The 57671-nt window shown below is 34.1% G+C and carries 45 protein-coding genes and 2 pseudogenes (1 of these 47 running past the window's edge); 35 read left to right on the top strand and 12 right to left on the bottom strand.

Annotated elements, in window-relative coordinates:
• The 6 genes in view from GOQ16_RS07335 to GOQ16_RS07310 are tightly spaced (at most 23 nt apart) and all read left to right on the top strand, a layout consistent with a single transcriptional unit that may run on beyond the window.
• On the top strand, positions 1–161 hold the 3' portion of the coding sequence (locus GOQ16_RS07335; protein WP_160068696.1) for a RagB/SusD family nutrient uptake outer membrane protein. Its footprint begins 1318 nt before the window's first position; only the last 161 of its 1479 coding nucleotides appear in the window; its start codon lies off the left edge, out of view; the stop codon is at positions 159–161.
• Positions 148–1062, top strand: a complete 915-nt coding sequence (locus tag GOQ16_RS07330) for an endonuclease/exonuclease/phosphatase family protein (protein ID WP_160068695.1) — start codon at positions 148–150, stop codon at positions 1060–1062. The genes GOQ16_RS07335 and GOQ16_RS07330 overlap by 14 nt, the downstream gene beginning before the upstream one ends.
• A gap of 23 nt (positions 1063–1085) precedes the next feature.
• The gene (locus GOQ16_RS07325; protein ID WP_160068694.1) at positions 1086–3506 is read left to right on the top strand and encodes a BACON domain-containing protein; all 2421 of its coding nucleotides are present in this window, start codon (positions 1086–1088) and stop codon (positions 3504–3506) included.
• An 8-nt stretch (positions 3507–3514) separates the two neighbouring features.
• A complete protein-coding gene (locus tag GOQ16_RS07320; RefSeq protein WP_160068693.1) occupies positions 3515–5689 on the top strand; it encodes a DUF5689 domain-containing protein in 2175 nt (724 codons plus the stop codon).
• 8 nt (positions 5690–5697) lie between these two features.
• Positions 5698–6501 (top strand): endonuclease/exonuclease/phosphatase family protein, encoded by an 804-nt coding sequence (locus GOQ16_RS07315; RefSeq protein WP_160068692.1) that lies wholly within the window; start codon positions 5698–5700, stop codon positions 6499–6501.
• Positions 6502–6511: 10 nt separating this feature from the next.
• On the top strand, positions 6512–7501 hold the full coding sequence (locus GOQ16_RS07310) for a hypothetical protein (RefSeq protein ID WP_160068691.1): 990 nt from the start codon (positions 6512–6514) through the stop codon (positions 7499–7501).
• 659 nt (positions 7502–8160) lie between these two features.
• On the opposite strand, the gene GOQ16_RS07305 is transcribed toward GOQ16_RS07310, so the two are convergent.
• Both GOQ16_RS07305 and GOQ16_RS07300 read right to left on the bottom strand, forming a co-directional pair.
• Positions 8161–9756 carry a RagB/SusD family nutrient uptake outer membrane protein gene (locus GOQ16_RS07305; RefSeq protein ID WP_160068690.1) on the bottom strand — a complete coding sequence of 532 codons (1596 nt, stop codon included), beginning with the start codon at positions 9754–9756 and terminating at the stop codon, positions 8161–8163.
• 21 nt (positions 9757–9777) lie between these two features.
• On the bottom strand, positions 9778–12684 hold the full coding sequence (locus GOQ16_RS07300; RefSeq protein ID WP_160068689.1) for a SusC/RagA family TonB-linked outer membrane protein: 2907 nt from the start codon (positions 12682–12684) through the stop codon (positions 9778–9780).
• 322 nt (positions 12685–13006) lie between these two features.
• On the opposite strand from GOQ16_RS07300, the gene GOQ16_RS07295 reads away from it, so the two are divergent.
• Together GOQ16_RS07295 and GOQ16_RS07290 are read left to right on the top strand one after the other, a co-directional pair.
• Positions 13007–13459 carry a hypothetical protein gene (locus GOQ16_RS07295; RefSeq protein WP_160068688.1) on the top strand — a complete coding sequence of 151 codons (453 nt, stop codon included), beginning with the start codon at positions 13007–13009 and terminating at the stop codon, positions 13457–13459.
• 31 nt (positions 13460–13490) lie between these two features.
• Positions 13491–14294, top strand: a pseudogene (locus GOQ16_RS07290) (RagB/SusD family nutrient uptake outer membrane protein).
• Between the two features lie 402 nt (positions 14295–14696).
• Here GOQ16_RS07290 and GOQ16_RS07280 read toward each other — a convergent pair.
• The 4 genes and pseudogenes from GOQ16_RS07280 to GOQ16_RS07265 all read right to left on the bottom strand — a co-directional run.
• Positions 14697–15782 (bottom strand): HpaII family restriction endonuclease, encoded by a 1086-nt coding sequence (locus GOQ16_RS07280; protein ID WP_204987444.1) that lies wholly within the window; start codon positions 15780–15782, stop codon positions 14697–14699.
• 24 nt (positions 15783–15806) lie between these two features.
• Entirely contained in the window at positions 15807–17090 is a 1284-nt protein-coding gene (locus GOQ16_RS07275) for a DNA cytosine methyltransferase (protein WP_240140974.1), read from the bottom strand.
• 167 nt (positions 17091–17257) lie between these two features.
• Positions 17258–17404, bottom strand: coding sequence for a transposase domain-containing protein (locus GOQ16_RS17870; RefSeq protein WP_240140978.1), 147 nt, complete (start codon positions 17402–17404; stop codon positions 17258–17260).
• Positions 17405–17473: 69 nt separating this feature from the next.
• Positions 17474–17815 (bottom strand): annotated as a pseudogene (locus tag GOQ16_RS07265) (IS66 family transposase); the annotation flags it as partial.
• Between GOQ16_RS07265 and GOQ16_RS07260 the strand changes: the two are divergent.
• The 6 genes from GOQ16_RS07260 to GOQ16_RS18135 all read left to right on the top strand — a co-directional run bounded on the left by GOQ16_RS07260 (position 17807) and on the right by GOQ16_RS18135 (position 24250).
• A complete protein-coding gene (locus GOQ16_RS07260; protein ID WP_240140973.1) occupies positions 17807–18124 on the top strand; it encodes a hypothetical protein in 318 nt (105 codons plus the stop codon). The pseudogene GOQ16_RS07265 and the gene GOQ16_RS07260 sit on opposite strands and share 9 nt — an antisense overlap.
• A 152-nt stretch (positions 18125–18276) precedes the next feature.
• The gene (locus tag GOQ16_RS07255; RefSeq protein WP_160068683.1) at positions 18277–18594 is read left to right on the top strand and encodes a helix-turn-helix domain-containing protein; all 318 of its coding nucleotides are present in this window, start codon (positions 18277–18279) and stop codon (positions 18592–18594) included.
• The gene (locus GOQ16_RS07250; RefSeq protein ID WP_160068682.1) at positions 18591–21575 is read left to right on the top strand and encodes an Eco57I restriction-modification methylase domain-containing protein; all 2985 of its coding nucleotides are present in this window, start codon (positions 18591–18593) and stop codon (positions 21573–21575) included. The genes GOQ16_RS07255 and GOQ16_RS07250 overlap by 4 nt, the downstream gene beginning before the upstream one ends.
• Complete coding sequence (locus GOQ16_RS07245) at positions 21562–23172, top strand: Eco57I restriction-modification methylase domain-containing protein (RefSeq protein ID WP_160068681.1); 1611 nt, start codon at positions 21562–21564, stop codon at positions 23170–23172. Before GOQ16_RS07250 ends, GOQ16_RS07245 begins: the two co-directional genes overlap by 14 nt.
• Before the next feature lie 172 nt (positions 23173–23344).
• Positions 23345–23614, top strand: a complete 270-nt coding sequence (locus GOQ16_RS07240) for a hypothetical protein (protein ID WP_160068680.1) — start codon at positions 23345–23347, stop codon at positions 23612–23614.
• A gap of 219 nt (positions 23615–23833) precedes the next feature.
• A complete protein-coding gene (locus GOQ16_RS18135; RefSeq protein WP_369073898.1) occupies positions 23834–24250 on the top strand; it encodes a transposase in 417 nt (138 codons plus the stop codon).
• A 41-nt stretch (positions 24251–24291) separates the two neighbouring features.
• On the opposite strand, the gene GOQ16_RS07230 is transcribed toward GOQ16_RS18135, so the two are convergent.
• On the bottom strand, positions 24292–24696 hold the full coding sequence (locus GOQ16_RS07230; RefSeq protein ID WP_160068678.1) for a helix-turn-helix transcriptional regulator: 405 nt from the start codon (positions 24694–24696) through the stop codon (positions 24292–24294).
• Positions 24697–25331: 635 nt separating this feature from the next.
• On the opposite strand from GOQ16_RS07230, the gene GOQ16_RS07225 reads away from it, so the two are divergent.
• The 3 genes from GOQ16_RS07225 (at position 25332) to GOQ16_RS07215 (ending at position 31480) form a co-directional block, all read left to right on the top strand.
• On the top strand, positions 25332–26873 hold the full coding sequence (locus GOQ16_RS07225) for a TlpA family protein disulfide reductase (protein ID WP_160068677.1): 1542 nt from the start codon (positions 25332–25334) through the stop codon (positions 26871–26873).
• A 107-nt stretch (positions 26874–26980) separates the two neighbouring features.
• A complete protein-coding gene (locus GOQ16_RS07220; protein ID WP_160068676.1) occupies positions 26981–30088 on the top strand; it encodes a SusC/RagA family TonB-linked outer membrane protein in 3108 nt (1035 codons plus the stop codon).
• Positions 30089–30091: 3 nt separating this feature from the next.
• Positions 30092–31480, top strand: coding sequence for a RagB/SusD family nutrient uptake outer membrane protein (locus GOQ16_RS07215; RefSeq protein ID WP_149913415.1), 1389 nt, complete (start codon positions 30092–30094; stop codon positions 31478–31480).
• Positions 31481–31574: 94 nt separating this feature from the next.
• Here GOQ16_RS07215 and GOQ16_RS07210 read toward each other — a convergent pair whose 3' ends face one another.
• The 5 genes from GOQ16_RS07210 to GOQ16_RS07190 form a co-directional block, all read right to left on the bottom strand.
• Positions 31575–31856, bottom strand: a complete 282-nt coding sequence (locus GOQ16_RS07210; protein WP_149913414.1) for a hypothetical protein — start codon at positions 31854–31856, stop codon at positions 31575–31577.
• 221 nt (positions 31857–32077) lie between these two features.
• Positions 32078–32542 carry a MauE/DoxX family redox-associated membrane protein gene (locus GOQ16_RS07205; RefSeq protein ID WP_160068675.1) on the bottom strand — a complete coding sequence of 155 codons (465 nt, stop codon included), beginning with the start codon at positions 32540–32542 and terminating at the stop codon, positions 32078–32080.
• Between the two features lie 151 nt (positions 32543–32693).
• Positions 32694–33278, bottom strand: coding sequence for a cyclic nucleotide-binding domain-containing protein (locus GOQ16_RS07200; RefSeq protein ID WP_160068674.1), 585 nt, complete (start codon positions 33276–33278; stop codon positions 32694–32696).
• A 183-nt stretch (positions 33279–33461) separates the two neighbouring features.
• Entirely contained in the window at positions 33462–34160 is a 699-nt protein-coding gene (locus GOQ16_RS07195) for an ATP/GTP-binding protein (protein WP_160068673.1), read from the bottom strand.
• A gap of 1 nt (position 34161) precedes the next feature.
• Complete coding sequence (locus GOQ16_RS07190) at positions 34162–35103, bottom strand: AvrD family protein (protein WP_160068672.1); 942 nt, start codon at positions 35101–35103, stop codon at positions 34162–34164.
• A 324-nt stretch (positions 35104–35427) separates the two neighbouring features.
• Here GOQ16_RS07190 and GOQ16_RS07185 point away from each other — a divergent pair, with 324 nt between their 5' ends.
• From GOQ16_RS07185 to GOQ16_RS18130, 18 genes are all read left to right on the top strand, one after another.
• Positions 35428–36402 carry a hypothetical protein gene (locus GOQ16_RS07185; protein ID WP_160068671.1) on the top strand — a complete coding sequence of 325 codons (975 nt, stop codon included), beginning with the start codon at positions 35428–35430 and terminating at the stop codon, positions 36400–36402.
• Between the two features lie 147 nt (positions 36403–36549).
• Positions 36550–37731: a hypothetical protein gene (locus GOQ16_RS07180; protein WP_160068670.1), complete on the top strand. Its 1182-nt coding sequence runs from the start codon at positions 36550–36552 to the stop codon at positions 37729–37731.
• Positions 37732–39183: 1452 nt separating this feature from the next.
• Positions 39184–41574: an LruC domain-containing protein gene (locus GOQ16_RS07175; RefSeq protein WP_160068669.1), complete on the top strand. Its 2391-nt coding sequence runs from the start codon at positions 39184–39186 to the stop codon at positions 41572–41574.
• Between the two features lie 199 nt (positions 41575–41773).
• Entirely contained in the window at positions 41774–42139 is a 366-nt protein-coding gene (locus tag GOQ16_RS07170; RefSeq protein ID WP_160068668.1) for a response regulator, read from the top strand.
• Positions 42139–43332 (top strand): sugar transferase, encoded by a 1194-nt coding sequence (locus GOQ16_RS07165; protein WP_160068667.1) that lies wholly within the window; start codon positions 42139–42141, stop codon positions 43330–43332. Before GOQ16_RS07170 ends, GOQ16_RS07165 begins: the two co-directional genes overlap by 1 nt.
• Positions 43333–43342: 10 nt before the next feature.
• Positions 43343–44071: a TolC family protein gene (locus tag GOQ16_RS07160; protein WP_204987443.1), complete on the top strand. Its 729-nt coding sequence runs from the start codon at positions 43343–43345 to the stop codon at positions 44069–44071.
• A 106-nt stretch (positions 44072–44177) separates the two neighbouring features.
• Complete coding sequence (locus GOQ16_RS07155) at positions 44178–46232, top strand: GumC domain-containing protein (RefSeq protein WP_160068665.1); 2055 nt, start codon at positions 44178–44180, stop codon at positions 46230–46232.
• 243 nt (positions 46233–46475) lie between these two features.
• Positions 46476–47690 (top strand): O-antigen ligase family protein, encoded by a 1215-nt coding sequence (locus GOQ16_RS07150; protein ID WP_160068664.1) that lies wholly within the window; start codon positions 46476–46478, stop codon positions 47688–47690.
• A complete protein-coding gene (locus tag GOQ16_RS07145) occupies positions 47671–48582 on the top strand; it encodes a glycosyltransferase family 2 protein (protein WP_160068663.1) in 912 nt (303 codons plus the stop codon). The genes GOQ16_RS07150 and GOQ16_RS07145 overlap by 20 nt, the downstream gene beginning before the upstream one ends.
• A gap of 5 nt (positions 48583–48587) precedes the next feature.
• Positions 48588–49775 (top strand): glycosyltransferase family 2 protein, encoded by a 1188-nt coding sequence (locus GOQ16_RS07140; protein WP_160068662.1) that lies wholly within the window; start codon positions 48588–48590, stop codon positions 49773–49775.
• A gap of 100 nt (positions 49776–49875) precedes the next feature.
• Positions 49876–50433, top strand: coding sequence for an acyltransferase (locus GOQ16_RS18090; protein ID WP_317163802.1), 558 nt, complete (start codon positions 49876–49878; stop codon positions 50431–50433).
• Positions 50396–51361 (top strand): glycosyltransferase, encoded by a 966-nt coding sequence (locus GOQ16_RS07130; RefSeq protein WP_160068660.1) that lies wholly within the window; start codon positions 50396–50398, stop codon positions 51359–51361. Before GOQ16_RS18090 ends, GOQ16_RS07130 begins: the two co-directional genes overlap by 38 nt.
• Positions 51358–52794, top strand: a complete 1437-nt coding sequence (locus GOQ16_RS07125) for a lipopolysaccharide biosynthesis protein (protein ID WP_160068659.1) — start codon at positions 51358–51360, stop codon at positions 52792–52794. The genes GOQ16_RS07130 and GOQ16_RS07125 overlap by 4 nt, the downstream gene beginning before the upstream one ends.
• Positions 52795–52838: 44 nt before the next feature.
• Positions 52839–53969 carry a glycosyltransferase family protein gene (locus tag GOQ16_RS07120; protein WP_160068658.1) on the top strand — a complete coding sequence of 377 codons (1131 nt, stop codon included), beginning with the start codon at positions 52839–52841 and terminating at the stop codon, positions 53967–53969.
• Positions 53970–54076: 107 nt separating this feature from the next.
• Positions 54077–54868 carry an SP_1767 family glycosyltransferase gene (locus tag GOQ16_RS07115; RefSeq protein ID WP_204987442.1) on the top strand — a complete coding sequence of 264 codons (792 nt, stop codon included), beginning with the start codon at positions 54077–54079 and terminating at the stop codon, positions 54866–54868.
• A 4-nt stretch (positions 54869–54872) separates the two neighbouring features.
• The gene (locus tag GOQ16_RS07110; RefSeq protein WP_160068656.1) at positions 54873–56009 is read left to right on the top strand and encodes a glycosyltransferase family 4 protein; all 1137 of its coding nucleotides are present in this window, start codon (positions 54873–54875) and stop codon (positions 56007–56009) included.
• Positions 56010–56040: 31 nt separating this feature from the next.
• Positions 56041–57204, top strand: coding sequence for a glycosyltransferase family 4 protein (locus tag GOQ16_RS07105; protein WP_160068655.1), 1164 nt, complete (start codon positions 56041–56043; stop codon positions 57202–57204).
• A gap of 305 nt (positions 57205–57509) precedes the next feature.
• Positions 57510–57671: DUF4372 domain-containing protein (locus GOQ16_RS18130; RefSeq protein ID WP_160068654.1), on the top strand; the 162-nt coding region annotated here is incomplete at its 3' end.

Genomic DNA, 57671 nt, shown 5'->3' with positions numbered 1-57671 from the left:
GGGGTATTTGGTATCAGTTAACTTATGATTATACAGACTATGCTACCTTAAAAGATAAGATGTTACCATGTCATGAGTACTATCCAATACCTGATATGGAGGTTGTTAAGTCAAATTATGCATTAGACAATAAAGCTTACGAAAGCTATGGAAAGAATTAAATTAAAAATAATTAATATACAGCATATATTCCCAGTTTTTTTGGTATTACTGGTATTGTTTTCTTGTTCTAAAAGCGAAGATAACTCACCGATAGATGGTGGAAACAATCCTATTCCGGATGTTGATGAAACACTTCCTGACACACTAAAAATTATAAGCTATAACATTTTAGAGGGAATGAAAAATGATAGATCAAATAATTACAACAAATTTGTTGATTGGATAAAGTCTTATGCGCCTGATGTGTTAGCATTACAGGAAGTAAATGGGTTTAACCAACGAAAGTTGGAAGAGCTTGCTAAGCGTTATGGACACTCTTATGTTATAACGAATTTAAAATCAACTGATAATTATCCTGTTGCAATAACATCTAAATATCCTATTGAATCTAGAAGAAGAATTACTTTACATACTTCACATGGAGCAATATTCGCCAAATTAAAGAATACAGATATTAACATTGTTAATACACACTTTTGGCCCCAGACATATTGGAAGAGTGTAGGAGATGGTAGAGGAGATGAATATAGGCTACAAGAGGCTAATGTAAATTTGGATAGTACCATTCGTAAGTTTCCGAATGAAAAAAGTTGGCTTTACTTAGGTGACTTTAACGCTGTGAATCGCAAGGATTATGATGCTGGCACTACCAATCAAAGCTTTCTAGTATTAGATGAAATCCAAAATGCCGGTTTTTTAGATGTGGTACATCATTTACATGGATATAAACTGAATAACACAGCGAATTACGCATTCAACTATCCGGGTAGAAGAATAGATTTTATTTTTGGTACTACTGAAATCTTATCAAAAGTTACTAAAGCTATGCCCATTTATGATGAGTTTACTGCAGTTTATTCGGATCACCCTCCGATTATGGTACATATATTAAATAAATAGTTTTTAAATCAATAAAGTCCAAGATGAAAAGAATTTGGAATAACACCAGTTATCGATTAATGTGCTTGATTATTGGAGTGCTACTTATTGTTATAGGGTGTGAAAAAAAATATGAACTTGATCTTTCTTTAGCTTTAGCGACAGAAGAAATTCATTTAAAACCTGAGGAAGGTAATACCAAAATTATGGTTTATTCTACAGCAGACTGGCAAGTGTCCGTGAAAGAAGAGACCGATTGGCTTACATTGAACACAACTACAGGTTCTGGAAATGAGGATATATTATTTTCTTACAACAGGAATTTCGGTATTACAAGAAAGGCCACACTTATAATAACTAAGGGATCGGAAAAGAAAGAATTGACTATTATTCAAGATGGTCAAGATGCATCATTTAGGTTTACGAAATCTAAATATATGGTTACACGAAATCCATTTCATATTACCCTACCTATATTAAACGATCTAGAATCAAATATTAGCCGTATAAATGTAGAATATTTGTATGATGATGAAACTTCAGAAAAATGGATCAATAATGCCAAGCTTACAGCTAATGGATTCGAGTTTGATTTATTAGAAAATAAAAATAACAGAACCAGAACTGTAAGAATATATTTAACTGTTTTTGATGCTCAAGAAAAAGAATATACGGTTTACACCGATATTGATCAATCAACGACTGATCCAATTTTAACCCAAAGAACGACTGAAAGTGTTTTAACTCGAAGACCTAAAATGGATACTGTAATTGTTCGGGGTAATGTAAGCGCATTATTTCCTGAATTCCAAAAAACAGTAACTTATGAAAACGGTAATGATTGGATTGAGAGTGTAGATTTAGCAAATGATAGTTTATTAATTATTGCTATTCGTGCTAATGAATCAGGGGTACAACGTCGTGCGAGTGTTAATATTAAATTAGTAAATGGTGGTAGAACGTATATTGATCTTACACATAAAGTTACACAAACTGCCCAAGATTACGATTATCTAGATTTTGCGGCTTTAAAGGCTATGATTCCTGGAGCTGAAGGTGAAATTCAAATTACTGCACCATTACGTGTTCTTGAAGGTGTTGTTGTTGGAGATATTAATAACAACAATATGGATGTTAATCCAAATACAAGCTATAATGCGATTGACTTCACGGAATCATTAAAAACTAATTATATCCAAAGTATTGATGGAACTTCAGGTTTTAGATTGAAGTTTAGTGCAGTTGCGGCTAATGTATTAGCACGTAATTCCAAGGTTTCTCTCACCGTTGATGGTTTAATTTTACAAAAGGAATCTAATCCTACTCGTTTTACAATCAAGGGTCTCAATACTAGAAATATAGTAACTCAAGAGAATATAGAGCCTACTGATTATAGTATTCAACATAAAAATATTAGTGAATTGCAAGATAGCGATGTACACACTTATGTTAAATTAAAACAATCATCTGTGTCAATTCCATATGGGGCATTTACTAATGTAAATATGGGGTATGTGCGTACTACCTCATGGAATACTAATGGTGCAGGTGTGAATGTAGCATATCTTGATGCTATCCCTACTGGAATATATGACGCACAAGGAGCTACTATTAAAATGATTGTCAATACAGCAAACTCATGGAGTAGAGATGCCTTACCCTCTGGAGTAGGAGATTTAGGAGGAATTATTGTGCACAACAAAATAATGAGATATGGTGCCGGTGAAGGAGATATTGGCCGATATAGCATTCGTCCTGTAAATAAATCTGATATTCAGCTATATAATCAAACACGATTTAATAAACTGGTAGAATGGATTATGTTTAATCCTAATTCTTTAGGTACAGCAGGTAGTCTTACCACAAATTCTGGAGGATACCTACCTGCTTTTGGAGACGGTAGGGCTTACTCATCTACAAATGTAAATGCAACGTTAGGCGCAAATCCATTATTCCATAGTGATCCTACATCTAAAGTTGTTCCTTCTTCTGGATTTCAGTTCAACCAAAAATGGTGGGATGGTTCTAAAAATAGCGCTGAAGCCTTAGTTTTGGAATTTTCAACTAAAAATATCAGTACATCAAATTCGATGATGTTGAATTTTAATATTGGTGGTGGATCAGGGAATGTTGCAACATTTAATGTTCCATTATATTGGCATGTTAAGTATTCTACCGATGGAGCAAACTATTTTGTTATTCCCAATTCAGAATTTACAGTGCGCCCTTTAGCGGGGTGGAATTTGAACCATCATTTCACCGCTTTAGGTCTTAATCCGTATTCTATAAAACTACCTACAACACTATTAGCTAAGGATAAAGTTTATCTGCGTATTGAGCCGAAAAGTAATATATGTGCTATTAACGAGCCATTTGGTGGACAAGGCGGTCAAATCACAGCAAGCCAAAACAATAATGCTGTTAATGTTCGATTTGGTACGGTAATGATTAATTATTTTCAATAAATGCTATTATGAAGAAAAGAAATATTAAATATTTACTTCCTGTGTTTTTCTTATTAGCTTTTCTACAGAGCTGTAAGAAGGATTTAATTGAATATGCTCCATTTTCTGAATTGGGCGCTCAAGCAAACGAATATATAGTACCTAGCAGTGCGGGTGAAGTGAAAGTAAAAATCTTGTCTAACGCTGATTTTACTGTAAATATTTCTCAAGATGATTCCTGGCTTTCAAGTAATGCTAAAAATTATTCTGGGGATACGTCTATAACATTTACTTATCAAGCTAATGACTCATTTAATAGGATGGCAGTTGTGCCTTTATATTCTGAGGCGTATGATAGATACGATACGCTATATATAAAGCAAAGGGGTACTGAGAATGCTAAAATGCAGTTCCCAGTTTTAAACACTTCTGTATTAGGTGATGGTGGAGATGTTAGTGTTAAATTGAATGCAAATATCTCTTTTGATGATGTAAAGGTTAATATTGTTTATCCTGAGGCTAATGGTGATCTGTGGGTCTCTGATGATTTTACATATAATCAACAAGATTCGCTACTCTCTTTCACAGTTGAGCCTAATAGGGATCCTGTAAAATTACGAAATGCACAGATAAAGCTTTCATATATAGACGGCTGGGGTCAAGAGATTTCCAGTACCTTATATCTTGTACAGGCAAATGCAAATAACGAATTTGGTACATTAACAGATTTCACTGCTGTACGTTCATGGGCTGGAGAGCGAATTACTTCCGATATTTATATTGAAGGGATAATTATATCTGATGCTAAAAACCCTAACGCTAGCGAACATGTGCAGACAACACCAACTGCTATAAATTATACGGAAACTGATAGGGTGACATACATTCAGACTTTTGATGGTAAGTATGGGTTTAAGATAGTTACAAGTACTGTTAATGACAATATATTTAAAAGTTACAGTAAAGTTAAAATCCTTTTAAAGGGTACATCTGTAAATAAAGAAACCAACCCGGATTATTACACCATAAGTGGTGTTACCTCTATGATGGTTTTGAGTCAAGAAGAGGGGATGGCATCTAATTTAGCTAATAAATCAAAGTATATTTCAGAACTTACTGATGATGATATCTTTACTTATGTCACGCTAAAGGATACTGAATTTCCTATTCGCAAAGGTTCTTTTACACCTATAAATGAGGGGTACGCTACACCATTTAATGCACACCGAGTTGCTAAATATCCATTAGTAATGCGTGATATTCAGGGTGAGAGCATATTCTTGATGACCAATACGCGTGTACCATATAGACGAGATGGTGCTATATTACCTTATGGGTCTGGAGATGTTTCAGGTGTAATTGTTCATGAAAAGTTTACTCGTTTTGAATATGAAGATGATGTAACAGAAGATAAATTTGGGAATATAGGCCGATGTCAAATTCGTCATTTATCGAAATCAGATATCAAAATAAGCTCAGATTTCAACTCTGGTTTTTCAGCCTTAGTCACAGAATTTCAGTATCCAGTAATTGAAAATGGTGTTGCTAAAGCTACATTTGGAAATGGTAGTATATCTTCTTCCGTATCCACAGTAAACTTAGCGCGAACCTTCGATTACTCTTACTTGGGGCCTATAGGGAACACCTCATTAGGAAATAATAATAAATATGGTAATGGTGTGATGCTGGGAAATACAAAGCAAAACCAGGAAGCAACAACTAATAGTGATGGTAAGGGGCAGGTCATTAACGCTGCAATTTCTGGCAATACTCTTTGGTGGAATGAAGCAAAGCAAAGAGGAGAGGCGTTTGTATTAGACTTTTCTACCCAAGGCATATCTACAGATAAGTTATCCCTACAGTTTACAATGGCAAATTTAACAGGTGGTACTGGTAAAGGAGCGCCAAGATATTGGAAGGTAGAATGGTCTGATCACGGTAATATGGATGGAAGCTGGAATACAATTGCTCCCTTTACAGTGCCTGATGTACCACTTTGGGCCAATACGACGATTCATCAATTGGCAGGATATAAAAACTATACTTTTAATTTACCATTAACATTACTGGGCAAATCTAAAGTATATATTAGACTTATAGTAGATAGAAATTTAGCAAGCGATGGTAATTCATATGCCTCTGAGCCATTAACTGCTGCTTCAAATACTGGGTTAGGTTATTTAGGTATTAGATATAACAAATAGATATACATATGAAACGAGTTCTATTTTGGGTGATATTGTTCTTTTGTGCAAATTTTACATTTGCACAAAAGAATCAAATGCCAATGAAATTAAAAGTTTGTAGCTATAATATTGGACATTTTAATCAAGGTTCTCTTGGTGGATTTCAGCTTAATAAAAATGTCGCTGAAGCTGAATTAAAGCGATGGAAACAGTGGATTGGTAAAGAGGGTTTTGATATTTTGTCTGTTAATGAGTGGAATAGCTATTTTGATAAGGATAGTATCTATAATGCGCAACAACATTTACTAGATCCATTTTATTCAACTGTAGTTATGGGAGAGTCTAAAAGGTGGATATTTAATGGCTTAGCTTCAAATTACAAATTAACTAATATCCGTCAAAAAAACTGGGATGGGGATTATTATGCTATTATAGGAGATATGCATGTTGGGGATGAGATTATAACAGTAATTTCTACTCATATCCCATGGCAAAAAGACTGGCATGATAACTCTTTAAATATGTTAATTCAGGAGCTTAAGAAATATAAGTATTTCATTTGCTTAGGCGATATGAATGCTTCTGATAAAAATCAATTAAAATTTACATCTCAAGGCTTTAATATGGCTAATGGCGGGCATTTAGGCTGGTTTAACACCTGTGGTGGGAAAGCTTTGAAATCGGGTTACCAAGGAGCTATTGATTATAATATTGATAATATCATTACCTCATCTAATATAAAAATATTTAATGTATCAGCACCAATGACAGGGCTTAATGATTTAGATCATTTACCTATTATAGCTGATTTAGTGATTTCATGGAATTAAATTATTTAAGATGTTTAGAAATTTAATAAAATACAAAATAGTGTATTTCCTTACAATTGGAATTACGGCTCTATATTCTTGTGATAAACAAGAAGAATCTAGGCAACTCTCCTCGTTTGTCATTTCTGAGAGTATCCATTTAGAAGATAAGATAGATTCAATTTATCCAGCCTCTATTGAAGGAGGGAAAGATACGCTATACATTCATACTACTAAAGATTTCAAAGTTTCGAGTGAGACAAACAGCCTAGAGAAATGGGTAACCATCGACAAGGTTGAAAAATTAGATAACAATATTTCTCAAGTTATCATAGATATTAAACCTTTATTGGAAACTTTTGAAAAACGAAGTAATGTTTTATCTTTCATTACCGAGGATCTAGACGGTGGGTTTGTGTCAATGTCTCAAGGATACATAAGAAGATTTAATGATAATTTTAATTGGTTAAGGTATGGTGTATTGAACCCTTTAGATGAAGGCCGTGAAGTATTGCTAGAGAATTGGACATCCACCCAAAAATCTAACGGATGGACTTCAACAATAGGAGAGAAAGAGTCCTCAGCACATGTCTACGGCCGGTTTGAATATGTTAAAATGGGTTCGGTTAGTTATGGTGCGGATCTAATAAGCAGAAATATTGGAGGAATTGAACGAGATAGCATTTTAGTGCTGACCTTTAATGCTTTAGCGTATTCACCATTATTTGCCGATAGGGATGGAAATAAATTGACTCTAGAACTTCAAAATGGATGTACATTCTTAGATAACAGTACAATTAAAACTATTGAATTGAATTATTTCGATTCACAATCGGCATTAATTGAAAAGAACTTATGGAATAATTCATTTCATTCCTTTTATCTTAAGAAGCCTGATAATAACACTGTCATATCTACGATAAAAATTAAATTTCTGACAGGATCAGATATAAGTACTGCTTCAAACAGAGTTATATTAGATAATTTTAATATCTACTCCGTCTTAGAATATAAGCCCTAGTTAAATAAGGGTTATTTAATTAATACCAATAATATATAATTGCTGCTCTCAGAATATTTCCGAGGGCAGTTTTTATTTTATTCTGTATCTATAGAAAACAAGTTCCTGTTTAGTTTTAAAATTTTGGATGTAATTATCAATAACGTTGAAAAAATGCTTTTAGTCTCAGCATCCATTTTTGTATGTCGTTGATACGTTCCTCTGTTTCTTTGTTGTAAGAAGCGTTTTTCCGTTCCCGGATTATAAAAACACCGTTACGCCAATGTATTTAGCATAGATATCCTTTAGTCTAACTAATATTTTTTGAAATAAAACTGATGTGGTATTATATCAGTTTTACCTTGAATTTAGTTTTTGGTGTTTTAATTCTTCTAGAATAGTCATTGAAAATGAGAGGTGTTCACGATTAATGAACGTATTAATCGAATTCTCAAACAAGAGTTTAGGAGTGGCATTTATCATTTAGAGTTATGGTTGATGAAGGAAATAGTTAATGAAGCTATTCGAATTTATAACAACATTAGACCATAAATGAATTACAGGACCTATAAAACAAAAAACAGTAGCAACCTATCGGCTACTACTGTTTAATTTTATGTGTTTTTAATCATTGAAAACCTGTTTCTTGTTTTCAAAAATAGTCATTTTGATCAGGTTTCTTAATAACCTGGGTTTTGTTTTAATCCAGGCTCTACACGCATACTATTTGCATGGAATGGCCATCTGTAATTATGAGGCTGAAAAGAACGATCTTCAATTTTTAAAGTTTCTATTTTGCCATCTACTAATCGGGTATGTCCCAAAGCAGGCTCATTTAAAACTTCCTCAGCAATTTTCCAACGTAAGATATCATCGTATCTTAATCCTTCGCCAGCAAATTCGGTACGTCGTTCATTTCGAATCAAGTCTATCCATTCTTGTTGCGTTTTATTAGTTAGTTTTACATCTGCTATGTCCATACTAAGACCCGCTCTTTTACGCACCTGATTAATACAGTCTTTTGCTAAATCATCTACATCATTAAGCATAATTTTTGCTTCTGCATACGTAAGTAATACTTCTGCATAACGTGATAAGGGGAAATGCATATTTCCACCTGATTTGAAAGCGTCAGTATCATCTACAAACTTTCTGAACCAATACCCTGATTTACTTGCTCGTTGGTTTTCGAAGTACATCAAAGATCCAGTATTATAGATATCAATACGTTCACCAGAAAAAGTATCACCATGGCCGAATATACTAGCAGCCAGACGTGGATCTCTATTTAGTTTAGGATTCAATTCATATTCTTGTTTACTATGTAAAGGACAATTATCAATAGCTCTACCTTGCAACGTCCAGTAAGAATCCACTAATGATTTGGTAGGTACTAGATATGATTGTCCATTCCCTGTTCTAAATTGAGGTGCTAAGTCTCTGAATGAGTTGGTAGCAGAGTTAGCATGACTTTCCATATCGAACTTCATTATAAATTCTTTATTTGTTTTATCCGCTTTATAATTGAACAAATTAGCATAGCTCGAGTGCAATTGATACTTTCCACTATCCATAATTTCTTTAGCTATTTTTGCGGCCAATTCATAACGCTCATTTATTAGCGCATAACGCATAATCAATGATTTGAAAGAATAGCGATTAAACATATAAGCATCTGAAGTATATTCATTTTCGGGTAGTCTTGCTGCAATCTCTTCAGCTAAAGGAAATAATTTATCTAGAATTTCTTCTTTAGGTGTAGGTGGTTGAAGAGCTGATTCAATAGTAGCTGGCTCTAGGAAAAAAGGTACGTCTCCCCATCTACTTGTTAATTTAAAGTAATGCCATACTCGTAGGGCTTCTAAAATACTTTTAAACTTAGTACGTACAGCTTCATCTTCTACATAGGGTATATCTGCATTCGCAATAAAAGTATTCAGACGTCCCATATGTTTCATTTGTAATTCGTAATAATACAAAAAGGCAGCTGTATTAGCATTAAAATTACCATTAGCGATACGCTGGTGGTGATCACCATCAACACGACTATAGGCATTATCAGACTTACCATCTTCCATATAGAAAAGAATACCTCTTGCACCAACGGAGCTAAATACGTCTACATAGCTACTGTAGACTACGCGACGTAGATCTTCTTCAGTGTTAAAGAATTCAACAAATGAGGTGGCTGTTGGATCTGTTTTATCTAGGAATTTCTCACAGCTACTTAATGACATCGTTGCTAATATGCTGAAAAATAATATTGATTTTTTCATCTTGTTCTCAATTTTTTAGGTTTAATAAATACTCGCTCTAATACCAAAACTGTACGTTGCCATACGTGGGTAATTTCCATTCCCGCCATTACGCTCTGGCTCTAATCCTTCGTATTTAGTAAATGTAAAAGCATCTTGTGCATTAATATACATTCTGACATTCTTTATATTTTTTCCTAATTTTGGAAATGTATAGCCTATTTGAAGCATTTTTATACGAAAAAAAGACGCATCCGACAACCAGACATCACTTAAGAAGGTATTTGTACTAGCTCCTGTCCATACACGTGGGAATCTACTATTTTGGTTTTCTGGTGTCCAGCGGTTGTCTGCATATTCTTGGCGTGGAGCACCTAATGCGTTACTTGACCCATCAACTAATACAGGGTAGCCTTCTTGGCCATTTAGACGAGACGTACGCTTACCAACACCTTGACCAAGCATACCGAAATCCCAATTTTTATATTTTAAGTTAAGATTTAAAGAGTAGTTCAAGTGGGGAAAAGGGTCACCTAAATTTACACGATCGTCGTCATTAATGATCCCATCACCATTTTGATCTTTATATTTGATATCTCCAGGAAGAGTATTGGGCATTTTCGCGACAGTACCATCTACATCAGCTCTATCTGCAAAGAAACCTTCAGTCTCGTAACCATAATAGTTGTCGATTGCAATCCCATTATACCATATTTTATCGTTGGTATCTTTAAAAATTAATGTATCCGAATTACTGTAACCAGCTTTCAATACACGGTTTTCATTGTCAAAAAGCATACCGCCTATAGTATACTCTACATTTCCTATTTTGTCTGACCAATTTGCCGAAATCTCATATCCTTTATTTTTAACCTCACCAATATTTACTGCTGTAGTTAAATAGTAGGAACCTGTTAACGGAGGGACAGGGAAGTCTGCATAGATTAAATCATAAGAAAATTTATCATATACCTCTGCTGTAATATTTAAGCGATTTTGTAAAAAGGCTAAATCAGCTCCAATGTTCAGTTGTTTTTGTTTTTCCCAAGAGAAATTAGCATTTGGGACACGCATAGTCCATCCCCATGTATTTACACTTTCTTGCCACAGATAAGGTGCTACATTTTCATTCCCTATTAAACCATAAGAAGCTCTTAATTTAAAATTGTTCAATACACCAGCATCTTTTAGGTTAGCCATGAAAGCCTCATTGGATATATTCCAAGCTAGGGCTGCTGAAGGGAAAAATCCCCATTTTTGCCCTGGTGCAAACTTAGAGCTACCGTCTGTACGTGCTGTTACCTCTAATAAATAGCGATTATCAAATGAATAATTTAACTTTCCGAAAAATGATGCTTTATTTACTTCACGATAATCTGTATAGGCATAATTCATCATTTCAGCACCAGCTGTAAAGTAAATCTTATCTTTGTCCTGTCGAAGGTCCTTCGTGTAGTTTACTAAAGCACGTGCCGTGATTTGTGACTCACTAATTCCTTGATTTGCACCTACAGAGTTGGACCAAATTGTAGCAGGCTTTCCATTGATGTCATAAAATTTAAATGTTTCACGAATAGATTTATCAGCTGCTTTATTAATCATATAGGAAATATTAGCTTCAATATTTAAATTTTTATTGATAAAATATTTAGGTCTTAAATTGATTGTACTACGATCCCCTAAATAGCTCTTTTTTCCTCCTCTATTGATAGAAGCAATAGGATTCATGTTGTTATGCAATATGTAGTGCTCTGGAAGGTCAGAATCAAAATAAGGTTGTAAGGTAGGATTCATGCGCCAAGCAATTTGGTATAATCCATGTCCGTCATCATTAGCCATTAAGCGATCATATTGGTTACGTAAAGCATAGAAATCAGCTAATAAAACAAATTTGTCAGCAATGTTTACATTGGTGTTGAAGCGAGCAGAAAATTTGCGTGCGCCTTCGATGTCGTTTAGACCGCCTTGCTGTGTATGGTTTAGCATAAGATTAAAAGTACCTACACCACCACCACCAGAAACACTTGCAGATTGATTTTGTGAAAATGATTTCTTTTGAATAACCTCATCCAACCAGTTAATGTTTTTTGTTTCACCAGTTTCTGCTTTACGGATGTCTTCTTCCGAAAATAGAACTGTTTGTCCTTGGTATCCTCTTGCTTCATTATTTAGACGCATATAATTAGACGCGTCTACGAAAGTTGGCAGATCTATTGGATTATCAATGGCTGCCCATGCATTAATATCTACCTTAAATTGACCTGTCGAACCACGTTCTGTCTCAATAATAATAACACCATTTGCACCACGTGATCCGTACATCGCTGTTGAAGCGGCATCTTTTAGTACTGTTAAGCTTTTTATTTGATTAGGATCAATGTCTGATAAAGACTGTTCCATACCATCGACAATTACTAATGGGCTTGCATTTTGTAATGTACTCATCCCTCGAATAGAAATATTTCCCGCGTTAGCGCCAGGAAGACTATTTCCCTGAAGCATAGTTACCCCAGGGATAGTTCCACTGAATGCTTGCTCTAGTTTAATTATTGGTCGATTTTTAGTCGAGGACATATCCATTTGCGAAACAGAGGAAGCAACGTGTTTTTTATCCACGGAAGAAAACCCAACAACTACAACCTCGTCTAAGCCTATGTTACGTTCTTCCATAATCACATTAAGCCGATCTTTATTTTGAGTAGGGATCTCTTGATCTTCATAACCTACAGCAGAAAAAATTAGTGTCGCATTAGCGGATGTAAGACGAATTTCAAAATTACCAGCCCCATCCGATATTGTTGATAGATTGGACCCTTTTACAAGTATACTAGCATTGCTGATAGGTCGATTTTGATTATCCTTAATTGTGCCGGTTAATAACCGACTTTGCGCAATTACATCTAGAAGTAAAAATGTAATGAAATAAATAATTAGTAATGTTTTTTTCATGTAAATGGTTTAATTAAATAGATTTTATGGTGATGTAATGTACATATAATAAGTTTACATTCAACATTTTTAATATGTTTTATTGGGAAATGTGGTATACATTCTAACTAAATTATAGTAAAAATGTCGATTCGATTCGGCTCTACTTAAAATTACCAATTTTGCTGTATTCTTATTTTCGATACAATACCATTAATGTTTTAAAAAAATAGATATCCAAGATTTAAAAAATGATTTCACTTCTGATTTAAAATTCGAAGAAGTTGATCCCTTAGTAGAAAATAGAATTAATTAATATATTATTCCCACAAAAGGTGTAGCTATGGCTGTAAGAGCAAAATTATGGATGTATGCCGCATCGCCTTTATTCAACGGAGGTTACACTGAGGCTTTAGAATTAAAAAATACCGACGGTAAATCATTATTCGCAGCTAAAGATTTAGAAAAATGGAAAAAGGCTAAACAAGTTTTAAAGGAGTTTATTGACTTCGCAAATAACGGGAACTATAATTTATACTACAGTAGTGTTCCTAACAATCCCTATTTAAATGTATACGAATTATTCCAACGTTATAACAAAGAAATTATTTGGGCCAATGCTGTCAACAGCTGGGGAACAGTTGAGTCAGCTCAAATTCCGAGAGATATTGCAAGTACAGCGGGAGGATATATGGGCGTTACACAAGAAGCTGTAGACGCATTTTTTATGAACAATGGTTTGAAAATTAATGATCAAAATTCTGGATATTCAGAAATTGGGTTTTCAAATGTTTAAAATCCATCTACTCGATTTGTAAAAGGAGGTAATGAAATTATCCTTACTGACAATAATGTTTCAAATATGTATGCCAATCGTGAGCCAAGATTTCTATGCCACTGTGACTTATCAAGGGGAAAGTTGGCACGATGTCGTCTCGAATGTAAATTTACAAGGAACAACAGCAGCGACATCATTGGCAACCCGTATATACTTTTCACGAGATATAAAATCATCTACTAATCCAAGGCCAGGGTATGGAGGAATAGCACATAGTGGCAACGCAACCTCTGGAGGATATTCAAAAACAGGGTATTTGTTGTATAAATTTAATAATAGAACCATTCATCCTACTGTTTCTGGTGGAATCAAGACTGTGTTTAGACCCTCAATTATTTTCAGGCTAGCAGACTTCTATTTATTATATGCCGAAGCTTGTAATGAAGTTGATCCTAACGATCCAGAAATTATTAAATACTTGGATCTTGTAAGGCATAGAGCTGGGATTCCTGGCTATGTAGAGATGAATTCAAATGGCACAAAAACTGGAATTTTGGGGAATCAACAAAAACAGCGCGAAGCTATACAGCAAGAAAGAAGAATTGAACTTTTTGCAGAAGGTCAACGTTATTTTGATGTAAGAAGATAGATGATTGCAGAAGAAGCAGAGGGAAGACAAGGAGGCGTTTTTACAGGTATGAACATTTCAGGTAATCAAAATGATTTAAGTTATTTTAAAAGAACTGATTATGATAACGCGCCAAGAATTTTTAAAAAATCTATGTACTTGTATCCAATCCCATTTGCCGAAATATCTAAAAGCAGACTTTTAGTCCAAAATCCAGGATTTTAGAAAAATTAAAAGAGGCGAAATATTTTGATAGAGGTAATAAAAAATCTCTTTAATAATTAAAACTTCATAAAAGGGAGAAAGTTGTAAATTTCATACTCTGAATGTTGATTTATAGAAGGAGTTGTTAGCCAAATATTTAAAAGATATAAATAAAATACAGGTCTTATGAAAATTAAAATTCATAAGACCTGTATTATTGGGAAATGTGGTATATATTCGTATGCATACATACGAATTAAGAACCTACATCATTTTGCTACTTTCTTATTTTCCATTTACAATACTGTAACTCCTGAGAATAAATACTACAGTAGCTTTTCTTTCAATAGTAATCGTAAAGTTCGATTTTGGTATATTTATACCTATTTGCCTATTACAACTTGAATTTGTGACAGGAACTTATTATATAAAACGTATTTGAAAATTAAGGTTTATATACAACTCTCCATTTAACTGATAAATATATCCAAAATCATGTTTAGTGGCACTAGGCGTATCAAACTTGGTATTAACATATAAATAATCCTCGAATTCGTTTCTATTATATATATGATAACATAATACCTCACCATCCTTTTTTACAACTAAATATCCACCTGTTGCATCAATAATTCCTCCCCAAACTTTTGTTGGCAACATACCCAATGATACATCTGTTAAAAATCTTTTGAACTTATATGAATAAAAAGGATGATCGTTTGAGAAATTGAATTTCAGGGGATTTTCATAAGCTAGTGAATTTATAATCTCAATTGATTTGGATATCCCTGAAGTAAAGTATTTATACAGGGCATGTGCCAATATATTAGGTAAGGACGAGTCAACTAAGGTTAAATTATTATGGAATATAACACATGGAACATGGGAAAATTTTAATTCACAACCTTTATTTAAAATTGTACGAAGTCTGCCTTTAACATCTTGAATCACCTTAGTGCCTTTATATTTAACAATTCTATTGATTTCTTCTAGATCTGTAGGTGATAAATCTCCAACTATTTTATAGGCAAAGTTCGTTGATTTGTTACTATTAAATAATGTCGGAGGAGTCCCAACTTCAGACTTTATACTAAAGCCTAATTGAGGACTTCTACCCGTTACTAAATCATGTATTATGATCCGAATATCGCTTTTTAGTGATGATTTAGCCTTAATAGATTTACTACCATAAGAATTAATAAAAGTTTCTATCTCAGGAATTGTAAAAGAAGATTTATTTTTCTCTTTTAATTTATTTAAAAGAAATGAAGCATTTTGATAAAACGTTTTTACAGATATCCTAAATTCTTCATTCTTGTTTTTTACAACTACTAAATCATTATCGTAAGAAAATTCAAATGTACCATTAGATTCATCCCTTAATATTTTTATTATAGGAAAAATCATTGATTCGACTTTGTGAAGTTCACTAGTTCCTCCATAAAGTTTCTTATCAGCGATAATTTTGAATAATGTATAATATTTCACTCCACTCCCCAATATTTCCACTTAATCCTTCAGATTTTTCTGACATTACTGTTGTTTTAAAATTATTTCTATAATTTTCTTGGCTGTAGCCTGAATAGCGGGTACCGCGACGGAATTGCCAAATTGTTTATATGCCGATGCATCCGCCACTGGAATTATAAAATTATCAGGAAATCCCTGTAATCTAGCCCATTCTCTAGGTGTCATTTTTCGAACGCCCTCCTTGTTGACTTCTCCTTTAATTTTTGTTGTAGGCGTGAAATCTGTAATTCTATTATCAATCACTAAATTTCTTTCTCTCCCCATTCCTCCACACACCACAGCATTTGCAATTTCATCATCATTTATGATTTGATACCCAAAGCCATTTCCTTTACTTTCATGTCTATTTTTGTGATTAATTAATGTTTGAAGGTATCTATTGGACAAATAATATTTGGTATCCACAACACTTGTTTCTTTAACATCTTCAAAACGAGCGGTTTGGTTCGTTGCGTCTGGGTATTTAAAACTATCAATTCCTAAACTAGGATGAAATCCAACAATATATATACGTTCTCTATTTTGTGGCAGACCAAAGTCTTTTGCATTTATAATTTGAGGATCAGGCACAAAATATCCAAGATCTTCCCTAAGTACATTTAATATTGTATTTAAGGTCTTTCCTTTATCGTGACTTCTTAAACCTTTAACATTTTCAAGAAAAAAGGCTTCGGGTTGTTTCCGCTTTATTATTTCTGCAACATCAAAAAATAAAGTTCCACGAGTATCTTCAAATCCTCCCCGCTTTCCTGCAATAGAGAATGCTTGACATGGGAAACCTGCGCAAAGTATATCAAAGCTTTCAGGAATATATTGTTTTATTTCTTCTTGAGTTATATCTCCAAAAGGTGTTTCACCAAAATTTGCTCTATAAGTTTTCTGTGCTTGTTTATCCCACTCACTTGTAAAAACACATTTTCCTCCAAGATTTTGTAATGCGAGACGAAAACCTCCAATCCCAGCAAATAAATCAATGAAGTTAAACAATGGCTTATCTACAGGTAAGAAAGGAACATCCTCCTTTTTAAAAACTTCTAATTGATTATTAGAATCTAAATAATCGACAAATTTTTCTTTTAAGTAATGGCCCGCTATCTCATTAGTAAATTTTAAAGCATCATATTTATAGAATTGAGAGGTTTGATATGTATTATTATATAAATAATGAGTTATTACCGCATCCTTCAAGGCAAACTTGCAAATTGGATTTTTCTTATCTTTTCTTACTTCATCAAGTGATAACTTCTCCAATACATTCATTTTACATTCACTAATTAATTTCTGCAATTTACGAAATTATAAATGTTTTCATGAGTAATCTTCCCTGATCAAGCTACATCTGTAACTTGAACTGTCGTTGAAATAAAAATACTTTTTTTTAGAAATAGTATAGTTTTCACCCTGTTTAAGAATGGGTTAATTGTATGCATACGGTGGTTCCCCTCAAAAGTTAATTATCGGTTATTTTTCCATCTGTTTGGTACTAAGTCGCTATATTTCCCTTCGAATTCTGGGTCATTGATTTTATACAGCACATCGTTCAACCAGTTTTGGGGATCAACATCATGTTTTTTACAAGTAGCAAATAGCGAGAATATCATGGCGGCATCTTGAGCGGTTTTATGTGTTCCACTGAACAGGCTGTTCTTCCTTGAGAGGGCAATTGGCCGTATTGCATTTTCAATTTCGTTATTATCGGGAAGAAGCTCACCGTGCAGCAGATAATAATACATATTATCTCATAATTTTAATGCATAAGCAATCGCTTTTCCGATAGGACTCCGTGGCAACACTTTCGTATATTTCTGTTGCATCCATTTTTTCATTTCATCCAATATGGGTTTTACCTTTTCGTATCGAAGAAATACGATTTCATCTTCTTTCATGGCACGCTGAGCTTCTCTGATTAGTTTCTCAACGGTATATATGGCTGCAATATAGTCAACAGCGATTTTCGAGCGTGCAAGATCATTTTGCGCACTTTCATCAAATTTTCTGCGAATATGGCACATGCAATAGAGCTGCTCAATGGAGTTTGGAACGGCTCACAATTAGACAGAAACCTATCGGCAAAAATGTTTAACGATTGGTGGAACAATGGAAATAAACCCGAATTGAAGATACAAGATAATCCCGTTTCTAAAGCAAATGAAATAGACAACCTGCCAACAAAAGACCTTTTTAAGTTTCTCTCACAGGAACATTCGCCTAATACCGATTTGGGATTGTTTAGCCTATTATCGGATGCACAGGGAGAGGATTACGAAGAAGAACAGTTTGCTAATCGGATGAAGAAAAAGAAGAAAGGGAGAAGATTGTAATGTATTATTTTAGGACTTCAAAAAACAGGAAATTATATTGCTATATCAAAACCATCAACACCTGATATCTTTTTAGTAAAATTCGTGGACAAAATACGTCCTATCAATTTTATTTACTTATATTTGGACAAAATACGTCCTAAATAGCGACAATGGAAAAAAGCATTACAACCATAGGTGAACGATTAAGAACATTGAGAGAGGAAGTTTCACTTTCTTTGAGGGAAGTGGCAAGCCATATCGGTATTGACACTTCTTTGCTTGGAAAAATTGAACGTAACGAACGACAACCAACAAAAGAGCAAATAAAGCACATTGCAGAGTTTTTTAAAATAGACGAAAAACTATTGATTAAAGAATTACTTAGCGACCAATTTGCATATAGAATAATGGAAGAGGAAGCCGATATTGATACGCTAAAAGTAGCAGAGGATAAAGTTGAATATTTTAAAGCCAACAAGAAAAAATGACTGTTAAGAAACTCATAGAAAAATATTCGGCTGACAGAAAATATTACTTAACAAACAAGTATAACGAAACACTACTTCGCAGTGATTTCTTAGACCCGTTTTTTGAATTATTGGGTTGGGACATAAAAAACAACGCAGGAAAATCCACAAATGAAAGAGAAGTGATTTTAGAAGAAGCATTAAAAGCCAATGCTTCTGAGCATTCTAAAAAACCAGACTATACATTTCGATTGTTTTCAGAAAGAAAATTCTTTTTGGAAGCTAAAAAACCGTGCGTAGCAATTGAAACTAACAACGAAACAGCAAAACAAGTAAGACGATATGGTTTTACAGCTAAACTAAAAATTTCCATCTTATCAAACTTTGAATACTTAGTTATTTATGACACTTCTGTAAAAGTTGATGAAGCCGACAGTTACAATAAAGCATTAATCAAGAAATACCACTACACAGAATACGAAGGTAAATTTGAAGAAATTAAAAAGCTATTGGGCAAAGACGCTGTTTATTCAGGGGCGTTTGATACGGAATGGCAAACGATTGAAAACAAGCTAAATCAGTATTCGATTGACACCCTTTTTTTACATCAATTCAACGAATGGAGAAAGTTATTAGGAAGTGAAATATACAAACACCACCCTAAAATAAAAGAGCAGGAATTAAACGATATTGTTCAAAGTTATTTGAACAGAATTTTATTTTTGCGTGTTTGCGAAGACAGAAACTTAGAGGATTATCAAACACTTTTAACATTTGCCAACGCAAGTAACTTTAAATCATTAATTAAAAAATTTAAACAAGCCGACAAGCGCTACAATTCAGGATTGTTTGACCAATTACTGAAAGATAAAATTGTAGAAAATATCAGTTCTGCGTTTTGGACGATTATAAAGCAGTTGTATTATCCTGAAAGTCCTTACTCTTTCAGTGTGTTTTCATCGGATATTTTAGGAAGCATTTATGAAATTATTCTTTCGGAAAAATTGACTGTTCAAAACGGAACAGTTGAATTAGTAAAGAAACCTGAAAATATTGATAGAGATATTGTAACTACGCCAACATTCATCATCAATGATATTTTGCGGAATACGGTTTTGCCAAAATGTAAGGACAAAACCGATAAAGAAATTCTAAAACTAAAATTCGCAGACATCGCTTGCGGTTCTGGTGCATTTTTATTGGAACTGTTTCAGCTATTAAATGATATTCTAATTGACTATTATCTAATTGCCCACAAAACAAAACTTATTCAAACAAGCATCAACACTTATAAACTTCCTTTTAAAATCAAAAGGGAACTATTGTTGAATTGCGTTTATGGAATAGATAAAGATTATAATGCGGTAGAAGCTTCAAAATTTGGTTTACTATTGAAACTTTTAGAAGATGAAAACACATCTTCAACCAATACAAGCAAACCAGTTTTAACTGATTTATCCAATAATATCTTCTTTGGTAATAGTTTACTAAATCCAACACAAGTTGAAAAGAAAAATCAAACTGAAATTAATCCGTTGGACTTTTCAAAACTTCGTTTTGATGTGATTATTGGTAATCCGCCTTATATGAAGTCGGAGGATATGAAAAATATCACACCGCTTGAATTACCGCTTTATAAAGCCAATTACACTTCGGCTTACAAACAATTTGATAAATATTTTTTGTTCCTTGAACAAGGAATGAATTTGTTAAATGATGGCGGAATTTTAGGTTATATCGTTCCTAATAAGTTTACAAAAGTTGGCGCAGGTAAGAAATTACGAGAAGAACTCTCAACAAAGGAATATTTACATTCAATTGTTTCATTTGGTGCAAATCAAGTTTTTGCAAACAAAACAACTTATACTTGTTTGCTGATTTTAAACAAAACACCTCAAAAAACATTTCAATATGCAGAAGTCAAAAGCCTAAAAAGTTGGAAGGTTCGTGAACCAGAAGCCGTAAAATATGCTTCAAAAAATACTATTGAATTAGATAATGAAGTTTGGGTTTTAGTTCCGCCAGAACTAATAAACGCTTATAATAAAATTGTAGCTCAAAGTGCTTCACTTATTGACTTGGTTGGTAGTGATAATATTTTCAATGGTATTCAAACGAGTGCTAATGACATTTATATTTTCATTCCAACGAAAGATGATGCTAAGCATTATTATTTTTCAAAAAAAGGAGTTGATTACAAAATTGAAAAAGCAATTACCAAACCTTATTTTCAAACATCATCAGGCGAAGACAATCTGAATACTTACAGGACTTTCAAACCTAATGCAAGGGTTATTTATCCTTATCAAAACACAAAAAAAGGTGTTGAAATAATTTCGCTTACTGATATTCAAAAGAAATATCCGCTTGCTTTTGACTATTTACAAAAGCATAAAGCAATTCTAAACAATCCAAAAAGAGATATAAAACCTGTACCTGCAACAAAAGACGAATGGCATAGGTTCGGGAGACCACAAGGGTTAAATATTTCAGACAAAAAAGAAAAGATAATACTTGGTGTTTTATCAAGTGGCGACAAATATGCGATTGATAATTACGGAACACTTTTTACATCGGGAGGGACAGCTGGTTATTGTGCCATTACAATGCCTGACAAATTCGATTATTCCACATATTACATTCAAGCGATACTAAATTCAAAATACGTTGAATGGTTTGTCATTCTAACAGGCGAAGTATTTAGAGGAAGTTATTATGCAAGAGGTACAAAAGTCCTCAACAAATTACCAATTCGGAAGATTGCTTTTGATAATGCAAAAGAAAAAGCTCTTCACGACAAAATCGTTGAAGCACAAAAAGAACTTATTAGCATACAAGATAAAATAGACTTGAATGCAGGAAACAATAGAGCATTAACGCCACTGTTAGGGCAATTTACAAGAGAGAAAGCAAGCTTAGAAAAGCTGTTAGCCAAATTATATGATTTAGGTTCTGACGATTTATTAATCCCTTTAATCAAAGATTTGTATGAAGCTAATTGAGAATGCAACAGCAGAAAAATTAAGGGGTGGATTTTACACGCCTGAACCCATTGCAGAATTTGTTTTGCGTTGGGGTATTAATGGCAGTACAGATTTTGACATACTTGAACCAAGTTGTGGCGATGGTGTTTTTTTGGAGCAACTAAGGAATTTAAAATCAAAATACAATTCCATTACAGCCATTGAGTTTGACGAAGTCGAAGCTAAAAAAGCCGATAAAATTGAACTTAAAAACAAGCAAGTAATCAACGATGATTTTCATACTTATTGTAACAATACAGAAAAGCGATTTGATTTAATTGTTGGTAATCCTCCTTACATCCGCTTTCAATTTTTCGATAGAAACCAACAAGCAGAAGCAGGAGATATTTTTATTAGAGCAGGATTGAGATATTCCAAATTGACCAATGCTTGGGTTTCATTTGTAGTTGGTTCTTCCCTATTGTTGAAAGACAAAGGCGGAAAAATTGGTTTCGTTTTACCTGCAGAGATTTTGCAGGTTTCATTTGCTTTGCAATTGCGAAAATTTCTTGCTCATTTCTACAATAAAATCAACATCATTTCTTTTCAGAAATTAGTTTTCCCTGATATTCAGCAAGAAGTTGTTTTATTGCTTTGCGAAAAAAACGGAACACAAGAACATAAAATTGAACACATCGAATTAAAAGATGCAAGCGAGTTAAAAACGCTTGATACTGCTAAATTAAAAAGTCCGAAAAAGAGAATAGATTTTAAATCGAACAAATGGACTTTCTATTTTTTGGAACAAGAAGAAATTGATTTTTTAGAAAACATTGCCAAGAAAAGAAAAATACCAACACTTGCAAAATATGCAAAAGTTGAAGTAGGTATTACAACAGGAGCTAATGATTTTTTTACTGTACCACTCACAACCGTTGAAGAATATGAGCTTCAAAATTATGCTAAACCTATGGTTGGTAGAAGTGTGCAAGTAAACAGTGTGATTTTTACAAAAGAAGATTGGGAGAAAAATAAATTTTCAAAAGCCAAAGCACATTTGCTAGCATTTCCTGATAAAGAAAAACTAAATCAAGACAACGGAGCCCTGAAATATATTGTTCACGGAGAGAGTTTGAATATTCATAAAGGCTACAAAACAAGTATTAGAAATGATTGGTTTGTAGTTCCATCTTTAAAAATTTCAGATGCTTTGTTTATCAGACGAAATAGCCTTTACCCAAGGTTAATCATTAACGAAGCAGAAGCATATACAACTGACACAATGCACCGTGTTTTCGTAAAACCTGATACGAACATTAAAGCATTAACGGCAAGTTATTATAATTCACTTTCATTGGCTTTTGCAGAGGTTTCAGGACGAAGCCACGGAGGTGGTGTTTTGGAATTAATGCCAAACGAAGCAGAGAAAATTTTGCTTCCGTATCATAAAGACAATACAGAATTGCTAGGAAAAATTGACGAATTAATTCGGAATAAAACAGATATAGAAGAAGTATTAAAAATCACTAATGAAGTAATTTTAAAACAGCACTACGGATTGACCCAAAAAGAAATTGATTTGGCTCATAGCATTTGGAGGAAGTTATCAAAACGTAGATTAAATAGAGGTAAATAAGTAACCCCACGGTTTAGTACATCTTTACAACTTTTTATTATCTTCTAATTTTGTTTTCACATTAGGATTACAATGAAAATGGAAAAGAAAAAGATACGTCAGATAGTTCATCGCAGCACTATAAAGATCTATGGTATATTGCAGGATTTCAAGGATCAAAAGATAAAATGACTTGACTACAGATGAATTTTGTAAAGGCCGTGGTGTTGCCTTAGGCAGTTTTTACGCCTGGCTTAAAGCTGAAAAGCATCATGGTAAATATTCCAAAAGTTCGAGGTTTGTGGCAATCCATCCAGAAGAGGGGCCATTTGCAAACGGTATTGAATCTGCTGTCCATATTCCAGATGCTGTGCCTTTTGCAAGCCTTCGTGTTGGCGGGTTTGAACTGGACATCCACAAGCAGGTGGATGTCGAATATTTACGCAGATTACTTATCGGTTAAGCACTGCATATTCCTACAGCAAAAAAGTATTTTATTTACCCTGAGCGTGTCGTTGGCCGTAAAAGTTTTAACCTAGATTATGCATTAGCTTTTGATATTTTGTTGTAAGTATTTAACTTTAAGGTGTTCTTGCCTAGAAAACTAAAAGAAATAACGGTATGGCACTTGTTTAACAACCTTAATAGCAGGGAATTCAGACATTACCAGCATATTGTAGAAATGCACGGTCAATTATGTCACCTATCAGCTACTAAAACTGTGATCGATGGAAAAGTTGAATTTTTAATACTGGTATCATTCAATAAACCACAGCAGGCACTGGAATATTATAGGCGGCGCTGGAATATCGAGACACTATTCAAATTTATGAAATCTAGCGGGTTCAATATAGAAGATACCCATGCCACTGACTTGGACCGCCTTAAAAAATTGTTCATGCTTACGATGATAGCATGCCTGTGGTGCTACAAAGTTGGAGAATATATTCATACCCAGATTCGAACCATTAAAATCAAGAAACATCAAAGAAAAGCCGTGTCAATAATCAAATACGGCCTTGATTATATCACAGAATGTTTATTGTCAGGATTCAACAAGTTAAACATCAATTTATTACAATTTTTGTCATGTAAATAGACAAAAGTATTAAATCAAATTTGTCTTTTAAGAGTCGACTTTTATATTTTCTTGTAGCTACTCAACTCAGATTTTAAATCCTCTACAAGATTTTTTAATTCTAGAATGCGTTCATATCTTTCTTGAAGTAACTCATCCTTAAGTTTTATCTGAGATTCGTATAATCCTTTAATGAAATCAATGTTGTTATCATGATAATCGGAATTATATAATTGATTCACTTTTTGGTTATTTGAAATATAGTTATTAATATTCGAATCAAAGAAATATTCAGGATCAACATCGAAAACATCTGCTAATTTCAATGCATGATCCCAAGATAGTTTTGTTTGATCAGATTCAATTTTAGAGAGAGCGGGTTGTGAAATTCCTAGTTCTTTTGCTAGTGATCCTTGATCCCATCCTTTTTGTTCTCTTATTAAACGGATTTTCGTTCCAGAAGTCATTATAATAATAATTTTTATAACCAAATATAACGTATAGTTATATTATTATAACTAATAGCTATTTGTTTGTATTAAAAGAATTTAAATATTTGTAATATAAATTATTTCAAATATAATCAAAAACGTTAATGTAATTGTTTTTGAAATAAAATATAGTAAATTTGTGGCATCTTATAGGTGTCGCACTTATGAGTCTTGAGGACGAAACCTGAGAATTTTCGATTAAGCCAAGACGATAAGTGGAATACACGTCTGCACCAAAGGTGCGGCGTCCACTTGTTGGCTTTTAGGCTTCTCAGGGCCTCGTCTTCAACAGGTTGGATTCCGCACCTTTGGTGAAAATAGGCCTGTTGTAAAAAGACTCGTTAACCAAATGAACGAGTTATGAAAAATCAAATTTACCAGTTAAAAATTACTGCTCCTGAGTAATCCAAATTATATCTAGGGACAAAATTTGTCTTAACGAATTAAGGTAAACTTCCCCTAATGTATAGATTCATCTCATAACTAAAAATGCTGGATTTTAGAACATTAGTGACTCCTTAATTTTAAATAGATCCCTTTCCGTAGGAAAAATCTATTTATTTCTTCTACCCGTTGATATAAAAAATTAGCCAATTTAAAACACTTGAAAAATGAATAATTTTTACAAGAATGATCCTCTATTTCCTATTGTTGGAAGTAAAATAGAGAACAAGGAAAGATTCAAATCACCCCATAAGCATATTGATTTCCATGAATCGAATGAAGTATTAAGCGAAAGAGATCTTTTAAAAAGATCAGGTCATTTAGATACATATGTAAAGTATCTTGCTTCAAAAATTTATGAAGTTCAATCAAAAAAGTATTACAATAAAACGATTTATTCCCCAAAGGAGTGCAACTATAGGCCACTGTTGCATACTGTTATTCTTTTATTCCTGTTTATTAATATTAATATAATACCACTATTAGGACAAGTAAGGGTTAATCAAATCAATATCTCGCCCTTAAAAGTTGGGGATACTATTCCAGAAGAATTATGGCAATCCAAATTGCATGCAATAAATACAGCTACAGGAAAAAATGAAATAAATCTAATTGAATACAGAGATAGAGAGTTAATAATACTTGATTTCTGGGCAACATGGTGTGCACCATGTATTACCTCTTTAGATTCATTAAACTATTTGCAGAATTTATATGGAAATAAAATTCACATCCAACCTATTACATATCAAAAGAAACGCGATGTGGAAGGTTTAGTCACAAAAAGATGGCAGCTATCATCGGTTATTCAGGATTCCTTATTAAAACAATTTTTTCCGCATAAAATTGTCCCCCATCAAGTATGGATTAAAGACAATAAGGTAATTGCTGTTGTTGGCCATAAAGATGCAAACATTAAAAATATAGATAATGTATTGAATGATCAGGATTTATCTCTAAGCCATAAAAAAGATATTCTGAATTATTCATCTGAAACGGATTTAGCCTCATTGGGTAAAACTCTAGGGATACCTATATTAAGTTCATCAGTTTTCACAGGCCATATAGAAGGAATTCCATATTCTATGGGAAGATTTTCTAAAGGAGATACTGCGAAGGTGTACTTTACAAATATGCCTATTGTTACTATGTATCAAGATGTATTACAAGTTCCAAATAATAGAATATTACTTAGCACTAATTTTGAAAATCAGCAATTCAGCATTATAGATTATTTCCAGAAAGATTTATACTGTTATCAGCTTAAATATGCAAATAAGGATTTACCAAATATAAATCAGTATGTTATTAACGAACTGAATAACTTTTTCAAACTCAAAGTAGACAGTTCTGTTGTTGAAACGGAATGCTTTATTGTGTTTGATAAGAATATTACTTCTGGTCAAAATGCTAAAGTAGCATATGATAAGACGAAGCAAATGAGTATAAACTCTATTGATACGTTCATTAAACTTCTAAATTTTTCTATTGTTTGGAAGCCAGACCAGCCAATCTTTATTAACGAGACCTCAAGTAATATAAGAATTAGTCATATTGATTACAATTTGTTGCAATCAGATTATGAAAAATTGAAAGAAACTCTTTCAAGTCATGGGCTTGATCTTAGAAAAGAGAAGCGTAAAATAATGTTTTACCGAATTTCACCTAATGAACAATTTCGCCAAATTAATAATACATTAAATTTATAAAACTGCTTATGTTATTTACTCATTCTTTTATTAAAAAATACACGTATAGCTATTTTTTAATTTCTCTAATAACTTTTTGTTCATACTCAGTTTTAGCGCAAAATAAAATGAGCGGCCATTTGATTAACAATGAGAGTGTTCCTTTAGAAGGCGCAAATGTGTCGTTAACAAATTCTAATTCAATAGTTACTACAGATAAAAATGGTTATTTTTCAATAAGCTCTTCCGCTGATTCTGGATACATTCAATTAAGTGCTTTGGGTTACAAGACTAAACTATTTCGATATAACTTATCCAAAGCTAGTTATTATAGAATTGTGATGGTTGCAAATCTCGATGTGATAGAAGAAGTTGTAGTAAGTACTGGTTATCAAAATGTACGAATGGGAACAACTACAGGGAGTTACGATGTTATAGACAAGGATTTATTAAATCGTAATGTATCTTCTAATATTTTATCTCGAATAGAAAACTTATCCCCTGGATTAATTTTTAATCATGGAGATGCTGCTAATACCGACAAATTCCTAATAAGAGGAAGAAGTACAATTAATGCAAACGCGCAACCATTAATTGTGTTAGATGATTTTCCATATGATGGAGATATCAATAATATTAATCCAAGTGATATTGAGTCTGTCACTGTGTTAAAAGATGCTGCGGCTGCATCCATTTGGGGTGCGCGTGCTGGAAATGGAGTTATTGTTATAACAACAAAGCGAGGTACAACTAATTCACCTAAAGTTGAATTGGTTGGTAACACAACAGTAACATCGCGACCTGATCTCCAAAATATTCAATTGATTTCTTCAAGTGATAGGATAGAGGTAGAGCGTTTTTTGTTTGAAAATGGAAGATATAATGCTGCCAAAACTCCAACCAATGCAACTTCAAGATTTACACCTATACCTTCTGCTGTTGAATTATTAATTCAAAATCCAGCTGACCTAGAACTTCAATTGGAATCATTGAAAACTAACGATGTAAGACGTGATATTGAAAGGTATTTCTATAGGACGTCAATAAATCAGCATTATAATTTGAATGTTAGTGGTAAAGGTGATATAAATACTTATTATATCTCTGGCGGAGTAAATAATAATAAATCCAATTTAGTAGGAGAAAACTACAGACGGATATCATTGCGCTCTGGTAATTCTTTTAAGGTTACGAATAAACTTTCTGTTGATGCCAATCTAAATTTATTTATGGTCAATGAAAAAAATGGCAATAATAATGGGTATAACTCACCACAGGGCTCATCAACAAATTTTTCACCATACACCAATTTTAAGAGTTTGGATGGAGAATCTCTTCCTGTATATCAGATGTTACGTAAGGGATTCATTGACACCGTTGGTAATAATAAATTGATGGATTGGAACTATCGACCGCTTGAGGAAATAAATAATCAACAGCATACGGTTAGTAGACGAGACTATATTTTAAATGTGGGCTCGAAATATAATATTTCCGATTATTTAAATGCAACGATTAAATATCAATTTCAAAGCCAACAGGATCGTCTCGAACGGTTATATAAAGAGGAATCTTATTATACTCGTAATTTGATTAATGATTTTACTCAAATTAATAGAACTACAGGTGCAACAAACTACCCATTTCCTAAAGGTTCAATTCTGCATACCAATAATTCAGAAACTAGTTCCCACCAAGGAAGAATTCAATTGAACTTTAATAAGAGTTTTGAAGGTAAACATGTTGTAAGTTCTCTAGTTGGGTTTGAAGTCAAAAAGTTACTCACCACCATTTTTCAGAATCAAAATATTGGTTATTCCCAAGAAAGTGGGAATATTACCTCGGCGGTAGATTTGATTTCGAACTTTAGAAGAAATACAACAGGAACTACAGGTAGGATAAGCGTGCTAGAGAATTATAATGAGTATAGTGATAATTTTCTATCATACTTTGGTAATTTTGCATATACATACGATAATCGGTATACCTTATCCGGAAGTCTTCGAAAAGATGAGGCTAACTTATTTGGAGTAAATACCAATCAGAAGGGTACTCCTCTTTGGTCAATTGGAGGAATGTGGAATGTAAGCAATGAGTCATTCTTTAATTCAGATTTTCTAACTTATTTAAGACTTAGATCTACTTATGGTTTAAACGGAAACATTTCTCGAAGTGCATCTGCATTGACCACAATGAGCTTAGCTAATAGTGGATTTTCACATCAACTACCGACGGGTGTATTGGGAGGAGCTCCAAATAAAAACCTTGCTTGGGAAAATGTTAAACAGGTAAATATAGGTTTGGATTTTTCAATATTTAACAGACGTATTTCAGGTACTGTTGATTTTTATAAAAAATATGCAACTGATTTACTCGCTCAAACACCTGTTGATCCAACTTATGGTGTAACTACGATGTACATGAATATAGCTGATATGAATAATAACGGGCTAGATGTACAATTGCATACAATAAATATTCAGAAAAATCTTAATTGGAGCACCACTTTCAATTTTGGGTATTCAAAAGGAAAGGTGAAAAAATATTTAATGCCTATATCTAGTGTGGGACGAAGTTATCTCCCTGTTTCGCTTGCTAATCCTCTTGTCGGAAAGCCTTTATTTAGCGTGTTTGCATTAAAGTGGGATGGATTAGATCCTAAAACGGGAAACCCTATTGGTTTAGTTAACGGTAGTCAAAGTTTAGATTATAATGCAATATACAACTCTTCCACATTAGATGAACTGGTCTTTAAAGGGACAGCACAACCCACATATTTTGGATCAATTTTGAACTCTTTAAAATATAGAAATTTTGATTTATCAATCAATATCAGCTATAAATGGGGTTATTATTTCCGTAGAAATAGCCTCTCTTATACAGTTCTATTTAATGGATTCTCTGGACATGCAGATTATTCGAATCGTTGGAAGAAAGAGGGGGATGAAAAAATAACAAATGTTCCATCTATGGTCTACCCAGCGAATTCAAATAGAGATAACTTTTACCAATATTCAGAGATACTTGTTGAAAAAGGAGATCATATACGTATAGAAGATCTGAATTTTGGATATAATATAAATTCAAATAAAAGGTTTAAGAGCATACGATTATTTGCATATGTATCCAATATGAATATATTATGGACGAATAACTCACAAAATTTAGATCCCTATTATAATAATATACCTAAACCAAGCCCATCAATTTCTTTAGGAACCAATATAATATTTTAAGCTATGAAAACATTTTTATTATTCTCACTTATTCTCTGGATGTTGTTATCAAATTCCTGTAGCAGATCAGAGTTTTTAGACGAAAGGCCTCAAAAATCTATTATTATTCCCAATACACTAGAACACTACCAGAGAATTTTAGATTATGATGCAACTATGAACGGTGCCGCAACAAGAGGCGTGACTCCTCAATTGGGAGAATCAGGATCAGATAATTTCTATTTATCAAGTTCAGATTTAAACAGTGCCTTTAGAGAGCAAATGAGAAACTATTATTTATGGAATAAGCAGCCATATGTTGGTGAAAGTGTGACAGATTGGGAATTACCTTATAAAGCAGTTTTATCTGCTAATACTGTACTTGTAGGTCTTGATGAATTTGAGAAAAAAAACGGAATAAGTAAAGAGAGTAATTTTATTAGGGGGCAAGCATTATTTCACAGAGGTTATATGTTTCATCAGCTTTCTCAGGTTTTTGCATACCCATATAAAAAAGATCAAACCAATAATGAACCTGGAATTATTTTAAGATTGGAGGCTGATATTAACGAAAAGTTAAGTAGAGCAACTGTAGAGGAAACATATAATAGAATTGTGATGGATGTAAAAAAATCCATCAATTTATTAGATGAAAGCCCCTTACATAAAGCAAGACCATCAAAACAAGCGGCATTTGCTTTGATGGCACGAATATATCTTTCAATGTCAGAATATAATTTGGCAAAAAACTATGCTGATTCATGTTTATCTCTAGAAAATAAATTGTATGATTTTAATTTAGTGAATTTCAATCTACAAAGTCCTTTCCAAGGAATTCGGTTTGAAAACCCGATCAATCAAGAGGTGATTTATTTTAGCGCTATGTTAAGTGAAATCGGAGTTATATATCCAACAAATCCTTTTTTCGCTAAAGTTGATTCAAATTTATTTAAGGAATATCAGGAGGGGGATTTACGAAAAAAAATTTTTTTCCAAAAATATCAGGATGGTTATAGATTTAAGGGCAGCTATAGTTTTGTTGGTTATGAGCATTATTTTACTGGTTTAGCAGTTGACGAAATTCTTTTGATTCGTGCGGAGTGTAATGCAAGATTAGGAGATTTTCAATCGGCCGTTATAGATATGGATAAATTATTAAGAGCTAGATGGGATAAAAACATTGTTTATAATTCTGCCTCAACTTTGGACGATGAGCTGCTTTTAGAATTTATTTTAAAAGAGAGAAGAAAAGAGTTGTTATTTCGAGGGCTACGGTGGTCCGACTTACGTCGTTTTAATATAGAAGGTCGTAAAATTACTTTAACTAGAATTGTAGGAAATGAACAGTATGACTTATTACCAACTGATTCAAGGTGGGTTTGGCCATTACCGTTGGAAGTAATCGTAAATTAGAGATAGATATTTTGAATAAACTGAGGGATACATATTTTTGAAATAGTATCCCTCAATTGTTATTAAATTACTTGTGTGTTAATTGATTTTACCTTTACGGCGCAAAATATCTGGTTTCAGTTGCGGGTGTCATATCAGTAATAGGTTCTGTTGGGGGGCTAGTGAAGCCTTTAGCACAAGGATTAAGAGTGCCTCCGGGACAACTTAGACTAGGATTTTGACCTTCTATATCCTCTTGCCATTGGCCATCAACTTTAACATACCAATGTAGATCATTTTGTGAATCATTATTGAATGAAAACGACATTAATGTCATACTTGTGGTTGCAATAACCAAGGCTACCAAGATCATCGCATAATTTTTTGAATTTCTCATAATTTTTTAATTTTGGCAGATTAGTGTCTGCCTGTTTATTAATATTTGATTAATAAAGACTGATATTGATTTTTTTATTAGTCCTTTAATCCGGGTTATCCAGCAATCTTCTTTTTGTTGTACGATGCCAAGAAGTTACCATGGATAGTCATAAGAGCTTTTAGGCTAGCTTTACCCTTTACCTTTTTTCCTTGAATCAAGGCTCAGTAGTTTTTTGGTCTCTAATATGTTTTACGTAAAACTTTTTTATGCATGATAGAGGCTTGATTTTGTTTACTATTTATGTTCAGCCTCCATCCACAAACACTTATTGTTAAGAAAAAAAGGTTAAACCATAAATGTTGATACCAGCTCATCGACGAAATAACAGATCCACATGCACAGGGTAGTTTATCCCATGTGCCAAGAAGTGCCAAAGCTACATATGTAGTAAAGGCAAACATTAATATGGATGAAACAATAAGCCCCGATGTACGAAACTTTTCTATGACGAGTAAAACTGCTGTACTAATCTCTAATGCGGGTAGAGAATATATCACAAATAATGCAATAGGCTCTTCCAAAGGTTGTTTAAATATGCCGCTTTTAAAACTGCTGAAATTTATAATTTTATCAATAGATACAGGTATCCATAAAAGTAGCAATAGGATTATAATTGTATTTGCAATAATTTTTTTTGTTTTCATAGGTCTATATTTGTGACTACCTTTAGTTACAAGTAATTGTAGTCTCAAAATTACAGTGCATGAAATTTAGAATTGTAGGCTATAGGGTACAGTTTTTACTGGAAAATTTCTTATTTTATAGGATAAGCTTATAACGTAACTAATAAGGAAGTTAAAATCCTTGACTCTTATAGTATTTTTCTAATGCAAAATAATATTGTTTGGAATTTGAGAATCCAAGTAATAAACATAATTGTCGGACTGTTAGTTGTTCTTTTAATTCTGGAAAATGGCTATAAAAATAGGTTAGCCGATCAATATGTTTAATTTTATTTAAATGAATATAGTGATTACATGTCACAAGATCCTTCTGTTTAAGAATATTATATATTAAACTAAATTCTCGAAAATTTCTAATGGCTTGAAGTAGATGCAAGTTGTTAAGAACAAATGCTTCACTATCTTTTAGAAATTCAATATTTGCTAATGCCCCCTTATTACTGTAGATATGTTTACAACCAACAAAATAATTCATAGGTGTAATAATTCTAGTTAATACAGAATCATTTTTATCATTTATAATGCTAAATCCAACAAGACCAGTTAAAAGCAAACAACTCCTATTGTTAGACTCTTGCTGTAAGACAAAAATTTCACCTTTTCGATATTTTTGAATTCGACCATACGTATATAAAAAATCTATGGCCTGTTCACTTAAATCAGTGTATTTATTAATGAAGGCTATGGTTCTGTTCATATCGGTTCGTTTGTGAAAAAAATAGATTTAATAGAATCCATGTTCAGGAAAATAATATCAAATTGAGATCATTATATTCCTTCAGTAAAAGTTGTCAATTTAAGGACATGTATAGAATCTATAATGTCTGCATTTAGCTAGTTTCAATGGATGTAAACGGCTTTTAGTTGCTGGATGTTTTTATTATTGTTCAAGTCGAACATTATCAAATTTACATTTACGAAACTCATGTGCATAAGCGATACAATCTGATATTTCGTGTTTAGGGGCAATTTTTAATACATCTAGAATTTTGCTCAGTCGCTCTTGCAAACTTCCTGGGATAAGGATTGTTTCTATTCCCATTTTACTATAAGTTTCCAATAATCGGTTTTCTGAAATAGTTCGAAATTTCTCGGAAGTAGGTCGATGTCCATCGGCTATAAAAGGAAACTCAACAGGTAAATGAAAAAATATATCGTACTTTTTCTTGGTATAGACTTTAGCCATACTCTCAAAGCCGTTAAGTAGCTTTTTGAAATCTTTGTACGATCTATAATTAAAAAATTTCTTTAATAGTATTTTATATGGATATTCATCAGGGTATGCTCCTGTGATTAACCGTGTACTGCCATATAGCCATTCCTGTAAAGGACATCCATCAGAAATAAAACTATTCCCTAATTCTGATTCTTTTCGAATTCTATCTTCAAACCGTTTCATTCCTAAACATATTAGTTCAGCATAGCTACAATCTCTTAAATTTTTTCCTGGAAATAACTTTGGAAGGATTTCACGCATAGTAAGTGCATGAGTACAGGAAATTCCGCTAGCTCTTTCTAGAGCCAAGCTAAGTGTAGTTTTACCTGTACAGTAAGTACCACTTATAACAATTCTTTTCATATTAGTTTAATTCGTATGCGACTTCAAAAAATCCCGAGTAATTGCCTACTACACCATTTAAGCTGATAAGATTCCAACATTTACCATTTAATTTAACCTCACGAATATCTTCAAATAATAAATGTGCTTTAATGTTTTTTTTAAATGTAGGCCTAGCTTGTACCAAATGCATTTTACGCAACCATATATTTTGACAGTTTATTCTATCACTATTATTCAATTGATATAGTAATGATTGCATAAGTTGGCCAAACACGCGAGTAGCATCCGTACCAAGTAGACTGTTTCTTGCGCTACCCACACCATGAAAAATATTTTCTTCAAAATGATACCTGTAGGTTACTTCTGCTTGAATAGTTTTAGCTTGAATGTCTATTTCAAGTGGTGAGAAATTTATTTCAGTAGATTTATAACCTATGGAATGTAATTGCTCTAATTCGAAAGGAATAGATTGATCAAGAGGAAGGGTCTTATACATTAAATATCCGCGATGATCAATTTCTACTTTAATTTGAGCATGATTTTCAAAACGGATCTCCAAAAGTGAGATGTAACCTTGCAAACTACTGTTGTCTGTTGTCGTACTTATGAGTTTGCAAGAAAAGTTATGGGTACCAACTTCCATAGTATGAGAAAGATGTATTGAATACTTTGTAATGAACGCTCGATCTGTATCCGCGATATTTACTCGGCATAGTCTATTTATTATGTATGTGGCTATACGTGAACTAAATGCCATAAACTCAATACTGCCAATATGAGGCTCTTCACCCCTAGGTCTATCCGGCCCATTATAGTTGACCGTTAGTTGTCCTTTTATTTCATGTGTATACAACTCTAAGTTCTTTAGATCTATACTAAAAGAACGAAACCCACTTCCAAAATATCTATTTTCTGGTGTACCCAAGATTTCCTCTATTGTTTTTTTTTGTATGGATAACATAAGTTTTGATTTATTATGGCGAAGTTATCCCAGAAATTTATTAACAAAAAGGCCATTATGTTATCTGTATTTGTTGTTTTTGAGTGGTTTGTATAAATTTTTTATAGCTTATTTTTTAAAGTTTATTAACTGTGTAATTATGTTATAAAGTCAGCAGGAGTAACGTAATATTGTTATAGTTATTTACTTTTTGTTTAATTTATTTGTAAGAAGATAAAATGTTTGAAGATTTTTATACGTTATAAAAGTAAGATGAGGGCAATTAGAAAAATTTTAAATGTTCTAATTTCGTTTAGTAATATCAAATTAACACGTAATTAATATATGAAAAGTCAGAAAGAGCTATTTGATTTAATCGCAGAAAGATTTAAAACCAAATTGGAAATGAATAAAAAATTAGCTGAATTGCTATTTAGAAGTGATGCTGCAGCTAGTAAATGGAACTACGGGTCAACTTTAATTGATTACGAAAAGTTGAAAAAAATAGTTGAGCATTTTAACCTTAGACCCGACGAATTATTTCATGACAATCCTGAGTATGTGTATGTAAGATACTCTCCACTTGATATGCTCGATCTAGAAAAATACCGCAAGTATATACTAGGTTTAGATAAACTATTATCTGATGCTTCTCAAATAGAAGGATCTAAGATATTATTTCAGGCAGATGATATCCCTATTTTTTATTTTATGCGTTACACCTCACTTACTTATTTTAAGCTTTATGTTTATGCATATGATATGAGTAAAGTAGATTTTACATACGAAGAATATGTTAAGCGCTTGGAAACATACAATCTAGAGCCGATATTTCAATCAATCGCATTCCACTACGAAAATCTTGAAAGCACAGAGATTTGGGATCATGGCGTTGTGGATAATTTTCTAGCGCAAATTGAACATTTTGATGAATTGGAAAAGTTCACAAATCCTGATATTAAAAATAAATTGCTTGATGATTTACTTGATCTCATCGTAAAATTTAAAGAACTCGCATCAAATGGAGAAAAGGCATCTGGTAAGCGGTTTGATTTTTTCGTAAAACCCTCTCCATTAGGTAGAAGTTTCATGATAATTCAGGATGATGAGTTAAGAAGTGTATCGCTAAAAATGGATATAATTAATAGTATAACAATGGTTTCCAGTAGAGTGTTAAAGGATAATTATCATATTTTCAAATCCTCTCGGGACAAATCTATGGCTTTAGGTATTGGCTCAGAAAAAGATAGACTAAAATATTTCAAAAACCTTACCGATAAAATATTAAAACTTAGAAACGGTATAAAGGATATCAATTAGTCGATTAAGGAAAATATATAATCTTAATTTGATTCCATCAGTAAATATAATGTCGTTATAAAATTTAGAATTAGCGATAAGATTTACTTTTCATCTGTCCGTAATAAAAGTTTGAATAATAGTTTGTTAACCATTTTATTTTAAATTATGGGGGTTTTAAAACCTAGTACACTCTCCGTAGTGCTTCGTGATATTGAAATATTGTTTTGTTCTGATTCCAGTTGTAATGAGAAATTTGAAAAAAATGCATATAAAATTTTTTTTGAATCATTTCAAATGGAAATTAGTGGATTTAAGTCTTATTTGATCGAATCTATTGACTCTTCTGTAACATTGGGGCGCTTCACCATGTTGCAAATGTTAATAATTAGCAATAAAGTATACTGGACTTTACTTCGTAAGTCCAAAAAAAAGTCTTTTCACTTAGACGCACAAGTAAGAGATGTTTATATTAAAACACTATATGCTATTGAAGAGATAATTGATTACTGTGAGCCTTTCAGTAAAGAGATGGTTAGTTTATTGCCTATTTCAGATTTCAAACTTTCTACTTTAAAAGTAAATTACAATAGTAGTTTGTATGAATTGAAAACGAAATTTGCAATTTCGGATATAGATCATGAAGTATCCGAGGTTGTCATTTATGAGCTTAAAAAATTATTAATTCGAAAAGAGATAACAAAAATTGAGTATTCGTATGCAACGGGATTAATCGCCTGTATTCTAAAAACCGAAATTTTAGATACCTCTAAAATTGATAATTTACTAATCCAATATGAATTTAATAGTAATCTATTCTATGATTATTTTGTGAAAAAACATGATTCGATAATCAATCCAGATTCTAGTTTACATCAACATCTAGACTTTTTTATAAGTATGGAGGAAAAATTAAATACTATAAGAAATTATTCTAATGTTTACCTGTTTCCTAACCAAAAATCAATCTTAGAAATGCTTAAGTCCTTTTATAAAGATAAGAGGGAGGCGGCTATTCAACGTCTAGAAGTCAGAAGAGCAGAAGTTTTAGATGGAAAACTGTGGAACGATGATGAAAAATTACAGATTAATATGCCTGTAGCACAATTAGGTCTTTTTATACGATTGTTAATAAAACATAAAATATTACCGGTAGAAAATGTTGGGAAGACTTTTGAGTTCTTTGCAAGACATTTTAAAACTCCTAATGCAAATTTTATATCTACACAGAGTTTGCAGAAAAAATCTACTACAGTTGAATTTGAAACGGCTAAGAGAATAAAAGGACGTCTAATTGAGATGATTAATAGTGTTAATAAAGATTTCCATGTGTCTAATTATTCAGAATAATTATTTTATAAGATGTTGTAAGATAAATTTTTTATGAGGAAGTTCAAAGGGAAGTATAAAGCAAACTGTGCCAGTAAGCTCTAAATAGATATAGATCCCCATCGGAAATATTTCTATTTAGAGCCGCTGAAGGCTTTAATTCTATCACCAAATTTAAGGTGGAGTTGATGTATTGTCAAACCTAATCGCGTTTTGGCATAAACCATTTTCCTTTTTTATGTCTACTTGATCGTATTCATTTAGGTATATCTGGATTACAAGCTGAACCAATGGCCAGTACACAATGTATCCGGTCAATAACCTAAAGATTCGCTGGTTTTTGAAGTTTTGAGGATATAGCTTTTTAATACGGGTAGGTTTAATTATATAATATTTCCAAGATGTTCTTTCACTACTGAAATGGCTTTACTTTATGCTTTGGGCAGCTCCCAAAAAAAGAGAGTATATCATCGCTTCACGCGGCGCTGTTTTCACCACTGTCTGCAAAAAGGTAGTTTTTCCTTCCTAATTTGTGTAAATCATAAGGTTATTCACAGTGCGGTGTAATATAGTACCTAAAGTACTTGCAGCTGAGCATTTATAGTGGACGTCTTTTTATCAATCATTCATGATTTTTTATTGAAATAATAAGTGCAAAAGTAAATGGATCAATTGTTTATGTTGTAATTTGATAATATAGCTGATTCTTTTGGTACGCCAAAGAATTGTAACCCTATTCGTTTGCTTCTCGTTTTCTACGTGAGCCGTCCCTAGCGGAAACTTTTGTGGTTTTAACTCACACTTACCTTCCTATATCCCGGGTGTGTACACCAAATTCTCACCAACCTGTAACAGATTTACCGAATTTAGAATGCTGCATCTAGAGGGAAGATCCTCTTCTCAGGAAAATAAACTCCGCTTGCAGCAAAAAAATGAAGTAAACTCTTGATAATTTACTTTCTGTAGAAACTGGCTGGCCCGATGAATATTGATGCCTTTAAAAGTTTAGTGATAGAATTTCGATTGGCTTGAGAGAATCTAAACTATAGAATTTTATTACCTCTATTCACCAAGTAAAATGGTTCACTGTTAATCAATATCATTTTTTTGTAGGTTAATTGTAATTATTTAATGCACCCAGAATTAGTGTAATAACATATTAATTTAATGGCGAATTGGCTTAATAACATATTAGTTCTGTCAGTGTCGCTCTAAGAAACCTTTATGTATCAAAGAGGGAAATATACAAATTTACAGGTAAAATAATGGTCATGCTTTGACCTTTTTATGGGTTGACCTTGCCTAGAATGTTAAATAATCTTGGGCTTATTGATGTTATAATTTGTAGTAGAACAGCTACAAATCATTGAAATTCTTTATTAGCAGTGGATGATTAATTAAAATAGTTCTATCTTTGATGACCATATTATTGGTTAGCCAAAGTGCTATTAGACATCTTTAATCTAAACTTAAATGAAAAATATTGCATTCGTTTTAATTGCCTTAATAAGTATCACTAGTTGTTCTAAGATTGAGGATATTTATAAAGAGACCCCAAGAGAAAATACGAATTTATTTAATGGTAATTTTGTTATATCAGAGGCATTTAATTGGTCGTCTACAAAGACTATTGATGTACGTATTTCCGTTGAAGATAAATATAATGCAAAGTATTTCTACAAGGTAGAACTTTTTGATAATGATCCTGTTTTTGGTAAAAATGCCAACTTATTGGCAGCAGGTGTTGCAAAAGGCACCCAAGATTATACTGGACAGATTTCAATTCCTACAGCATTAGAATATATTTACCTGAAAGAAACTTCTCCAGTAGGTATTACTTCGGTTACTATGCTTGCTGTTAAAAACATTAATACATTAACTGTTTCTAAAATAGCTTCTCTCGCTGGTGTATCTACGCCTGCCTTAGGAAAGCAATTACGCACTGGTGTAGTTTTTCGTTCGGGTAGTTCTCAGGCTGCTACAACAACTTCAATGACTTCAATTCCGACTGTAACAGTTCCTGCTAATGCGGTACCTTTGGTTGGAAATACAAACTACGGCTGGAGTGATGTAAATGCGAATAAAGCATTTGTTGTAAAAGCAGGAACAACTTTTACAGGTTCTGTGGCATTAAATAGTGGTGTTGGAAATATAAAGGTGTATGTTGAAGGTACTTGGGATGCTTCTTCCCAATGGGCACTTGATGTGAATAACAATAACGGAATTGTAGTCATGAATGGTGGTACCTTAAAGATGGCTAACTTCCAACAAGGAAATCAAGGATATTTACAGAATTTTGGTACGACCACTGTAACTAATAACCTCGGGATGTCAAATGGTTCGGGGGTGACTTACCTTAATGCAGGTACTTTAAACGTAACCAATGATTTTTCGATGTCTAGTGGAGGCACATTTATTAATTTTAGTACTGGTAAATTGAACGTTAAAAAATTCAATGCATCATCAGAAAATACACAAATAGAGAATGAAGGAACATTAACTGTTTCGGATGAATTCACTATACCAAGTACTGGGCATTTTATAAATAAAGGTACAGCTACTGTTGCTAAAATGAAAGCAAATAGTACAGGATTAATTCGTAATCTAGGAACATTAAATGTTAAGACAGGAGATATTACCAATGCTACTGTGGAAGCAGTGTGTCATACAATATTTGAAACATTAAATACCAATGGTGGAAAGTATTTTATATTCGAAGGTTCAATGTTAAAGACTGCGACTTTGGTAGCGAGTGGTTCGGAATTTAATCTTTCAGCTTCATCTATTTTGGATGTAACTGATTTAGCTCAATTTACCAGTAGCGAGAATAAAATTAAGGGTACAGGTACAACTAAGGCTTTGGCTCGATTAAAGAAAGTTCAGTCTGCACAGTCTACAAATGGTGGTATCTCGTATTCTGGTAATTTAGAGGTTGCTTGTTCTGATCATACAGCAAATGGACAGTGGAATAGATACTATACTATTACCTCGCCCGCTTCATTTGTTCCTTATGACCAATCCACTGTAGTTATTGTAAGTACAGATTGTAACGCTGGTGGTAATAATAACCCAACACCAGGTACTCCAAGTGATCAAGTAGTTCCAGAGGTGGTTTTAGGAACATATTCATATGCTTTTGAAGATAACTGGCCTTCCCTTGGTGATTACGATATGAATGACTTTGTTGTAGATGTTAAAATTACAAAATACCAAAACGAAGCTAATAAAGTTACTAAGGTAAAACTTGAAAACAAAATTCGTTCAGTTGGTGCAAGTAGACGTCTTGCTGCAGCAATCCAGTTGGATAAAATTCCTGTTGCCAATGTGAAATCTGTTCTATATAGTCAGTCAAGTTTAGTTGGTGTGAATATTCCATTGACGGAAAAAGGTATTGAATCGGGTCAAACTTATGCCGTTGTTTCTATTTGTGACGATGCGCACAAAGCATTTGGGATATTAAATACGGGCTTTATATCAACGCAAGGAGGGGAATATAATCCAGTTAATGCGGCAATTACTATAGAATTCAATACGCCATTAGATAACTTTACGTATGATATGTTAAATACGTTTATTATTAGTAATGGTTATAAAACTAATAGAAATGAAGTGCATTTGGTAGGATATGATGCGACTGATAAAATCAATCGATCATTGGTTCTTCATCAGACAGATAATGTCATGCAGTTGTCCAAATCTAGTCCTTTTAGATCGCACGATGGTTACCCATGGGCAATATGTGTGCCCGTCTCTTTTGTCTACCCGCCAGAATATAAGCGTATAACAGGTGTCTACAGTAAGTTTGAGAGTTGGGCAAAATCTGCGGGTACCACTGATCAAGATTGGTATACAACTACGGATTAATAATAAAAATTATTCCCTTAGTTAGGGAATAATTTTTATTATTTACAACGTGCTACTTTTCTCTGTGAGTATATAATACCTCGTAGTATAATTTTACATCAAAGAGCTTTTATCAAATTAGTAAGGATTGTACGATTGTTTTCGTACTATTAAGGAATAGATATACCAATGAAGGCTCTTTTTCTTTTAGATAGATTTAATGAAAAAGAAAATATTAATTGTTGACGATAAATCTGCTATTGGACAGCTGTTAAGTTTATATTTAGGTTCGGACTATTGTTTTCAATACATGGACAATGCAGCAACAGCGCTAAGTTGGTTGCAAGAGCATAATAAGGTGGATCTTATAATTTCTGATTACAATATGCCTGAGATGAATGGGTATGACTTTTTGCTGTTGCTCAAGGAAAATGCTTTTCTGAATGATATTCCTGTAATCTTCCTTTCTGGAGAAGATAGTACTACCACGCGAATTAAACTATTGGAATTAGGCGCGGAAGACTTTATTCTAAAACCATTTAATCCATTAGAGCTCAAGTTACGAATCAAGAAAACACTCAAATAATGTCGCTTTACTCCGATTATTTCTATCTGGGAAAAGATCAACAGACATTTTCTCATTTCAAGGAAAATATTGCTGAAGTATTAGCAACAAGTCTAAAACAATTTAGTTCTTTTGATGAGCTAAATTCACATCTCCATAACTCTGAGAATCAGCACTTATCTGTTGTTTTTTATGAACAAGGCGCCGATTTGGGAAAAGATCTTAATCGTTTAAGTTTATTAATTACTCGTTATCCTGAACTGTTTATTATTATCGTAGGTGATAACTTTTCTTCGGAGGTTAAGCAGGCGTATTTGAAAGCTGGTTTTAGCAACAGTATGTACTCGAAAGCTTCAAGAGAGGTTTTTTTATCCATGAAGAAATATTTGCACCTGTATTTCGAGGTCTTGTCGCAAAAGCCAGTTACCTATGGAATAGATTTTGACTTTACTAAGATGAGTATTCCTGTTGGTAAACGAATCTTTGATATTATTGTAGCTGTTGCATTGATTTTTATACTTTCTCCATTATTAATCGCAATTTATATTTTAATCAAGATTGAGAGTAAAGGTTCTGCAGTTTATAAATCTAAACGTATAGGAGCAGGTTATCATACATTTGATTTTTATAAATTTAGATCAATGTATGCAGATGCTGACAAAAGATTAAAGGAATACTTGTCCATGAATCAATATGCAAAGTCGAATAATTCTAATACAGATGTTGTTGAACAAAAGCAGCTTAACGTGGATTTAGTAGATTTGCAGGACGTAGAATGGAATAAGTTACTTATCAGCGACGATAAAATCATGGAGGACTCTGGTGCTACGGAAAGAAATAGAAAAGCTGCGTTTTTTAAACTGGAGAAAGATCCACGGGTTACTAAAATAGGTCGTATCTTGCGTAAATATAGCTTGGATGAATTACCTCAGCTAATTAATGTGATTAAAGGCGATATGTCCATTGTCGGTAATAGGCCTTTGCCGCTGTATGAAGCAGAGATGCTAACCAACGATGCTAGCGTAGAGCGTTTTATGGCACCGGCAGGTATTACAGGACTTTGGCAAGTAGAAAAACGAGGCGATAATGGGAGTATGTCCGATGAGGAAAGAATAAATCTGGATATTATCTACGCAAAAAATTATTCTATCTGGATGGATTTGAAGATATTATTTAAAACTTTTTCTGCTTTTATTCAGAAAGCAGATGTATGATGTGAGTACGATGAAGAAGATTCTTTTTTTAATATTGTTTATAGTGGTTCAGCATCGCTGTTATAGCCAATTTACCGTTGAGATGCTTGAAGCCATCGATTACACTAAAGTTGGACTTCCACCTTTGGAGGAACTTTTTGAAAATGCAAAGAAAAGCCCAAGTGTAGAGATGTTTGTATCTAGGATGGCTGAACAAGACAACCTTTTGAAGACGGAAAAGCGTAGTTGGCTGAAGTATTTTAAAGTTGGTGGGTCGTGGCAATATGGGAATATTGGAGTAAACTCTATGTTTACAGATCAATATACACCATTATTTTATCAATATTCTGGTGCAGTTCAAAATTCTTTTTTTACAAATGCAGTAGTAGCTATTCCTTTTGATGATCTTTTTGATCGTGGTAACCGAGTTAAGAGACAAAAAATGCAGCGCCGCTCAACTGAACTTGAAATGGAGAAATGGTTTGACGAGCAGAAGATACGTATCGTTGATTCCTATGTAAAGGTTATCAATGCCATGTCGGTTCTTAAGAAAAAAATGGAGAATGTAACCCTTACTGCCGCGCAGCTGGAGATGGTGCAAGGAGATTTTGCAAATGGTCACGCTTCTATAGCTGACTTGAATGCAGCAAAAAAGATGGAACTGGAGGCCTATGAGGCATATCGCTTAACACAGACCACAATAACAAGCGAATTGCTCCATTTGGAGATCTTAAGTAAAACAAAAATTATATCAAAGTAGCATGGGGATTTTAATATATATCATTAAGTCATTATATAGATTTAAGTGGTGGTTGATTATCCTGCCATTGCTTGTGGTGGGTATCGTTATTTACGAAACACGGCATATGAATAGAGAGTATGAATCCGATATGACAATTTATACGGGTGTGATCTCTACCAATGGTAACGATTTGTCGCAAACAACGGCACAAGACTGGAATATATTAAAAAATTCGCTGCTGAATATTATTAATACAATATCTTCCAAGGAAACGCTAAGAACAGTTTCTCTCCGCTTATTTGCGCGATCCATGATTAATGGGGATCCAGGTAAGGATAATGTCTATATTTCTGCTGAACATTACAAAGAACTTTTAAAAATAACTCCAAAAGAGGTATTAAAATTGATCGATAAATCATCCGAAGATCGGACTGTTGAAAATTTGAAGAACTATGAAAAAGTAGATGCTGATAATTTTGTTTATGGTCTATTCAATTGGAATCATCCATACTTTAGTTATGGTGCACTAAAAAAATTACTAATTAAGCAGGTCGACAATAGTGATATCCTTTCTGTGACTTACGAAAATAATGATGCTGGTATAACCTACCAGACGCTGAATATTTTGAGTGAGGTTTTTGCTGATGAATACCGTACTCTTCAATATGGCAACACCAATAATGTAATTAAATACTTTGAAGCGGAACTTGCTAGAATTGGAAAGGACCTTTTTTTAAAAGAGGATTCACTTACTAATTTTAATGTGCGTAACCGCGTAATACATTATGATAAGCAGACCGAGGCTATCACTATGCTAGATAAAGATTATGCTATTCGAGAGCAGGATGCCCTGGCAGCACGTGATAAGGCAAAGGCTACTATTAATCAATTGGAAGTAGGTATAGGGGAGAACGTTAAAAGTATAAAGAATAATGCTCAGTTTTTGGCGAAGTTGAAACAGATTGGCGATATCAATTATTCAATTTCTCAGATTGAATCCTATCAGGCTGACTCGAGTTTCTTAACCTTACAAAATCCGGATGATACTCTCTTGAAACTTAAATCTAAGTTAAAAGAGCAAGAGTCTGATTTTAAGGGTTTTATTGGTGATTACTCCAGTCAAAAATATACACGAAATGGCTATCCTAATGCAAATTATGTGGTGCTGTGGGTAGACGAGCTTCTTAAGTTGGAACAGGCTCAGGCAGAGATTGAGGTGGTTAACAATTTCAAAAAAGAGCTCGATAACATGTATTCGCATTATTCACCTATAGGTTCTTTGCTCAAGCGACAGGAACGAGGAATTAATTTTACCGAACAAAACTATTTGGCTGTTTTAGGTGGTCTAAATGCTGCACGTTTAAGACTTAAAAGCATAGAAATGAATTCTGCGACACTTAAGGTAATCAATCCGCCTACATTTCCGCTAAATTCTAAGCCTACAAAACGCAAGATGTTGGTTGCTGGATCGTATTTTGGCACTTTGTTTTTTTTGCTCGGTTGTGTATTATTGTTGGAAATACTTGATCGTACCTTGCGCGATAAATTCAGGACCGAACGTATCACCAAAGGCAAAGTAGTGGGGGCATTTCCGAAAAAGAATCTTGGACGTTATCAGAAAGATATCGAAGAGATTGCTTCTAAAACTATAGCTAATCAACTTTTTGGCTATTATTCATCTCAAAAGCCTTCAAATTATATTAATATATTAAAGTTAGATCCATTTCTCGATACGCATGATTTGCAACAGCGCATAATGAAGGAGTGGCAGGATATAGGTTTACATGTGGGAATTCTGGAAGAAGGTACACATTTTAATGCGACATCCAGAGAGTTTTTGGTTATGGGTGGATTGTTAGAACAAATACAATCTTTAGGTAATGACTTGACCTTTGTTGTGCATGCAGACCTCTCTAAAGTACCTGTTCCCGCTGATTATCTAGATCATGCGTCTGTTAATGTATTAGTTTTAAATGCCCAAGCCGTTTGGAAAGAGGATGATGAAGAGGCTTATCGTGACCTGCTGAAACGCATTGGTAATACACCGCTTGTTTTATGTTTGTGTCACGCTGACCGGTTCACGATTGAAACCTTTACCGGAATGTTACCCCCTTACTCATTTTTTAGAAAGTTGGAATACAAGTTTTCGCAATTGGGAATTACTGCATCTAAAGGTTAAATAATCTAAGCAATGTCCATGCTTGAAAAAATAGGTGAAGGGATTTTAAATCATATCGGCTTGAAGATATTGGCTGTACTGTGTTGCCTGTTTCTATCTTTTTTAGCAATCTCTGCTGGATTAATACCTGCATTAGGTTTTGCAATGTTGCCATTTATTATTTGCTTCCTAATTATTTGTTTAAAGCATCCATACATAAGCTTCCTGTTCCTGTTTACAGTATGTTTTTTTATCATGGGGGCCATGCGATATATTCGATTCCCCTTGCCAGCTGGGATCATCGTTGATATTGTGATTCTGTTCAATTTTATTGTCATCGCTATTAATCATAATTACAGGAATTATAATCCAACATTTAAACTGCCTGTATTCTTTCTGATATCAATGTGTTGGACGGTATATTGTCTGGTGCAGATTTTTAATCCAGATGGATCACTTAGCAATTGGGTAGTGACAATACGTAGCATAGCACTTTATATTTGTTTGTTTCAGTTTTTGGTGTACTACATCTTTACAGACTACAATAAAGTTCGATACTTTTTGCTTTTCTGGGGTTCGTTGGCCTTATTTGCAGCATTAAAAGCGATTGGACAAAAATATATTGGATTCGATACCAATGAAACGATTTGGTTATATACCCTGGGTGCCCATACGCATGTTATCTACAGTGGAATCCGTTTTTTTTCCTTTTTTACCGATGCAGCCAACTTTGGATGTCATATGGGGATGGCTATGGTGGTCTTTTCTATTTTGTCGTTCTATGAAAAAGTACGTCTGGTAAAGGTGTTTTTTATCATTGTAGCTATTTCCACGATGTATGGTATGTTTATTTCGGGAACCAGATCTGCAATTGCAATTCCCTTTGCAGGCTATGCATTTTATATTCTTTTGCTAAAGCGTTGGCAATTGATGATATTTGGAGGATTTGTGTTACTGGTGATGTATTGTTTCTTTGCTTTTACAACAATTGGAAGTAGCAATGCTGATATCAGACGTATGCGTACGGCATTTCAGTTTACAGAGGATGCATCATTTATTGTCCGTCAGGAGAATCAGCAAAAGATGAAAGAGTTTATGGGAGACTATCCCATTGGTTTGGGGATCGGCACTGCCAAACATAGTGAAGAAGGGGATCTCTTGCATGGACTACCCACGGACACTTCATTGGTATTTATATGGGTAGAAACAGGAGTAATAGGTTTGACAATCTATCTTCTGGTTTGGTTTAGCTGTTTGGCCATATGTTTTTATTATGTTTGGTTTAAATTGAAGGATCCTGAAGTCCGTGCCATTTGTACAGCAGCTGCCGCTGGTATTGCTGGTATGGCTGTCGCGGGTTACGGTAATGAAGTATTGCATCAATTTCCTACTGGACAGACAATCTATATCTTGATGGCTATTGCGATGATTTGTCCCTATTTAGAGCGAAATAAAAATCATGGAAGAGAGATCCATTAAAATATCATTTATTACAGTAAATTTTAATGGAATTCAGCATACTGCTAATTTGCTAGAAACGATATTCAAGCAAGCCTTCGAATTTCCTTTTGAAGTAATCGTTATCGATAATGGTTCTACCCAGAATGAGTATGATGCTCTAAAGACGATGTTTCCCAATATTAAGGGCGGTTATCAACTTCATAATCTTGGTTTTGCTGGTGGCAATAACGTAGGTATCAATCTTGCTAAAGGGAAATATTTTTATTTCCTGAATAATGACACATTGTTGCCAGCTAATGCGGAGAAACATCTAAAAGCTATGATGGCATTTTGTGCGGATAGACCAGAGGTTGGTGGACTCTCACCTAAGCTACTCTATAAAGAACCCGCAGGCTTAATACAATTCGCTGGAAGTACCCCCTTGAGCCGATTAAGCATTAGAAATAAGCAAATAGGATATAAGATGTATGATCAAGGACAATTTGATCAAATTAGAGAAATCCCTTATTTTCATGGGGCAGCGATGTTTGTACCCAAAGCGGTTGTTGATAAAGTTGGAGGGATGCCAAGCCATTATTTTCTCTACTATGAGGAACTCGATTGGTCTTGTAGCATTACAAAATCCTATAAACTCTTTTATTTTCCAAAGGCCTCTATTGTTCACCTAGAGAGCGTTTCCACAGGTATAGATTCTCCTTTTAAAACCTTTTATTTGACACGTAATCGATTAATATTTGCGTATCGACAACGTAAAGGTGTTGTAAGATGGCTGGCCTTGATTTATCTGACGTTTGTGGTTTCAATTAAATCACTTAGCCGTTACATTATTAAAGCCCAAAACGAACATATCAAGTCGTATCTCAAAGGGCTCTTTTCTGCTTATATTTGGATTTTAAACTTTAAGCGATAAGAGATATGGCTCTACTGTATTGGTATTTGGATATTATTTTATTTACAGTCTTTTCTCTATGGGTAGCTTATGTCTTGCTCTTTGCACTTGCTTCCAAAAGAAAAATGACATTCACTTATCCCAAGGCGGAACGAAAGACACGTTTTGCTGTTTTGTTTCCCGCCTATCGTGAAGATAATGTGATCGTACAAAGTGTGCTTCATTTCAAAAATCAGCAATATCCTTCTGCATGTTATAAAATCATTGTAATATCGGATCAGATGGATCCCCAAACGGATGCGCAGCTTAGCGATTTAGGCGCTTTGATATTGCATCCCAATTATCTCAAGCGATCCAAAGCAGCTGCACTACGACTTGCGATGTCCAAACTGGATAGTAGTAATTTTGATGCTGTTGTTATTATGGATGCCGATAATTTGGCTAGCTCCACATTTTTAGATCAGCTAAATAATGTATTTGCTAGTGGAATAATTTCTGCGCAAACTCATCGCGTTGCAAAGGAAATTGTGACAACTACAGCCTTGTTGGATGGCGTTAGTGAAGAAATCAATAATTCCATATTTCGCAGGGGGCATGTTCAACTTGGTCTTCCCTCCGCGCTTATCGGATCGGGTATGGCCTTTGAATTTAATTGGTTTAATAAACGTGTTCAGGACATTGACTCTACAGGTGAAGACAAACTTTTAGAGTATTATTTGTTGCTCGATCGTATACATACGGTATATTTAGAAGATGTGTATGTGCTGGATGAGAAAATTCAAAATACAGGCGATTTTTCAAATCAACGTCGGCGTTGGATTGCATCACAGATCGATGCTTTTAAGTTAGCAATTAAAAAGTTTGGTGTTGCAATTGCTGAAGGCAATTGGCCACTGATAGATAAAATATTCCAGTGGTCTATGCCACCTAGAATCATAATGCTCGGTCTTATTCCGTTATTTATGATTCTTTCGATGTTCTCTCCTGTGGTTTCATCTTTCAAGTGGATTATTTTGTTTACCTTGTATATGCTTGCATTAGCATTAGCAATTCCCGCTCGACTATTCACCAAAGAGCTTTTATACGCTATTTTTTCACTACCCCGTTTGTTTTTTGCAATGCTCAGGAGTATTCTATACTTTCGTTCAGGAAGAACAGTTTTTATTCATACCACACATGGAATAAAGAAACAAAAGGAAGACAATATTAATTGATAAAAGGCGAATTATAATTACAAATACGACCTTACAAATGTACTTGAAAAGAAAAATTAAGTCATCACCCTGGCTGAAAAAAATTGTCCATGGTTTATTAATGGATCCAATACGTACTCGTCCTCGGTGGTATGTACGTATGTTTCAATTTATCTATGTGAAAAGGGGTAAAAGATCAGTCATCTATAGAAGTGTACGAAGAGATCTAGTTCCCTTTAACCAATGTATTATAGGTTCACATACAGTAATTGAATCCTTTTCGGTGCTCAATAATGCGGTAGGAGATATAATGATCGGGGCATACTCTAGAATTGGCATAAGCAATACTGTGATTGGCCCGGTGGTGATTGGGGATTATGTAAATATTGCACAGCATGTATTGATTTCGGGTTTGAATCACAACTATGAGGATATTACCAAAAATATAGCTGACCAGGGTGTAAAGGTTAATCCTGTTCAAATTGCTAATGACGTATGGATCGGTGCAAACGCTGTGATATTGTCTGGTATATCAATTGGTCAGCATTCTGTTGTTGCAGCTGGTGCTATCGTGACCAAGGATGTTCCTGCTTATACTGTTGTGGGGGGTAATCCTGCCCGTGTAATAAAAAAATGGGATCATGAGCAAGACAAATGGATTAGAAGTGAGGCAACCTAAAGTAAGTGTGGTCATGCCAGTATTCAACACTCAAGAGTATGTTGGACGGGCTATACAGAGTATTGTTCAACAAGACCTAGAGGATTGGGAATTGATTTTGGTTAATGATGGATCTACGGATGGCAGTTTAGCTATATTAGAAGATTGGGTAAGACGAGATACGCGATTGCGGGTTATTAATCAAAAGAATCAGGGTCTTTCAGGAGCACGTAATACCGGGATTTCTGCAGCCAAAGGGGTTTATATCTATTTTATGGATAGCGACGATATATTACGTGCGGATGCCCTGTCGCAGTGTGCTGGTGTATGTGATGAAAAAAGTCTTGATTTCGCTTTTTTTGATGCAGAGGTTTTTAGTGATGAAATCCAAGATCCGCGTGTTTTACAACGATTTAATTATACACGAAAGTCTTTTCCACCTTATCGTCTGATGCAAGGTGATGCTACTTTTGAGCAGCTTATACATCAAGATGAGTTTTTTTCTTCAGCATGCCTTATTTTTACAAGGCTTAAATTTTTAGAATCTTGTCAACTTCGCTTTGAAAGAGGTATTATTCATGAAGATCAGCTCTTCACCGCGCTATTGTTCCTTAATGCCAAGCGCGTTTGCTATATTCCAGAAAGTTTTTTTTTGAGACGTATACGTTCCAATTCTATTATGACAACAACATACGGTTTGCGTAACCTGACGAGTTATTTTGCGGTAGCTCGCGGTATGTTGTCCTATGCGGCCAAATATAAACAACATCAAAACGTGGTTAATTATTACGTATCTCAAATGCTGAATGCAGCGATCTGGCAAGCGCATACACTGACAAGAAGGGATCGTCTTTGGGTATTTTTCGCCTGTTTACGTGAGTGGACGACTTACATTCAACTTAAGACTTTCTTGGTTTTATTATTCAAGCAAGAAATATCAAAGTCATGAAGAGTACGCAGCAGGAGATTTTTTCGGGTGTGTTTTTCACTGCTATAGCTAAGTATTCTAATTTAGTGGTTTCACTTGCGGTATCTGCTGTGCTAGCACGATTGTTGTTGCCTGAGCAATTTGGCGTAGTGGCAATTGCTATGGTAACCATTACTTTTCTCAATCTTATTGCTGACATTGGTTTGTTTCCAGCTGTAGTACAGTATCGGGAATTAGAAAAAAAAGACCTGAATATTTTATTTTCCGTTTCCTGTTACATTGGCTTTTTGCTTGCGCTCGTATTATTCTTCGGTTCATCTTACATTGCGGCTTACTACGAGCAACCTTTGTTGGATATGGTTATCCAGATTTTGTCGGTTAGCTTATTTTTTTATGCGATTTCCGTTGTGCCCAATGCTCTGTTTTATAGAGAGCGTATGTTTAAATTTATAGCCATTCGTAGTTTTGGTATTCAGGTTTTGGGTGGTATGTTATCTGTTACAGCAGCTTATTATGGTGCAGGGGTATATGCATTGTTGATCAATCCTGTGCTATCGAGCATACTTATTTTTGGCCTATCCTATGCCTATTTTCCACTTCGTTTCAAGTTTCGTTTTACTTTGGGGACACTTGGTCACGTTTTTAAGTATTCCACATTTCAATTTCTATTTAATATTATTAACTATTTTAGTCGTAATGCCGACACTATTCTAATTGGTAGATATCTTGGTATGAATTGGCTAGGTTACTATGATAAAGCTTATCAGCTGATGTCCTTGCCACTGCAGAATATCACACAGGTAATCACACCTGTGATTCATCCTATTTTGAGTATCCATAAGCAGGATCGAAAACAACTCAGGGATGCAAATGAAAAGTTAGTACGTTTGTTGGCCCTAATTGGATTTCCACTTACTGTCTTCTTATATTTTTCAGCTAGTGATTTGATTTTTTTTCTTTTTGGTAACACATGGAGCCCTGCAATTCCTGTATTTCGGATATTAAGTCTTACTGTAGGTATACAGCTCGTGCTTTCATCTTCGGGATCAATTTTTCAAGCTTCAGGTGACACACGTCGTCTTTTTGTGTGTGGGTTGACATCTGCAATATTGAATGTTTCGGGTATCTTATTTGGGATATTTTATTATCAATCTGTAGTTGCTGTGGCCGTTTGTTTGACCGTGACATTTAGTATAAATTTTTTTGTTACCTACTGGATTATGTATGCTTTGATATTTCATGATCTTCTCTGGCGATTTTTTGCGATATTGGTTAAGCCCGTATTGTTTAGTGTATTTTTCGCTGGACTGTTTTATGCCGTATCAAAGTATCTTTTGCCTGATGGGGTGTTCTATCGTCTTATAATCAATGGTGCTTTATTTGCATTCGGCCTGGGACTATTCGTATGGTATGGCGGTTACAAGGAGTATATAGATATTTTTCGAAAAAAATAAATTGTTAACGTAGAAATTGATGTTTAATAAAGCTTAAGAGAACGATGAAAGGGAAGGTGTTATTTTTGGTGTTTCATGGATTTGATAAGCATAATGGTATTAGCAAAAAGATTTGGGCTCAAGTACGTGGTTTAGAACAGTGCGGTGCGGATGTACAATTATGCTACTATGATGTTCTACCCGATGGTCATTGCGTATGGATAGTCGATGATGAAATTCTAGCTGATTTAGGTCGAGGCTTTATGGCCAAGATTAAAAAGCGTTGTGATTTTTCCTGTTTAACGGATTATGTCAAAAAACAAAAGTTTTCACTAGTCTATATACGCTCTTACCACAATGCTGATCCCTTTACTATAGGTATGATCAAACAATTCCGAGCAGATGGTGCTCGTGTGGTTATGGAAATTCCCACTTTTCCATATGACCAAGAATATATCCGTTTTCGAGATCGTATTGTACAATGGCCAGATCGGATCTTTCGAAGGTTATTTGCTTCACATTTGGACGCAATAGTGACCTTTGCTCCAAATGAAAAAATATTTGGGCAGCAGACGATTCGTATTTCAAATGGTGTGGACTTCGACGCCTTGCCTTTGCGAAGCCCACTTTCGCCCAAAATAGGCGAGCTACATTTGCTAGGGGTTGCCGAAATCCATTATTGGCATGGTTATGACCGATTAATTTTAGGGTTGGCAAATTACTATAGTGAGAATCCAAAGTTAAAAGTGTATTTTCATTTAGTGGGACATTTTAATAATTCGGATGAAGAACGCGAATTTCGTGAGTTGGTTACTTCATGCAAATTGGATTACTATGTTAAGTATTATGGTGCCTTATCGGGTGAAAATTTAGATCAAGTTTTTGATCATACTAGTTTTGCAATAGGTAGTCTTGGCCGTCACAGAAGTGGGATTACTTATATTCGTACATTAAAAAATAGGGAGTATGCTGCACGTGGTATTCCATTTATTTATTCGGAGATTGATGAGGATTTTGAGGGGAAACCTTATACCTTAAAGGCTCCAGCAGATGAATCTCCTATAGATATTTCAGCAATCATTGCTTTCTGTAGCAAGAGGCAATTCGAACCAATTGTTATTAGGGAAGATGTCCGAACGCTCTCATGGACGTGTCAGATGAGAAAAGTAATTGACGTATTAAATATTAAGCTATGATATTATTTTTTTCTAAACTTAAAACCAGAATAAAATATAATATTATTATTGAATGGTATAATTTTCTTTCGTTTTTCGGGAAAAAGCAACAGATAATACCGCAGATTATGTCAATCGATCAAACAGTAGATAATATTGTTAGCACTGGTGCATCAGTAAGCCGATTTGGTGACGGGGAGGTTTTGCTTATAGGAAGTAAGGGTATAGGTTTTCAAAAAACAGATTCCAAACTTTCTGCAAGGTTGGCTGAGGTGCTGCAAAGTAATTTGCCAAATCATATTGTTTGTCTCTCTGATGCATTTGATAAGACGGACCGCTATAACAGACGAGCTCGACGTTTTTGGAATGCCCATTTCTATCTGTATGGCTACTTATGGGATAGGTATTTACAAAAGGGAAAAAAATATGGAAACACGTTTATGACAAGACCCTATATGGATTTTCAGGACAAATCACTTGCTAAAGACTGGTTTATAAAGCTTAAAAGCATATGGGAGGGACGTGAAATTGTTTTTATTGAAGGAGAAAAAAGTAGATTAGGTGTAGGTAATGATCTTTTTAATAATGTACAGCAGATGCAACGTATATTGTGTAAGTCAACTAGTGCTTTTGATCAGTACGATGATATACTGCAGGAGGCTTTAAAATTAGACAAAAATAAATTGATTTTGATAGCTTTGGGACCTACAGCTACGGTATTGGCTTATGATTTATGTCGATTGGGGTATCAGGCTATTGACGTGGGGCATGTAGATATTGAATATGAATGGTATCTATTGGGAGCCAAGCGGAAAGTTAATATTGCATCGAAATATGTGAATGAAGTAGTAGGAGGCGATAGTATTGTTACCAAGGAAGAGGGGCTTTATCAGAGTCAAATAATTGTAAAACTAGTATAAAACCATGAAAATTTTATACTATCTACCTTCTTTATATGCCTCAGGGGGCCTTGAAAGGATTATTGTATTTAAAGCTAATTATTTTGCTTCAAATTTTCCAGATACGGAGGTCATCATACTCACCTCTGAACAACGGGGGCTGCCTAGTTATTTTCCGCTTTCTCAGAATGTAAGACATATTGATCTCGATGTGGTAATAGACTATCCTTTTCATCAGTCACCTTTGATGAAAGCATTACGATTTCCAGGGCGTTATTTTTCTTTTAAAAAGAAGTTTATCCATGTTCTCCAGCAGGAAAGACCCGATATTGTAATTTCGACAATTCGAAGGGAGATTAATTTCCTTCCTCTTTTGAAAGATAGCAGCGTTAAATTGGCAGAATTTCATGTGACGAAAAAGTTTTATAATCCTTCGCTGGGAAATCCTGTTTCGGCCATGCTGGATTGGGTAAACCGAATCAAAGAACGTCAGATGATTAATAAGTTAAGACAGATGGATGCGTTAGTTTTTCTCACCGAGCAAGAGAAAGGCTTTTGGCCAGAATTGAATAATCTGCACGTTATTCCCAATCCTTCGGTCATAAATCCCACACAGCAAGCCGATTGTCAGGCAAAGCGGGTGATAGCGGTAGGACGTTTTGCACCGCAAAAAGGATTTGATTTACTGATTGCTGCTTGGTCTTTTGTTGTTAAAAAACATCCAGATTGGGAATTGAAAATATATGGTGAAGGCATGAGGGAAAATCTGCAGAAACAAATTGATCGTTTAGCTATAGGTGAGAACTGTAAATTAGAGGATACTACTGTCGACATTGAGGAAAAATATTGTGAAAGTTCCATTTTTGTCTTGTCTTCAAGGTATGAAGGGTTTGGTATGGTCCTGGTTGAAGCAATGTCCTGTGGTGTGCCAGCAGTAGCTTTCGATTGCCCCTGTGGGCCAAGCGAAATTATCCGTCACGGCGAAGACGGCTTGTTGGTTGAAAATGGCAATATAAGGGAATTGGCAGAAAATATTTGCGTGTTGATTGAGGATGATGGATTAAGAAAGCGTATGGGCGCTAAGGCACGCCTTAATAGTGAGCGATACCAGATGGAGCATATTGCCCCCCAGTGGAGAAGCTTATTTGAGAGCCTACTATAGACCTATAGACAAACCCTATTAACTACAGTATATGAAAAATAAACTTACCCTAGCTTATGTTGTTCCAGCACTATTTTATCCCAGTGGCATGGAACGGGTACTTACGGCTAAAGTAAATTATTTTGTAAATAATTTTGGATACGAAATTCATATTTTTTTGACGGATGGTAAAGGTAAAGATCCTTACTATCCTTTAGATCCACGTGTGAATATTCACCATCTAGATATTAATTTCGATGGTATTTTTACGCTTCCGCTCCTTCAAAGAACATTTATTTATTTTAAAAAGCAGCGGTTATTTAAAAAACGCTTAGCTGAGAAGTTAAAACATATTAAACCAGATATTACAGTTTCTTTACTACGACGGGACATCAATTTTATTAACGATATCGATGATGGGAGTTTGAAGGTTGGTGAGTTACATTTCAATAAATTATTCTACAGGCAGTTTACAGACAATAGGTTTCCAGTTTTTTTACAGCGTATTATTTCAAATATATGGCTGCAACAGCTTCTGAAAAATTTAAGACGACTTAACGCTTTTGTCGTGCTCAGTTATGAGGATGCTGGTCATTGGACAGCTTTGGATAATGTGAGCGTAATCCATAATCCGTTATCTTTTTATCCCGATGAAGCAAGCCCATTAACAAATAAGCAGGTTCTTGCTGTGGGACGAATTACCCATCAAAAAGGATTCGACAAGCTTATTGAAGCATGGAGCCTAGTACACATGCGGCATCCTGATTGGATACTTCGTATTTATGGGGGTGGTGAAGTAGAAAATCTTCAGAAGATGATAAATCATCTTGGACTGACAGATTCTTGTTTTCTTGAAGGTGGCAGTGCAGATATAGGACAGAAATATAAGGAAAGTTCAATATTTGCTTTATCCTCCCGGTATGAAGGCTTTCCGATGGTTTTGGTTGAGACAATGGCTTACGGTGTGCCTGCAGTTGCTTTTGCCTGTCCTTGTGGTCCTCGTGATATTATCGATGATGGTGAAGATGGTTTATTGGTTGAAAATGGAAATATTTCTATGTTAGCAGATAGAATCTGTTTTCTTATTGAAGATGATAAGGAGCGTATGCGCTTGGGAGCGAATGCCCGAAATAATATTAAAAGACTACAAATTGACCATATTGCTCAAGAATGGAAAACACTTTTTGAGGCGCTTTTTCGGATCAAAGAAGGTTAGTTTAAATATTGGTATAGATGAAGATAAATGTTCTTCAAATTCATTTTAGTTTATTAAAGAGTAATCATTTCTATATTAGAAAAATTTTAGAACTCGGCTATAATATAGCTCGGAATGCCGAAAGCTGTTATGGGTACTAGAGCTGATGGAAACTATGAAAATACTACAGGCGAATATATTTCATACTTAGGAAGGTAATTAATTTCTCGGGTTTCAACAACACAAAATCTTTTCAGAAGCGTCCTTTAGATTTGTATTTATATAATTAGATTACGATTTTGTATTCTAGAAACTAACCAACAGCAGTGGTAAATATAAATGTATTTTCTCAAATATTAGGACTAGTAAATCGCAATATTTTCAACAAATTGGTTCAACAATATCAATCCGATAAACATCACAAGGGAATTAATAGCTGGACACATTTTGTGAGTATGCTTTTCTGCCATCTTTCATCGGCTGATTCC

It is taken from the genome of Sphingobacterium bovisgrunnientis (genome assembly GCF_009829085.1).
GTDB lineage: Bacteria > Bacteroidota > Bacteroidia > Sphingobacteriales > Sphingobacteriaceae > Sphingobacterium > Sphingobacterium bovisgrunnientis.
This window is presented reverse-complemented; position numbering and strand designations above follow the sequence as displayed.

Bases quoted from the DNA above. Each gene is read 5' to 3' on its own strand.
- GOQ16_RS07300 (WP_160068689.1), bottom strand. From the start codon at position 12,684: ATGAAAAAAACATTACTAATTATTTATTTCATTACATTTTTACTTCTA.
- GOQ16_RS07230 (WP_160068678.1), bottom strand. From the start codon at position 24,696: ATGACTTCTGGAACGAAAATCCGTTTAATAAGAGAACAAAAAGGATGG.
- GOQ16_RS07205 (WP_160068675.1), bottom strand. From the start codon at position 32,542: ATGAAAACAAAAAAAATTATTGCAAATACAATTATAATCCTATTGCTA.
- GOQ16_RS07325 (WP_160068694.1), top strand. From the start codon at position 1,086: ATGAAAAGAATTTGGAATAACACCAGTTATCGATTAATGTGCTTGATT.
- GOQ16_RS07245 (WP_160068681.1), top strand. From the start codon at position 21,562: ATGAAGCTAATTGAGAATGCAACAGCAGAAAAATTAAGGGGTGGATTT.
- GOQ16_RS07315 (WP_160068692.1), top strand. From the start codon at position 5,698: ATGAAACGAGTTCTATTTTGGGTGATATTGTTCTTTTGTGCAAATTTT.
- GOQ16_RS07160 (WP_204987443.1), top strand. From the start codon at position 43,343: ATGAAGAAGATTCTTTTTTTAATATTGTTTATAGTGGTTCAGCATCGC.
- GOQ16_RS07110 (WP_160068656.1), top strand. From the start codon at position 54,873: ATGAAAATTTTATACTATCTACCTTCTTTATATGCCTCAGGGGGCCTT.
- GOQ16_RS07310 (WP_160068691.1), top strand. From the start codon at position 6,512: ATGTTTAGAAATTTAATAAAATACAAAATAGTGTATTTCCTTACAATT.
- GOQ16_RS07165 (WP_160068667.1), top strand. From the start codon at position 42,139: ATGTCGCTTTACTCCGATTATTTCTATCTGGGAAAAGATCAACAGACA.
- GOQ16_RS07145 (WP_160068663.1), top strand. From the start codon at position 47,671: ATGGAAGAGAGATCCATTAAAATATCATTTATTACAGTAAATTTTAAT.
- GOQ16_RS07200 (WP_160068674.1), bottom strand. From the start codon at position 33,278: ATGAACAGAACCATAGCCTTCATTAATAAATACACTGATTTAAGTGAA.
- GOQ16_RS07190 (WP_160068672.1), bottom strand. From the start codon at position 35,103: ATGTTATCCATACAAAAAAAAACAATAGAGGAAATCTTGGGTACACCA.
- GOQ16_RS07180 (WP_160068670.1), top strand. From the start codon at position 36,550: ATGGGGGTTTTAAAACCTAGTACACTCTCCGTAGTGCTTCGTGATATT.
- GOQ16_RS18135 (WP_369073898.1), top strand. From the start codon at position 23,834: ATGCACGGTCAATTATGTCACCTATCAGCTACTAAAACTGTGATCGAT.
- GOQ16_RS07210 (WP_149913414.1), bottom strand. From the start codon at position 31,856: ATGAGAAATTCAAAAAATTATGCGATGATCTTGGTAGCCTTGGTTATT.
- GOQ16_RS07105 (WP_160068655.1), top strand. From the start codon at position 56,041: ATGAAAAATAAACTTACCCTAGCTTATGTTGTTCCAGCACTATTTTAT.
- GOQ16_RS07320 (WP_160068693.1), top strand. From the start codon at position 3,515: ATGAAGAAAAGAAATATTAAATATTTACTTCCTGTGTTTTTCTTATTA.
- GOQ16_RS07125 (WP_160068659.1), top strand. From the start codon at position 51,358: ATGAAGAGTACGCAGCAGGAGATTTTTTCGGGTGTGTTTTTCACTGCT.
- GOQ16_RS07220 (WP_160068676.1), top strand. From the start codon at position 26,981: ATGAGCGGCCATTTGATTAACAATGAGAGTGTTCCTTTAGAAGGCGCA.
- GOQ16_RS07215 (WP_149913415.1), top strand. From the start codon at position 30,092: ATGAAAACATTTTTATTATTCTCACTTATTCTCTGGATGTTGTTATCA.
- GOQ16_RS07330 (WP_160068695.1), top strand. From the start codon at position 148: ATGGAAAGAATTAAATTAAAAATAATTAATATACAGCATATATTCCCA.
- GOQ16_RS07250 (WP_160068682.1), top strand. From the start codon at position 18,591: ATGACTGTTAAGAAACTCATAGAAAAATATTCGGCTGACAGAAAATAT.
- GOQ16_RS07170 (WP_160068668.1), top strand. From the start codon at position 41,774: ATGAAAAAGAAAATATTAATTGTTGACGATAAATCTGCTATTGGACAG.
- GOQ16_RS07225 (WP_160068677.1), top strand. From the start codon at position 25,332: ATGAATAATTTTTACAAGAATGATCCTCTATTTCCTATTGTTGGAAGT.
- GOQ16_RS07305 (WP_160068690.1), bottom strand. From the start codon at position 9,756: ATGAAAAAATCAATATTATTTTTCAGCATATTAGCAACGATGTCATTA.
- GOQ16_RS07150 (WP_160068664.1), top strand. From the start codon at position 46,476: ATGCGATATATTCGATTCCCCTTGCCAGCTGGGATCATCGTTGATATT.
- GOQ16_RS17870 (WP_240140978.1), bottom strand. From the start codon at position 17,404: ATGATATTCTCGCTATTTGCTACTTGTAAAAAACATGATGTTGATCCC.
- GOQ16_RS07115 (WP_204987442.1), top strand. From the start codon at position 54,077: ATGTCAATCGATCAAACAGTAGATAATATTGTTAGCACTGGTGCATCA.
- GOQ16_RS07185 (WP_160068671.1), top strand. From the start codon at position 35,428: ATGAAAAGTCAGAAAGAGCTATTTGATTTAATCGCAGAAAGATTTAAA.
- GOQ16_RS07260 (WP_240140973.1), top strand. From the start codon at position 17,807: ATGGCACATGCAATAGAGCTGCTCAATGGAGTTTGGAACGGCTCACAA.
- GOQ16_RS18090 (WP_317163802.1), top strand. From the start codon at position 49,876: ATGGATCCAATACGTACTCGTCCTCGGTGGTATGTACGTATGTTTCAA.
- GOQ16_RS07120 (WP_160068658.1), top strand. From the start codon at position 52,839: ATGAAAGGGAAGGTGTTATTTTTGGTGTTTCATGGATTTGATAAGCAT.
- GOQ16_RS07295 (WP_160068688.1), top strand. From the start codon at position 13,007: ATGGCTGTAAGAGCAAAATTATGGATGTATGCCGCATCGCCTTTATTC.
- GOQ16_RS07195 (WP_160068673.1), bottom strand. From the start codon at position 34,160: ATGAAAAGAATTGTTATAAGTGGTACTTACTGTACAGGTAAAACTACA.
- GOQ16_RS07130 (WP_160068660.1), top strand. From the start codon at position 50,396: ATGAGCAAGACAAATGGATTAGAAGTGAGGCAACCTAAAGTAAGTGTG.
- GOQ16_RS07155 (WP_160068665.1), top strand. From the start codon at position 44,178: ATGAATAGAGAGTATGAATCCGATATGACAATTTATACGGGTGTGATC.
- GOQ16_RS07175 (WP_160068669.1), top strand. From the start codon at position 39,184: ATGAAAAATATTGCATTCGTTTTAATTGCCTTAATAAGTATCACTAGT.
- GOQ16_RS07255 (WP_160068683.1), top strand. From the start codon at position 18,277: ATGGAAAAAAGCATTACAACCATAGGTGAACGATTAAGAACATTGAGA.
- GOQ16_RS07140 (WP_160068662.1), top strand. From the start codon at position 48,588: ATGGCTCTACTGTATTGGTATTTGGATATTATTTTATTTACAGTCTTT.